Origin of the sequence: Streptomyces sp. NPDC051976 (assembly GCF_040680795.1) — a bacterium.
GTDB lineage: Bacteria > Actinomycetota > Actinomycetes > Streptomycetales > Streptomycetaceae > Actinacidiphila.
On record NZ_JBFAXL010000012.1, the window covers coordinates 1 to 57,671 of the forward strand.

Here is a 57,671-nt window from a genome sequence, read left to right on the forward strand (position 1 = left end):
GCGGCGCTGCACGGCGGCAAGTCCCAGCCGCAGCGCACCCGTACGCTGGCGCAGTTCAAGACCGGTCATGTGACGGTGCTGGTCGCCACCAACGTGGCGGCCCGCGGCATCCATGTCGACAACCTCGACCTCGTGGTGAACGTCGACCCGCCGACCGACCACAAGGACTACCTGCACCGCGGCGGTCGTACCGCGCGGGCCGGTGAGTCCGGCACGGTCGTCACCCTCGTCACGCCGCACCAGCGCCGGGACATGAGCCGGCTGATGGCCACCGCGGGCATCACCCCGCGGATCGCCCAGGTCCGGTCCGGTGAGGCCGAACTGACCCGTATCACCGGCGCGCAGGCACCCTCGGGCGTGCCCGTCACGATCACCGCACCCGCCGCCGAGCGCCCGCGGCGCGGTGGCGCCTCCTCGTCGGGCCGCGGTCGCCGCAGCCGCCCCGCCCAGGCCCGCCGCCGCTCGTCCGCACCGGGCAGCGCCGCCTGAGGCTCGTCGCACCACGGGCCCCCGGCCGCCCGGGCCGAGGCTCCGTCAGACCGATCCCATCCGTCGCACAACAGCGGCTGGTGGGACCGGAGTTGCGCGAGAGGGGCCTCGCCCGGTATCCACAGCGGTGATGCTGTGGGAAGCGGGAAGGTGACTTCATGGCCGGACTGGCGGGGGCATGGAAGCGGTCCGCACCCGGGCGCCTGTGGAAGCAGGGGGCCCATATCGAGCTGCTGCACCGGTCGATGGGGTTCGCCGCGCTCGGCTTCGTCACCCTGATGCCACTGCTGGTGGTCGTCGCCGCCGCGACGCCCTGGGAGAACCGGCCGGGATTCGCGCAGTGGGTCGTCGACGGGATGGGCCTCAACGCGCAGGGCTCGCTGAGCGTACGGAACCTGTTCGCGGCGCCCAGCAACGTCCTGAGCGCCACCAGCGCGTGGAGCCTGGCGTCGCTCGCCTACTTCGGGCTGTCCTTCGTGGCGAGCGTGGAGACCGGCTACCGCAAGATCTGGGACCTGCCGTCCGGGCCCTGGCACCGTGACTGGCGGCGCGCGGTGTGGCTGACGGTGCTCACGCTCTATCTGTTCTGCGAGTCGCAGAGCGCCGCCGTCCTGGGCAGCGGGGTGCTGCCCAGCATCGTCCGGATCGTCGTGACCTTCGTGCTCGGCGTGCTGTTCTTCGCCTGGGGCCAGCGCTTCCTGCTCTACGGCGCCGTGGATGTGCGCACCGCGCTGCCCGGGGCGGTCTTCACCATGCTCGGCCTCGCGGGGCTGCGGATCTTCTCCCACCTGTTCTTCGCGTCGCTGATGCTGAGCAACGCCGACGCGTACGGGCCGGTCGGCACCGTACTGACCGTGGTGACCTGGCTGGTCGGCGTCGGCTTCGTCGTGTTCGGCGGGGCGCTGCTCGGCAGGCACGTACGTGACGGGCGGATGCTGCGGCAGGGCGGCGAGATACCGCGACCGCGGCAGCCGGAGGGCTGGTACGAGGTCCCCGAGGAAACCGCCCCCGGGGTGCGCTGGCGCTACGACGGGGCGGGCGGCGGCGTCGACTGAGCGGCGCCCCCGGAAGGCGTCCTGGGCGTCGTCCCGAGCGTCGTCCCGCGTGGCCCTCGCGCCGGTGTGAGCCTGGACTCAGCGGTCGGCCGTCGGCGGGCCTCCGGCGTGCCCTGAGAGGCGGGAGCGACGCCAGCGGCGGGGGTGGCGGCCGGCTCCCGCCACCTCTCTACGGCGGGGCGTGCCAGGGAACCCGCGGGGCAGTACATTGCGTCGACGCTTAGGAAGCGCATGGACGCGCGGCGACGGCACCGCGACCCGCACACGCTGCGGTACGGGTGGGGAAGGTGGGCCGTCGGGGGTTCGTGAGGGGGACGGCACACGATGGACGGCAACGGCGGCTCCGGCAGACCCGGCTACTCCGGTGGCCCGGGGTACGACGGCCCGGAATGGGTCGTACCCGGCTACACCCATGAACGCGAGCTCGGCTCCGGCGCGTCCGGGCGCGTGGTGCTCGCCCGGCACGAGGCGACCGGCACCGCCGTCGCCATCAAGTACCTGGCAGGACAGCTCGGCGACGACGACCGCTTCCGCGAGGCGTTCCGCGGCGAGGCCGAACTCCTCGGCGACCTCGACTCCCCGCACATCGCCCGCTTCTACGAGTACGTCGAGGACGGCGCCGAAGCGGCGATCGTCATGGAACTGGTCGACGGCATCGCCCTGCGCACCCTGCTGCGCCAGGAAGGCGCCACCGAGCCCGAACCGGCCCTCGCCGTCCTCAAGGGCTCGCTGCTCGGCCTGGCCGCCGCGCACGCCTCGGGGGTCGTGCACCGCGACTACAAGCCCGCGAACGTCCTGGTCACCACCGACGGCGTCTCCAAGCTGGTGGACTTCGGCGTGGCGGTGCGCAGCGGCGAGAGCGGCAATGTGGCGGGCACCCCGTCATACATGGCGCCCGAGCAGTGGGCGGGCGGCCCCGCGACCCCGGCGACCGACGTCTACGCGGCCACGGTCACCTTCTACGAGTGCCTCACCGGCAGCAAGCCGTACTCCGGCTCGACGATGTTCGAGCTGGCCATGCAGCACGCCGAGGCGCCCATCCCCAACGACCAGGTGCCGGAACCGGTCCGCCCGCTGATCATCCGGGGCCTGGCCAAGACCCCGCCGGAACGCCCGCAGACCGCGGCCGACTTCGTCGCCGAACTCCAGGCCGTCGCCACCGCGGCGTACGGCGAGGACTGGGAGGAGCGCGGCCAGCGCAAGCTCGCCGCCCTCGTCGCCCTGCTGCCGCTGCTGCTCCCGCACGCGGGCGGCGCGGGTGCCTCGGGCACGACGGCGCTGGCCCACACGCAGCTCAAGGGGCCTGGCGCTGGAGCCGGTGGAGCCGGTGGCGACTTGGGTGTCGTCGCCGGGGCGGGCGCCGCGGGCGCCCTGGCCGGGCACGGCCGCCGGCGGCACCTCGGCAAGCGCGCCAAGGTCCTGGTGGGCGCGGTCGTCGCGGTCCTGGTCTCCGCCGGGCTCGCCGTCACCGCGGTGGCCACCGTCGGCGGCGGCCCCGACGCGGTCACCACGACCTCGACCCCGTCCGCCCTCACCTCCCTGACGACGGGTCCCCCGGTCGCGCCAGCGACGGGCCCCTCGGCTACGGGCACGGTGACGCCGACCGCGACCCCGTCCACGACGGCCAGCACGACCACGACACCTACCGAGACCACCTCCCCAACGGCCACCCCGACGGTCGCGGGAGCGACGACGACTCCGCCCACGGTCACGCCGACGGTGAAGCCCACGACGACGCCGCCTACGACGCCGCCGACGAAGCCACCGCTTCCCATCTCTGATGTGTCCGTCGGAGGGCTCACGTGTGACACCACCACGGAGTACGGAGTGCAGGTACCGGTCACAGTCCACATGGACGGTGTCACCGCTGGGACGCTGACGCTCTCCTGGTTCCTCGTCGATGCCAACGGAGCGACCATCATGGGAATCCCGGACGTGGTGCCGCTGCCCGCAGGCAAGACGACTGTCGCGGACATGTACCGCCACCGCTTCATCAGAGACTTCGGCTACCCGGTCTGGGGTGTAACGGTCTCCACCAAGCCGGCGGCGGGGGCGGGCCAGAACAGCTCGCGGACGCTGGCGTCCAAGACCTGCCCGAACCCAGCAGCCATCGGCTGACCGCCGCCCTCCCCCTCCGCTCAGGGAAGACGCCCATGTCGAACCAACACGACCCCCGTCTGCACTTCTCGGGTCGGCCGAAGCGGCCGGAACCGCAACCGCCCGAGGACGAGGCCACGTTCAAGCTGCTCGGCCCCGAGGGCGACTTCGACGAGCCGACGCGCGCGACCGTACTCGACCCCGATTCGTGGTCGAGCGAGGTGCCGTACACCGCGAGCGCACCGGCGCCGATGGCGGCGGAAGACGTCACGCTGCGGCAGGCGCCCGCCGCGCAAGCGGTCGAGCCGGAGCCGTCGATGGGCACGGGATCCGGCTCCGGCAGCGGCACGGGCGGGCTGCGGCGGTTCGGGCCCGGGGTGCCGGGGCCGAACCTCTCGGGGTCGACCTCGCACACCGCGGCCGTGTGGCACGGCACCGTACGGCCGGGCGACGCGGTGGCCCCGGCGGAGCCGGGGAAGCGGCGGCGGCGGGCGCTGCGCGGCTGGCTGCTGCCGGTCGTGGTGCTGCTCGCGGTGCTGGCGTATCTGGCCTGGCAGCACCTGCCGGGCTCGGCGAAGGTGGACGCGGTGTCGGTGCGCAACGACACGGCGGTGCAGGGCTGCCACAGCACGGCGAAGGTGATCGGGACGCTGAAGACCAGCGGCGGCGCCGGTACGGTCCGCTACCGGTGGAAGCGCAGCGACGGTACGGTCTCCGACGAGCTGAAGCAGCATGTGGCGAAGGGCCACCGCAGCACCGACGTGGTCCTGCTGTGGAGCTTCGACGGCCCCGGCACCCTCAACGCCACCGCCACCCTCGAGGTGCTGGCCCCGCAGCAGCGCTCGGCGGCCGTCACCTTCGCGTACCGCTGCCGCTGAGCCGCCCCGCGCCGAGCGGCCGGGTCCGGCCCTCGGCGGAAGGGGGCCGGACCCGGCTGGTGGGGGGAGGAGCGCCGGGCGGTCAGCCGTGCTGGACGGTCAGGCCGTAGAAGGCGACGCGGGCGCCGTTCGTGGTGCTGCTGGAGGACGACTGGTTGTACGAACCCGCCTTGAAGTACTGCTTGTAGGCGTCGAAGGACGACGGGATCGGGTAGTGCGTCGTGCTGCCGTTGACCGTCAGGTCGATGGTGTTCCCGCCGGAGACGGCGATCGTGTACGACCAGGTCTTGCCCACCGACACATGGCCGACCGTGTGCGGGGTCTGGCCGCCGGACGGGGAGTTCTCCAGGCCCGCGACGATGTCGCCGTTGGAGTGGAAGTACAGCTCGATCAGCGGCTTGGTGGACGAGCCGCCGGTGCCGAGGTGGATCTGCCCGACGCACACGTTCGACGTCACCGACACCACTCGCAGCGTCGCCTTGAGCTTGTGGCTGCCGCTGAGCGACCAGTCCGCCGCACTGCCGTTGCTGTTCATCTCCCGCAGCTCGGACCGCGCGAAGTTGGAGTTCGGCGTGGTGACGCCGTGCTCCGGGGCCCAGAACGTCATCGCCCCGTCGCGGGTGTCGGTGTAGAAGTACGCGTCCTGGAAGCCGTTGGCGCCCTGGAGCCGCGAGGAGGAGATCGTCGTGGGCGACCCGGGCGAGCCGACGGGTTCCTGCAACTCCCAGACCGACAGGTTGAAGTTGCCGCCCGGCGCGACCGACGGCGACGCGGCGTGGGCGTCGGCCCCGAGGAAGCCGATCGTCCCGGCTGTGCCGAGCGCCACGGCCGCGGCGAGGAGTTTGGTACGGATCTTCATGGGGGGAGCCCTTCTGAGGTGGGGTTCAGAGGTATGAACTAGGTCTAGTCCATTGGGGCGCCCAACTTGGATAACACCTCTCGTATTGGCTCGTCAACGATTTGCGCGTCAGGGGGAGTTCACTTTCCCCGTTCACTGTGACGGTTGCGCGTTCATGTATGAGAACTTACGTGGTGCGGAAGCAGACCGTGTACGCCAGCGACGGGAACTCGTTCGACCGCCAAGTGGTCCAGCCGTGACCGGCGTTGCAGTACGCCGTGTCGTAGTACTGCTGCACCCGGCCGGTGACCACCACGTTGCCGCCGGGGCAGGACGCGTACTGGAAGGTGGTGGACGAGCCCGAGCCGGAGCGGAAGAGGCAGGAGCCGACGGGCGCGCGGGCGGCGGCGTTGGGGTAGTTCATCGACAGGCAGAGCACGACGTCGAGTTGGGACCAGGGGGTGGTGTTCGTCGTCATCTCGTCGACGTCCTGGTAGCCGTGGCAGCGGGACGTGTCGGTCGTGCCGGTCAGCCGGGCCTTCACGGTGAAGTTGCCCGTCTGGCAGCCCTGGAGGTGCCAGGGGGCGCTGGCGGCGTTGGGGCCGAAGACGCAGTTGCCGGGCCGTGCGTGGTAGACGTCGTTGCTGGTCCGGTAGGTGAGGCAGAGCACCAGGTCGTAACCGGAGTAGCTGAGCCGGTAGTCGGTGTTCGGGACGCCGTCGCAGCCGCTGGTGTCCTGGGTGCCTTGGAGCACCTGCGCCACCTGGAAGACGTCGTTGCCGCAGGAGGCCGCCCGCAGATGCGCGGCCTCGAACGTACCGTCGTTGACGAAGCAGTCGCCGATCCGCGCACCCTCGATCGTGCTCGTCGGGCTGGGCGTCGGCGACGGGGTGGGCGTCGGTGTCGGTGTCGGCGGGTCGTCGGTGGTCGGAGTGTCGGACGGCTCGTCCTGCGGGGGTGTCTCCGGATCCGTGGCGGGGGTGGACTCCTCGGCCGGGGAGCTGGTGCTCGGACCGGAGTCGGCCGCGTTGCCGGAGTGGCCGTGGGCCAGCTGGTGCGGCAGCCAGGCCAGCAGCAGGACGCAGACCAGCGCGAGGATCCCGGCCATGACCGGGCCGGTCGGGGACGGGGACTTCGACGGCGGCCGTGAGGGCGGCCCGCTGGGCGGTGGGCTCCCCACGACCACCTCGGTCTCCGCGTGCGGGGAGTTGACCGGCGGCGTGAACGGGCTCGGGATGTCACCGGACCCCGGCCCACCCCAGAGCTCGTCCCCCGGCAGCGGCTTGGGCGCGAGCGCCCGCAGCGCCTCGGCCCGTGCGTTGATCGCGGGCGCGGCGTGCGCGATCCGCAGATACGCCCCCGCCGTCACCGGCCCCGTCGCGGCCGTGCAGATCGCCACGACCTCCTGCGGCGTCGGCCGCGCGTCGGGGTCCTTGGCCAGGCACCGTACGACGACGTCGCGGACCTCGCTGTCCAGGGCGCCGAGTTCGGGCTCCTCGTGGGCGATGAGGTGGATGAGGCCGAGCGGGTCCTCCGCCTCGAAGGCGTCCCTGCCGGTGGCCAGAAAGTAGACCGTGGCGCCCAGCGTGAAGATGTCGGAGGCGGGCCCCACCGTCTTGCGGCCCGTGGCCTGCTCGGGCGACTTGTAGGCGGGCGTGCCCAGTTGCGCGTTCGTCCGCGTCATCAGGGTGGCCGCCACCGACTTGGCGATCCCGAAGTCGATGACCTTCGGCCCGGTCTCGTCCAGCATCACGTTCGCGGGCTTCAGGTCCCGGTGCACCGCGCCGGTGGCATGGATGGCCTGCAGCGCCCGCGCGATCCCGGCGGTGATGAGCAGCACGTCCCTGCTGGGCAACGGGCCGCTCTCCCGTACGAGTTCGAGCAGCGAGGGGCCGCACACGTAACTGCTGGCCAGCCATGGCTCGCGCGCGCCCGGGTCCGCGTCGAGGAGTTGGGCGACATGACTGCTGCGCACTTCGGCCGCGACCTCGACCTCGCGGCCGAACCGCCGGGCGAACTCTGGGTCCTGGCCCAGCTCCGGCTTCAGCAGTTTGACCGCGATCGCGTGCCCGCCGTGCGTGAAGGCCAGGAAGACCCGGCCGATCCCGCCCGCGCCCAGACGCGCCTTCAGTTCGTACGGCCCGACCCTGCGCGGGTCGCCGTCCTCCAGCTTGCCCAGCCGGAACGTGGGCCCGGTGCGGACGGGGACGCTGCCGCGGACGAAGAGGAACTGGTCGGGGCGGCCGCTGTAGTGCAGGTCGGGCGTCGGCTGGGAGGACGCGTGCGGGATGCTCGTCTCGCGCAGCCGGCGCCTGACCTCGTCGTGCAGATGGGCCACCGTGGCCCCCGCGGACTGCTCGCTGTGCGCCTCGCGGACGGCCTCCGACAGGTACTTGGTGAAGTAGGTCAGGCCGCCCTTCTTCTCCTCGAAGTACGTCTCCTGCGAGTGCCCGCAGGACGCCCACACGTACATGCCCGCGCCGCGCACCGGGGTGGCGCTCACCGCGTACGCGGTGAGGTTGGCGGCGGATTCGCCGTACTTCGTCGCGATGCCGGAGCTGCAGCAGTCCAGGATCAGCACCTTGATCCGGGCGGTGCTGTGGTGGACGATCTGCTCGCGCAGGTCCCGCAGCCGCAGCGAGGTGAGCGCGCGGTGCGCCGGGTCGTCGTTGGTGTCGGTGAGGGCGAGACCGAGGTCGTACCGCCCGCTCTCGGGCAGCGGCAGACCGTGGCCGACGTAGTAGAAGAGCAGGACGTCGTCGACGTCGCGGATCAGCGGGGTGATGGTGCGCAGCAGTCTGCCGCTGTCTTTCTGGTTCGGCAGTTCGCTGATCCGCGCCTTGGGCCACTCGCAGGGGCCGGTCAGGACCTTGCGCATCTCCGCGAGGCTCTTGAGCGCCGCGGGCATGGCGGCGCGGCCCTTGAAACCGGCCGTGTACTCCGAGGTGCCCAGCAGGATCGCCCGCGACCGGCCGAAGTCGATGTCCTCACGCGGGCTCATCCGCGCCCTCCGTACCGCCCGCCCCCGCTCCCGCTCCGGTCGCGGGCCCCGGGCCGGTGCCCGCGCCCGCCTCCAGCGCCCGCGCCGCCTCGATGACCTGCGGCAGTACGGTCCCGGCGGTGCGGCCGGTGACCTTGATCCGGCGGCCGCCGACCTCGACCTCGATCTCGGTGACCTGCGCCTCGATCCACAGCTGCAGGGCTCGTACCGCGGCCACCAGCGGGCCGCCCGCCGCGCAGGCCACCGACAGGAAGTCCCATGCCGTGCCCTGGCTGTTGCGGTCCGGCTTCCTGCCCACCGCCCGCACGGCGACGCCCGGGTGTCCGCCCATCCACTCGCGCAGGTCGGCGAGTTGGCCGCCGTCCGTCAGATGTACCCGTAATTCGACCGTCATCGCGCAGCACCACAACTTCCCCCGTGACCACACCGGTCGCCGAGACTAGCAGCGCGGACGCCCCGCCCGGCCTGGGTTGGCCGAACGGGGCGTCGGGGCCGGGCGGGGGCCGCCCGGGGGGAACCGTCAGACGAGGTCGAAGCGGTCCAGGTCCATCACCTTGCTCCACGCGGCGACGAAGTCACGCACGAACTTCTCCTTGGCGTCGTCGCTCGCGTAGACCTCCGCGAGGGCGCGCAGCTCGGAGTTGGAGCCGAAGACCAGGTCCACCCGGCTGCCGGTCCACTTGACGGCGCCGGTGGCGTCGTCGCGGCCCTCGAAGGTGCCGGCGTCCTCGGAGACCGGCTTCCACGTCGTGCCCAGGTCGAGCAGGTTGACGAAGAAGGCGTTGTCCAGCACGCCGGGGGTGGCGGTCAGGACACCGAGCGAGGACTGCGCGTGGTTCGCGCCGAGGACCCGCAGGCCGCCGACGAGGACCGTGGTCTCCGGGGCGCTCAGCGTGAGCAGGTTCGCCCGGTCCAGCAGCAGGTACTCGGGCGACAGGCGGTTGCCCTTGCCGAGGTAGTTGCGGAAGCCGTCGGCGCTCGGCTCGAGCGCGGCGAAGGACTCCACGTCCGTCTGCTCCTGCGAGGCGTCGGTGCGGCCCGGCGAGAACGGCACCTGGACCTCGACGCCACCGGCCTTGGCGGCCTGCTCGACGGCCGCGCCGCCGGCCAGCACGATCAGGTCGGCCAGCGAGATCCGCTTGCCACCGGTCTGCGCGGCGTTGAACGACTCCTGGACGCCCTCCAGGGCGCGCAGCACCGTGGCGAGGGTGTCGGGGTTGTTGACCTCCCACCCGCTCTGCGGCTGGAGGCGGATGCGGGCGCCGTTGGCGCCGCCGCGCTTGTCGCTGCCGCGGAAGGACGAGGCCGACGCCCACGCGGCGGAGACCAGGTCGGCCACCGGCACGCCGGTGGCGAGGACCTGGGCCTTGAGGGCGGCGACGTCCGCCGCGTCGACCAGCTCGTGGTCCACGGCCGGCACCGGGTCCTGCCACAGCAGCGTCTCGGAGGGGACCTCCGGGCCGAGGTAGCGGACGACGGGGCCCATGTCGCGGTGGGTCAGCTTGAACCAGGCGCGGGCGAAGGCGTCGGCGAACTCCGCCGGGTTCTCCAGGAAGCGCCGGGAGATCTGCTCGTACGCGGGGTCGATCCGCAGCGACAGGTCGGTGGTCAGCATGGTCGGGGCGTGCGTCTTCGACGCGTCGTGCGCGTCCGGGACGGTGCCCGCGCCCGCGTTCTCCTTCGGCCGCCACTGGTTGGCGCCCGCGGGGCTCTTGAACAGCTCCCACTCGTAGCCGAAGAGGATCTCGAAGAAGCTGTTGTCCCAGGCGGTGGGGGTGTTCGTCCAGATGCCCTCGAGGCCGCTGGTGATCGCGTCGCCGCCCTTGCCGGTGCCGTACGAGTTGCGCCAGCCGAGGCCCATCTCCTCCAGCGGGGCGGCCTCGGGGTCGGGGCCGACGCTCTCGGCCGGGCCCGCGCCGTGGGTCTTGCCGAAGGTGTGGCCGCCGGCGATCAGCGCGACGGTCTCCTCGTCGTTCATCGCCATCCGGCGGAACGTCTCGCGGATGTCGCGGGCCGCGGCCAGCGGGTCGGGGGTGCCGTTGGGGCCCTCCGGGTTGACGTAGATCAGGCCCATCTGGACGGCGCCGAGCGGGTTCTCCAGCTCGCGGTCGCCGGTGTAGCGCTCGTCGTCCAGCCAGGTGGTCTCGGGGCCCCAGTAGACGTCCTCCTCGGCCTCCCAGACGTCCGCACGGCCGCCGCCGAAGCCGAAGGTCTCGAAGCCCATCTGCTCCAGGGCGACGTTGCCGGTGAGGATCATGAGGTCGGCCCAGGAGATGTTCTGGCCGTACTTCTTCTTGACCGGCCACAGCAGGCGGCGGGCCTTGTCCAGGTTGCCGTTGTCGGGCCAGCTGTTCAGCGGGGCGAAGCGCTGCTGACCGGCCCCGGCGCCGCCGCGGCCGTCGCTGATGCGGTAGGTGCCCGCGCTGTGCCAGGCCATACGGATCATGAACGGTCCGTAGTTGCCGAAGTCGGCCGGCCACCAGTCCTGCGAGGTGGTGAGCACCTCGGCGATGTCCTGCTTCACGGCGGCGAGGTCGAGGTTGCCGAACGCCTCGGCGTAGTCGAACTCCTCGCCGAGGGGGTTGGCCACGGCGGGGTTCTTCGCCAGGATCTTCACGTTCAGTCGCTGCGGCCACCACTCACGGTTACCACCACCCTGGGTCGGGTGCGGCGCGCGCGTGTGCGCGACCGGGCAGCCACCCCCGCTCTCTGCCTTCGTGTCGGTGACGATTGCATCGTGGTTCTCAGACATGGGAATCCTTCCGGACCAGGCGGATCACGGTGGTCAGCAAGTGCGAGGGCGGTACGGGAGGGCTCCGGCGGTACTGGAGTCATCCTGTCCCTTGGCTATCACCAGAACCGATCCTACGATGGACACAGTCCAAGTCAAGAAGCACGCCAATCGCGTAACTCATCTGATTCCGGACGTCCACTGATAATCTACTTCCGGGTATCCCACGAGCCTGAAAAATAGGTGAGCCGATATGAGCGACTTGCTGGAGCGGCTGCGAGGGCGCGGTTGGCGGATGACCTCCCAGCGACGTGTCGTCGCCCAGGTCCTCGACGGCGACCATGTGCACCTCACGGCCGACGAGGTGCACGCCCGTGCGGCCCGGCGGCTGCCCGAGATCTCCCGGGCGACGGTCTACAACACGCTGGGTGAGCTGGTCTCGCTCGGCGAAGTCATAGAGGTCGCCACGGACGGCCGTGCCAAGCGGTACGACCCCAACGCCCACCACCCGCACCAGCACCTCGTCTGCTCCGGCTGCGGCACGGTCCGTGACGTCCACCCCGCGGGCGACGCCCTCGCCGACCTGCCCGCCACCGAGCGCTTCGGCTTCACCGTCACCTCCGTGGAGGTCACCTACCGGGGGCTGTGCGAGTCCTGCGCCTAGGACCGGCCCGGGGTCCGGACAAGCGTGGGGGCCCGGCGCCGGGAAGGGCGGCCGGGCCCCGTCGTTAGGGGTGCGGATCAGATGCGGTCGGCGGCGATCAGCAGGTATTGGAAGGAGCCGTCACGGTACGAGGACAGGAAGGGGTCCTCGATACCGGTGGCGACGGACGACTTGGCGCGCAGCTCCCAGTAAGGGATCGTCTGCGGCGTCAGGTCGAGGACCTGCACCGGGGTCAGCCGGTTGGCGGCCATCGCGCGGAAGTACTCGCTGCGGCCGTGGATGTTGCACTCGTAGTGGGCGTTGATCGTGGAGACGGCCTTGCTCGGCTGGCCGTACACCTCGTTGTAGCAACCGGTGATGGTGACATAGCGGCCGCCCCGCTTCAGCAGCCGGGAGTGGGCGGCGAAGAGGTCCATCAGGTCGACGTACATCGTCGACTCGTTGTTCCAGATGGCCTGGTAGGCACCCGGGGTGAAGCCGGTGTCCAGCATGTTGCCGACATGGAAGGCCACCCGGCCCGCCACACCGCCCAGTTTGGCCTGCTCGTTGGCGAACGCGGCCTGTTTGCTGGAGAGCGTGACGCCGTCGACATGGCAGCCGAAGCGGGCATGGGCCAGCATCGACGTGCCGCCGCGGCCACAACCGGCGTCGAGGATCCGCTCCTCGGGGGCGACGTAACCCAGGCTGTCGATAAGGAGTTCGGCCTGGGCGGACTCCAGGCGGTGCAGTTCGTCGATGATCGCCTGGTCGCGCTCGGCCGGATTGGCCTCCAGTACGCTCCAGTTGACGTCACCGATGCCGTAGTGGTGGTGGTAGAGGCCGTCCACCGCTCCCAGCCGCAGATTGACGGGGCGCTCCTCGTCGTTCCAGTAGCGGGCGATGTCGTTCTGGTAAGGGCTGGGTTCGGTCGAGATGGTCATGCGGCGTTCTCCTGGGTCCAGAAGTCGGGCAGGGTGTAGCGGTGCGTGTTGGTGCTGTGCCACTCGTGGTTGCCCGACACCCAGGCGGCGAGACCGACCAGGTAGCGGGCGAGCACGGGGTCGGGGAGCCGTTCGCGCAGTTGCTCGCTCTCGGTCTCGAAGCGGTGCATGATCTCGTTGTGGATGTCCACGGCCTTGAGGAACGCCTCCCGCTCCGGAAGCCGGTCGCGGCGGGCGAGGACGACGGGCAGGTTCAGGTGCGGGCGCTCGGAGCGCTTCTCCTTGGTGTACGAGTACAGGTCGTTGACGAGGGTGGAGGCGTTGCTCGCGAGGGCGGTCAGCCGCTGTACGGCCCCGAGGGCCTGGAGCGGGGCGGGCAGTTCGTAGCCGGCGACGAGGTCGGTGAGGGTCAGGCAGGGGCGGAAGTTGTTGAACTGCCGCATCACCAGGTACTCCCAGACCGGCGGGGTGGTCCCGTCGAGACTCCACGCCGCCTCGGCCAGGTAGCCGAGGTGCAGCCGGGCCAGGTCGTGCCGGAGCCGGTCGGCCTGGGCGGGCGCCGCCCACCGCACGGCGTGCTCCATCGAGGAGCGGTACGCCCGCAGCGGCGCGTCGGCGGCCATGCCGTCGTGCCAGTCGGCCTCGTACTCGGGTGTCGCGTGCAGCGGGTCGAGCGCGGAGTGGGCGATCGCCAGCCGGGCGCCCAGGCCCTCGGGCGAACCGCCGTGGTCCTCGCAGTAGCAGTCGTCCACCGCGTTCTCCGCCACGAGCAGCCGGGCGGCGACGAGCAGCCGCTCCACGTCGGCGTGGTCGGGGTGCGCGAGGCAGACGGAACGGCCGAAGCCGAACCCCTCGAACTGGTCCTCCCACTCCGGCGGGATCAGGTCCAGCTCCAGCGCCCACAGCTTGGTCCTGCGGTCCACCTCCGCCACCAGCTCCGGTTCCGGCTGGATCGCCGGACGGAAGTGGATCCCGGGGATGGGCCGCACGCGCTGCTCGCCGGGCCGCACCTCCGCGTCGCCGCCGCTGCCTTCCCCACCCCCTTCCCCCCGGGCCCCCTCCTCCCGGCCCGGCGCCCCGTCCTCCGGCTCCTCCCGCCACGGGGGCGCCGTCCCGGTGATGCGCAGACCTGCTGTCCCCAACCCGGTCGGGCCGTACGGGATGGTGGGTGCCATCGTCTGTGTCCTCGCAAGTCCTCGTGCGGATAGGCGTGTTGGCGCCCAGAGACCTTCCCGGGGCCGTCGGCGAGCAGTCGCTCGGCGGGGGGCGCACAGAGGTGCGAGAGCGACGTCTATCGCTTCTGTTCACTACAAGTGTGGACATCGGTTGATACGACCAATCTGTCCCCCACTCGTACGCACCCACGCATCCGGACACGACGAAGGCCCCGAACCGCCGTGCGGTTCGGGGCCTTCGTCCTCGCGGCGGCCGGGATCAGCCGAACATCTCGCACCGCCCGCCCACGTTGGCGTTGTTGCCGCCACCGGCCCGCGCCACGTCCGCGCCCGCGCCGCAGTCGAGGCTGTCGTTGCCGCTCCCGGCGGCCAGCACGTCGTCCCCGCCGCCGGAGCTGACGGCGTTGTTGCCGCCGCCCGCGTCCACGGTGTCGGCGCCGTCGCCGGTGGTCACGCTGTCGTTGCCGGAACCGGTCGTGACGGTGTTCGCCCCGCCGCCCGCCGCGACCGCGTTGTTGCCGCCGCCCGCGTCGATCCGGTCGTCGCCACCGGCCGTGGTGATCCGGTCGTTGCCCGAGCCGGTGACGACGCAGTCGCTGCCGCCGTTCCCGCTGACCGTGTCGTTGCCGCCGCGGCCCAGGATCAGGTCGTTCGCGCCGGTCCCGGAGAGTGTGTCGTTGCCGGGGGTGCCGACGATCACGTTCTGGACCGGCGACGTGCCGCAGTCGGCCGCGGGCACGCCGTCGGCGCGCACCGTGACCGTCCCGGCCTGCCGGATCCCGGTCAGCCCGGTGACCTTGCCGCCCGCCGCCACCACCTCGGTGTACGCGACCGAACCGCCCTGCCCGACGGTGAGGGTGACCGGCGCGCCGTTCACGCTCACGCTCACGACGGCCGGTTCGCCGTCCACCGTCCTGATCGCGGTGGTCGCGCCGGAACCGGTCAGCTCGTACGAGCCGCGGCCCAGCGCCAGGGTCGCGCCGCTGCCGGCCAGCCGGAACCGCGCCGGTCCCGAACCCGCCGCGCCGGCGCCGACGTTCACCAGCACCCCGGCGGGGTCGTGCGCGTCGGAGACGGTGAGCGTACGGCCGCCGCGGTCCACGATCGTGCCCGAGGTGGTGCCGCCCGTGAGCGCGTCGGAGAACGTCCCGTTGGTGGGGTCGGCCGCCCGCGAGACACCCGGCGGGTACGTCACGTCCACATCGTCGTTGACGCCGTCGCCGTCCGCGTCCAGGTCGCGCACCGTGCAGCCGATGGTGCCGCCGCGCAGCGCGTGCCCGTCGTCGTCGCTGTCGTCGGACCAGAAGACCGGCTTCCTGCCGTCGACGCACTCCGTCTGCGGTGCGATCGCGAAGCCCTCGTTGTTGAGGTTGGGCATGGCGCCCGGCCGCTCGTACACGTTGGTGACGCCGAACCTGCCGTCCGCGCCGATGTCGAGGGTCGCGGTACGGCCGCCGCAGGTGTCGTCGCAGACCGCCCACAGGTGGCTGGTCTCGGGGTCGAACTGCAGGTCCATCACGCTCGGGAAGCCGCTCGCGATGGTCGCGACCCGGGTGAACCCGCCGTCGTTCTGGTCGAGCGCGTAGGCGTAGACGCCGCCGGTGCCTTCGAGGGCGACGAAGAACAGGCCGTCGCCGTGGCCGGGGTAGCCGGCCGGGTCATAGGCCGCGCCGGTGTGCTCGTCGCGGAAGGCGTGCGCGGTCAGGAAGGAGTCGGGTATCCAGGAGACCGCCTCCAGACCGCTGTTCGGGGCGACCGCGGGCAGGTCCGCGGTGAGGTTCCACTCCCCGGTCGCGGTCAGGCTGGTGCCGCCGCCTCCCGCCGCCGGGTCGAAGCGCAGCACCTCGGGCCTGCTGACGCCGTTGGCTGCGTTGTTGCGCTCGGTCGAGACGAAGACCCCGCCCGCGGGTCCCGCCGCGGTCAGCGTGACGCCCTCGGAGTCGGGGTCGCCGGTGCCGTCCGGGTAGCGCAGCGCCTTGCCCGCGTTCCAGCCGTCGGTCGTGGCGGGCGCCCACTTCGTCCCGTCCCACTCCAGGCGGTACAGCGTGCTCGGCCCGTTCTTCACCGCCCACAGCACACCCGGCGTCGTACCGCCGGACGCCTCGTACGCCAGCCCGCTCACATTGGTGCCGAAGGTCCCCGCGTCGTCGGCGGTGGTCACCGCGGCGCCGCCCGGCCACGGCGAGGCGGGCGTCTGGCCGCCCGAACCGCCCGGCCCCGAGCAGTCGTTGGCCGCGCCCTTCGTCGAGGACGTGGTGGTCACGAACGCACCCGTGCCGTCCGGGCAGCGGCCGTACGTCGTGGTCGCGTGCGAGGTCCAGCTGTACGAGTCCACCAGCGTGGTGCCGTCCGGCAGGAACAGCCGGGCGGAGTCCGCGCTGCCGAGCCCGAAGACGGGGTCGACGTCGAGGGCGAGGAAGGCGTGGGCGGCCATCGTGGTGCCCGCCGGGATCGGGAAGACATGCGTGTCGTCGTTGTCCTTGACGATCCAGCCCGACACATCGACCGGCGCCGCACCGGAGTTGACCAGTTCGACCCAGTCGCCCGGGATGCCCCCGCTGGACTCGACCTCGTTGATCCTCACGGTGGAGGGGGCCTGGGCGGCGGCCGGGGCCGGGGCCGGTGCGTCGTCGGCGGACGCGGGCGACGCCACCGCGAACAGCAGCGGGACGGTGGCGGTCAGCGCCGCCGTGATCAGTGTGATGGGCACACGCCAGGGTCTGTGCACGGTGGTTGTCCTCTTCCCGAGTCGCCGCGGCGGACGAGGGCAGCACGACAGCACCGCCCGGTGAAGGTTCGGGCACTCAGGCGACGAACGCCTGAAGACCGGGTGAACGCCGCACCTCCGCTCGCTGATCCCGCGTGTCACCAGCGGGAGTTCGGCACCACCGCGACCTCGCCCGCGCCACCGCGACCCCGCCCGCACGGACGCGGGCCCCGACCGCCGGGACGGTCGGGGCCCGCTTTCCTGTTTCCCGCGCTTGCGGCTAGAGCAGCGTCCTGTAGACGTTCCAGCCTCCGCCGATCCTCACGCGCGCCGCGAAGGTGCCGTGGCCCGTACCGGTGTACCGCCACAGGTCACCGGCCGCGTCGCGGGCGACCAGGTCGGACCTGCCGTCGCCGGTGAAGTCACCGACGCCGACGACCGTGTTGTAGGTGTTCCAGCCCGCGCCGATCCTGACGCGCGCCTTCAGGCCGCCCCGGCCGTCGCTGTCGTACCGCCACAACACCCCGGAGGTGTCGCGGGCCAGCACGTCGCCGCGGCCGTCGCCGGTGAGGTCCTGCGCACCGGCGATCAGGGAGTAGATCTGCCAGCCGTAGCCGATCTTCACCCGGGGGGCGAACGCGCCCGCGCTCGTGCCCAGGTAGCGGTAGAGGTCGCCCTTGGCGTCGCTGGCCAGCAGGTCGGGGCGCCCGTCGCCGTCGAGGTCGCCGGGCGAGGTGATCTGCTGGTAGGTGTTCCAGCCGCTGCCGATCGTCCTGTACGGCGTGGTGGTGGTCGGCGCCGCTCCGCACGCGGGCTCGTAGGCCCGCAGGGTGCCGGTGCTCAGCCGGACCAGCACGTCAGCGCAGTGGTCGCCGTCGAGGTCGCCGATCGGGACCACGGTGTCGCTGGCCGGCCAGCCACCGGCCGCGACGGAACCGGAGAACTTGCCCGCGCCCGTGCCCTTCTGGAAGGCCAGCGAGCCGGACGACGTCATCGTCACCAGGTCGCCCACCCCGTCGGGACCGGCGGGACCCGCCCAGTCCCGGGGCGCGGCGCCCGCGCCGCCCACCGTGACGGTGCCCGAGGTCGACAGGGTGCCGCCCAGGCCGGTCGCGGGCGCCGCCGTCAGCGTCCAGACGTAGCCGCCGTTGGGCACCAGCGCGCCCGAGGCGTTCCTGCCGTCCCAGGAGACGGCCACGGACGTGCCCGTCGGACCGCCGGTCCACGTCCGCACCACCGCGCCCGTCGTGCGCGTGGCCAGCGTCAGCTTCCAGGACGCGGCCGGTTCCGACAGCCACCAGGTCGCGCCCCAGCGCGCCGCGCCCGCCTTCGCCGCGAAGGTGGCGGGGACCACCCGGTCAGGCGCGGTCAGCGGGGAGGTGTCCACCCCGGTCACCGCGGCCACGTGCACGCTGTCCGACGTGTCCACGTAGGCGATCTTGTGCGAGCGGCGGTCCAGGGTCCAGCTCACGCCCCGGCTGTCACCCGTCACCGGCTTCACCCCCAGGACGTTCGGGAGGGCCATGGCCGCGTCACCGACGAATCGGGTCAGGTGCAGGAGGTGCGCGCCCGGCTCGTAGGCCGCCATGAAGTGGTCGCCGAGCAGCACGTCGTCCCCGGCCGGTGCGGGGTACTTCCAGCCGGTGGACATGTCCCGCACGCCCGCGGTGTGCTGCGGGCCGCAGGCCCAGTACAGGAGTGGGCCGTTGGAGCGCAGGTCGGTCGGCGTGCAGCCGGAGCCGAGGTCCACCGTGCGGGCGGTGGCGCCGGTACGGAGGCTGGTGGCCACGACGGTTCCGGCCGTCCCGCCGGGCGTCCACAGCGTCGCGTAGTCCAGCGCCGCGGCCTCCGCGCTCATGTTCCGTACGATCCGGCCCGCGGCCACGTCCACGACCTGCTGGGTGCCGTCGACGCCCGCGTAGAGCACATAGCCCGGCGAGACGTCGAGGATGCGGCCCTGGGCGGACGGCAGCGGTACCGTCACGCCACCCGTCACCAGGGAGTCCTTGCCCGTGACCGCGTCGGTGGTCAGCCGGGCCAGGCCCCGGTCGGTGCCGTCGGCGAACCTGCCCGGCGCGCCGTCGTCGTACGAGGCCAGGGAGGCACCGAGTACCGGGGTGGGCTGCGTGCCGATGTCCCTGCCGTACAGCGTCGTCACGCCGCTCAGCGTGTTGACGAAGCGCAGGGTGCCCCGGTCCAGGCCGATCGCCGAGGTGGTGCTGTAGTGGATCACCGGCGCCAGCGTCCGGAGCGACCCGTCGAAGACCACGCCGTTGCCGTTGACCACCAGGTCGTGCAGCCCGCGCGTGCCGTCCGCGGCCCTGCCGATCACGATCAGCCTGCCGTCGGGCGTCTGCGTCCCCCGCTCGGCGTCGGTCAGCACCACCCGGCGGGTGTCGTTCCCCTGCAGCGGCTCCAGGCGCAGCGGGCCGTGCGGACCCTCGTACCAGGCGATGTTGTCGCCCACCGCGAAGGCGTGCACGTCACTGCTGTCGGACGTGGTCGTGAGCGGTGTGATCCGCGGTTCGCCGGACGTGCTGGTGTGCGGCAGCGTGCGCACCCCGACCGTGCCCTGGCGGCTGAACCACAGCGTCCAGGCCGAGGTCATCTGGAAGCCGCTCGCCGGGCCGGTCACCGGCAGCGCCCGCACCGCGCCGGTCAGCCCGTCCACGATGCCGTACGCGGCCTCGCCGTTCTGTTGCCAGCGCACGATGAACTGCGTTTCGTACGCGGCCAGTACGGGCGTCGACACCTCGCCGGTCGCCCCGGCGGGCAGTGCCACCGTCAGGTCCTGCTGGGTGCCGCCGACGATCCTCAGGATGTGGTACTCGTACCCGCTGCCGGTGTCCCGGCTCGCCACCACGAAGCCGTTCGCGACCTGCGGATGCGTATAGCCGTCCGGCAGGGTGACCACCGACGTGCTGCCGTCGGTCAGATACCGCAGCACCACCTGCGTGGCGCCGTCCTCGTCGGTGGTGCTGTACGCGACCCGGTCCCACGGCATGCTGGTGCCGAAGAACGCCGAGCGCGGTATCCCGTCCAGCGCGGGCTCGGGCGTGACCTGGCCGTTCGCCGTCGACACCCACATGTACCCGGCGGTGCCCTCCTCCTGCATCAGCGCCCCGTCCGGACCGGTGGCAACGATGTCGGCCGCCCGGTCCACCGCCGCCTGCGGCGCGGGCACCACCACCCCTGTGTCGGCGTGCGCCGCCCCCGGCACCACCACCGCCGTCCCACCGAACGCCATCGCGGCGGCAACCACCGCCCCAGCGGCCCGCGCACGCGCGGCTCGCTTCATGGGTCCCCCCCCAACTCTCTGTTCTGTTACGTCCCATGCCACGCCGGAAGGTGTGGTTCCGCAGGTGACAGGCCCCCCGATCACAGTGAGCACAGTATGCGGAACGGGTGACGGACCTTCACCCGGATCGCGGAACTCCTGTTCGCACCCTCAGTGGTTGAGGTACGCGAGCACCGCCAGCACGCGGCGGTTGTCGTCGTCGGACGGCTGCAGGCCGAGCCGGGTGAAGATCGAGGCGGTGTGCTTGGCCACCGCGCTCTCGCTGATGAACAACTGCTGGGCGACGGCGGCGTTGGAGCGGCCCTCGGCCATCAGGCCGAGCACCTCGCGCTCGCGCGGGCTGAGCGAAGTGACCGCGCCGTTCCCGGAGTTGTGGGTGAGCAGCCGGGCGATCACCTCGGGGTCCATCACGGTGCCGTCGGCCGCGACCCGGCGTACCGCGTCCACGAACTGGGCGCTGTCCAGCACCCGGTCCTTCAGCAGGTACCCGATGCCGCCCGAGCCGCCGGCGAGCAACTCCCGTGCGTACAACTGCTCCACGTACTGCGACAGCACGAGTACGGGCAGGCCGGGGGTGGTGCGGCGGGCCTCCAGCGCCGCCCGCAGGCCCTCGTCGGTGAAGGTGGGCGGGAGCCGGACGTCCACGATCAGGACGTCCGGGCGTTCCGCGGCCACGGCGGCGAGCAGTTCCGGGCCGGTCTCCACGGCCCGGACGACCGTCATGCCGTGCGCTTCGAGCATCCGGGTCAGGCCGTCCCTCAGGAGGAAGAGGTCTTCGGCGATGACAACGCGCACGGGATCTCCAGCGAGGCTATGGTCGGGCCGCCGGGCGGACTGGTGAGGGCGAGCACGCCGTCGAACGCGGCGAGCCGCCGTTCCAGGCCGCGCAGCCCGGTGCCGCGCGAGGGGTCCGCGCCGCCGCGCCCGTCGTCGGTGACGCCGATCCTGAGCGCCTCGCCAGTATGGCCGATGTCGATCCAGACCCGGTGGGCGCCCGCGTGCTTGGCGACGTTGGCCAGCAGCTCGCTGACCGCGAAGTAGGCGGCCGACTCCACCGGCGCCGCCGCCCGGGCGGGCAGGTCGCCGTCCACCCGCGCGGGCAGCGGCAGGTCCAGGGCCAGCGCCCGCACCGCGTCGACCAGTCCGCGGTCGGCCAGTACGGGCGGATGGATGCCGCGTACCAGGTCGCGGAGTTCGGCCAGCGCTTTCACCGAGGACTGCTTGGCCTCGGTCAGCAGCGCCAGCGCCGCGTCCGGGTTGGACGCGAAGAGCTGCTCGGCCGCGTTCAGCGTCATGCCCATCGCCACCAGCCGGGCCTGCGCGCCGTCGTGCAGGTCGCGTTCGATCCGGCGCATCTCGGCCGCGCCGCTGTCGATGGTGTCGGACCGGGTGACCGCCAAGTGCGTGACGCGCTGGGCCAGTCGGGCCTCCCGGGTGGGTCCCAGCAGCAGACCGGCCAGGCGGCCGTACCCGGCCAGCAGGCGCGGCGCGGCCAGCAGCACTGCGGCCAGCCACGCGCAGCACAGCAGCGCGGCCAGCGTCAGGGCGACGGGTTTCCCGGTCAGCAGGCTGTGCACCGGTCCTCCCAGCACTCCGCCGTGGGTGGGCAGCGGCGGCGCCAGGCGGTCGGGCGGCGGCGCGATCGGCGCCGACCTGTCCGGCGGCCCGGCGGGCGGTCCGAAGAACAGATAGCTGAGCCCGTACGCGCCGGTCAGCCCCAGCGGCACCAGCAGGGCGCCCGCGCCGACCACCGCGTTCAGCCCGGTCCACACCAGGTCACGCCAGGTCGCCGGATCACCCAGCAGCCACGCGATCCGCCGCCATCGCTCGGACACGCTCCCCGTCTCCCCGGCCACCCGGTCCCGGACCGGCGCGGGCCGGTAGGGGTCCGGGATCCGCACCCCGCACCACCGCCCGACCAGCCGCCGGGTACGCCGTACCACCCACCGCGTGCGCACCACCCCGAGGCCGACCAGCCCCGTGATCAGCAACGCCCAGGTGTGGTACGGGCCGTGGACGGTGCTCGGCCGGGTGCCGTCGTCCAGCAGGGCGCGTGACACACAGACGATCGCCACCAGCGGCACGGCGCCCAGCGACGCCACCGCGCACAGCGCCGCGAGCCGCCAGAGGGCGCGCGCGCCCGCGCCGAGCCGGTGCGTCCGGCTGAACGACGGGTGCCGTGGGGCCGGAGCCGTCCTCGTACCGTCCACGCTGGTCCCTCCTCCCGTGGGAGCCCGCCGGTTGCCCCGGGATCCCCGCCGCCTCACTGCCAGGCCGCCAGTCTCCCGGGCAACAGGGCGGTCACACAGGGGGGTTGGGCCCCGGATCAGGGGGTGTACGTAGCTACACCCGCGGCCCCGGTACTACGGCGCCGGGTCCGGTCGGCCCGCGCTGACCAGGCCGGTCTCGTAGGCGACGACGACCGCCTGGGCGCGGTCGCGGAGGCCGAGCTTGCCGAGGATGCGGGCGACATGGGTCTTGACGGTGGCCTCGGCGAGGTGGAGGCGGGCGGCGAGTTCGGCGTTGCTCAGGCCGCGGGCGAGCAGGGTCATGACCTCCAGCTCGCGGGGGGTGAGGGTGGCGAGGTCGCGGTGGAGGGCGGTGGCGGTGTCGTCGTCGCGGCGGGCGAAGCGGGCGACGAGGCGGCGGGTGATCGCGGGGGCGAGCAGGGCGTCGCCGGTGCGGACCGTGCGGACCGCGTTGGCCAGGTGCTCGGGGCTGACGTCCTTGAGGAGGAAGCCGCTGGCGCCCGCGGACAGGGCGGCGTACACGTACCGGTCGAGGTCGAAGGTGGTCAGGATGATCACCCGGGGGCCGTCCGCCCCGGCGGCTGCTATCCGGCGGGTGGCCTCCAGGCCGTCCATGTCCGGCATGCGGATGTCCATCAGGACGACGTCCGGGCGGGTGCGGCGGACCGCCTCCACCGCCTCGTCCCCGGTGGTGGCCTCGGCGACCACCTCGATGCCCTCGGACTCCAGGATCATCCGGAAGCCGGCCCTGACCAGCGCCTGGTCGTCGGCCACCACCACGCGCGGCAGCCCGGTCACGAGGCGGCGTCCAGCGGGATGACGGCGGTGACGCGGTAGCCGCCGCGGGGGCGGGGGCCGGTGGTCAGCGTGCCGCCGTGGACCGCGACCCGCTCGCGCAGGCCGAGCAGACCGCGCCCGTTGCCGGTGGACGCGGCCGGTCCCGGACGGCCGCCGGTGTCGGCCACCTCCACCCGCAGCCGGTCCTCGCCGTACTCCACGACCACCTCCGCACTCGCGCCGCTCGCGTGCTTGATCGTATTGGTCAGCGCCTCCTGCACCACCCGGTAGGCGGCGAGTTCGACGCCGGGCGGTACGGCGCGGCGCCGCCCCCGCACGGTCAGCTCGACCGCCAGCCCGGCGTGCCGCACCCCGCCGACCAGGGCGTCGAGACGGCCGAGACCGGGCTGCGGGGCCAACTCGGCGCTCTCCGGCGGCGCGTCGCCGACACGGCCGACACCGCTGACACCGCCGACACCGCCGTACTCGCCCTCGCCCGTCTCGTCCTCGTCCATCGTCAACAGGCCCATGACCTGCCGCAGTTCGGCCATCGCGGCCCGGCCGCCGGTCTCCACCGCGAGCAGCGCCTCGCGGGCCCGCTCGGGCGAGGTCTCCATGATCTTGCGGGCCGCCCCGGCCTGGATCACCATCACGCTGACGTTGTGCGTCACCACGTCGTGCAGCTCGCGGGCGATCCGGGCCCGCTCGTGCTCCACCGCCCGCCGCAGCGCGTCGAGTTGCTCGCGCTCCAGGGTGGACACCCGGGTGTGGCCGTCCTCGACGCGGCGCCGCCACATCCGGATCTCGTACGCGACCGCCAGCACCGGGATCAGCACGAGGAGGGCGACCACCCCGTTGCGGAACTCGGGCAGTTGCGCGGAGAGGAAGAGGACCACCACCACGGCCGCCGCCACCGGCAGGCTGAGCAGCGTCGGCACCGGGTACGGGCAGTGCACGACGGCGCTGTAGAGGGCGACGAGGCACACGACACCGGAGAAGTACGCGATGTCGGGGGAGTCGTCCCTGACCGCCAGCGCCAGTGCCAGCACCGCCCACAGCGCGGGCAGCGGAAAGCGGCGGCGCAGCGCCAGCGGCGCGGCGACGAGCGGCACCAGGAGCGTGCCGCCGGCCCAGTCCACGGGACCGGCCACCTGCGCGACCGTCGCGTAGCGGGCGTTGACCAGAGCCAGCGCCACCGCCAGCGCCACGTCGAACGCCTGGCCGCGGAATGTCAGGGCGCGGCGCGGGGCGACCCGCCCCCGGCCGCCCAGCTCCCGCAGTCTGCCTGCCACCTGCTCGTATGTCACGGGCTGATTGTGGCCGACCGTCCTCGGGCGCACATCCCTCGGGCGGTCGGCTCTCGCGCCGCCCCGTACACCGCTCGCCTACCTCGCAAGGATGACGTCCGGCGCGGTGGTCCTGGCGCGGTACGCGAGATGCCTCCCGCGGCCGACGTGCGGAAACGGCCCCCGCTCATAGCGTCGGAGCACCCCGCCGGGACCGGTGGGCACCCCGTCGGAACCGGCGGGCAGCGCGAGGACGAGGGAGACGACGATGGCCGTGCCGGTGATCGAACTGAGCGGTGTCAGCCGCCGCTACGAGGAGGGCCCGGCGGCCCTCGACGAGGTGTCGCTCACCGTGGCCCCCGGCGAGTCCGTCGCGGTGCTCGGCCCTTCCGGCAGCGGCAAGTCCACGCTGCTCAACCTGATCGCGGGCCTCTACCGGCCGACCGCGGGCACCGTCACGGTCGACGGCACCCGGGTGGACACCCTCGGCGAGGCGGGCTCCGCGCGGTTCCGCCGGGCGAAGATCGGCATGGTCTTCCAGTTCTTCCACCTGCTCGACGACCTGACGGTGGCCGACAACGTGCTGCTCCCCGCGGAGATGGCCGGGGTCGGCCGGGCCGCGGCCCGCAGGCGCGCGGCCGAACTCCTCGACGTCCTCGGCATCGCCCGCCACGCCCGGGCCTACCCCGGCCGCCTGTCGGGCGGTGAGCGCCAACGGGTCGCCGTCGCACGGGCGTTGATGAACCGGCCGCCGCTGCTGCTGGCCGATGAGCCCACCGGCGCGCTGGACTCCGCCTCCGGCGAGGACGTCAGGGAACTCCTCAACGACCTCCACGCGGACGGCCAGACGATCGTGACCGTCACCCACGACCTGTCGCTGGCCCGCGCGTGCGCCACCCGTACGGTAGAGATCGCCGACGGCCGCGTCGTCGCCGACCGCCCCACGCCCCGGACGACCCCGGCGACCTCCGCGACCTCGACGGCGGTGGCCCGATGAGCGCGCGGGGTGCAGGGGGCACGTCGGCGCACCCGGGCGGACGGGACGGAGCGCCGGGCACACCGGGGCGGCCAGGTGTCCGCGGTGCGTGGGGCGTGCCCGGCAAGGTGGTGCGCTCGGGTGTGCGGCGGCGCAAGGTGCAGACCCTGGTGATGGTGCTGGCCACCATGATGGCGGTGGCCGTGTCGGTGCTCGGCGGGTCGCTGGTGGTCGCCTCGCGGCAGCCGTTCGAGCACGCCTTCGCCGCCCAGCACGGCGCGCACCTGACCGCGCGGTTCGACGGCGGGCACGGCAGCGCCGCCCAACTGGCGGCCACCGCCCACGCCTCCGGGGTCACCGCGGCCGCCGGGCCGTTCCCCACGGCGACCGTCGACCCGCAGGGCGGCGCCGACCTCGGACTGCCGGAGGGCGCGAGCCTGTCGCCGATGGCGGTCGTCGGCCGCGCCGACCGCGGCGGACCGGTCGACGACGTGACCCTGCTCCGCGGCAGTTGGCCGTCGGGCCCCGGCCAGATCGTGCTGTCCGTCGACTACTCCAGCCCCATCAGCGACGTCGGCACCCGGCTGCACTTCCCCGGGCTGCCCGGCGACCCGGCCGTCACCGTCGTCGGCTTCGCCCGGTCGGTCAGCCAGACCGCCGACGCCTGGGCGGTCCCGGCCGAGATCGCCACGCTCACCCCGGTGGGCAGGGCCGTCGGCTACCAGATGCTGTACCGCTTCGCCTCGGCCGGTACGACCGCGCGGATGGCGGCCGACCGCGCCGCGGTGGCGGCCGCCGCACCCCGAGGCGCGCTGTCCGGTGTGCAGTCGTGGCTCACCGTCGAGCAGGGCACCAACCGCAACACGGCGCTGTTCGTGCCCTTCCTCCTCGCCTTCGGCCTGCTGGGCGTCCTGATGTCGGTGCTCACCGTCGGCATCGTGGTGTCCGGCGCGGTCGGCACCGGGACGCGGCGGATCGGTGTGCTCAAGGCCCTCGGGTTCACCCCGGCGCAGGTCGTCCGCGCCTACATGGCCCAGGCGCTGGTCCCGGCCGTGGCCGGGGTCGCGATCGGCGCCGTCGCGGGCAACCTGCTGGCCGTCCCCGTGCTCTCCGCGACCGCCGACGTGTACGGCGGCACGACGTCCGGCGTCGCGCCCTGGGTCGATGTCGCCGTGATCGGGGGCGCGTTGGCGCTGGTGAGCGGTACGGCATGGGTTTCGGCGCTGCGGGCGGGCCGGCTGCGTACCGTCGAGGCGCTCGCCGTCGGCCGGACCCCGCGGGCGGGCCGCGGGCAGTTCGCGGCCCGGCTCACCGCGCGGCTGCCGCTGCCGCGGTCGGTCAGCCTGGGCCTCGCCCACCCCTTCGCCCGGCCCGCGCGCACCGCTGGGATGCTCGCCGCGGTCATCTTCGGCGCCGCGGCCGCCACCTTCGCCGTCGGCATGGGCGGCACCCTCAACTGGGTGCAGGCGGCCAAGCACCACGACAACGCCGACGTCACCATCGCCCCCGCGTACGGCCCGCCGCCCGGCCCGGGCAAGGGCGCGCCGTCGCACTCCGTGCCGCGCGGCAGGCGGGGCGGCGGCGACCCCGCCGCGATCACGGCGGCCGTCAACTCCCAGCCGGGGACGCTGAAGTGGTACGGCACCGCCGAGACGGACGTGACCGTCGCCGGGGTGTCCGGCACCACCTCCGTCTTCGCCTTCACCGGCGACGCGTCCTGGGCGGGCTACCAACTGGCCGCGGGACACTGGTTCACCGCCCCCGGCGAGGCCGTCGTGCCGTCCACCTTCATGACCGCCACCGCCACCCGGCTCGGTGACACCGTCGCCCTCGTCGACCACGGCCGGACGATCCGGGCCCGTATCGTCGGCGAGGTCTTCGACCCGCACATCCAGACCAACGAGGTGCTCACCGACGCCGCCACCCTCGCCGGGGCCGAGCCCGACCTGCGGCCGGAGACGTACGCGGTGAAGCTCACGTCCGGTACGGACGCGGCCGCTTACACCCGGGCGCTGAACACCCGGCTGGCGCCGCTCGGCGTCACGGCCGCCCACGGCGGCGACGGCAGCAAGAGCGGCACCATCGTGGTGCTGAACGCGCTGACCGCCGCGCTCACCCTGATGCTCGTCGCCGTCGCCGGGCTCGGCGTGCTCAACACGGTGATGCTCGAAACCCGCGAGCGGGTACGGGAGATCGGGGTGGCCAAGGCGCTGGGCATGACGCCGGGGCAGACCGTCGCCATGGTGCTGGCGTCGGTGACGGTGATCGGTGTGGTCGGGGGCGCGGTCGGCCTCCCGCTGGGCCTGGTCCTGCACGCGGTGACGGTGCCCGCGATGGGCCACAGCGCCGGTCTCGACATCCCCTCCCGCGCCCTCCACGTCTACCCCGCCCCCGAGCTCGCCCTCCTCGTCACGGGCGGCCTCCTCATCGCCGTCCTGGGCGCCCTCCTCCCCGCCACCTGGGCCGCCCGCACCCGCACGGTGACGGCGCTGCGCACGGAGTAGCCCGGGGGCGGGCGTCGGAAGGGGGCTCTAGTCGAGCGCGGCGAACATGCTGCGGTCGAAGGAGCCCCCCTGGGCGTGGGTGATCACGCTCATCCGGTTGGAGGCGTTGATCAGGGCGACCAGGCAGACCAGGGCGCCGAGCTGGTCGTCGTCGTAGTGCTTGCCCAGCTCGGCCCAGGTGTCGTCGGACACGCCCTGCTCGGTGAGGCGGGTGCCCTCCTCGGCGAGGGCCAGCGCGGCGCGCTCGGCGTCGGTGAACACGGTGGTGTGGCGCCAGGCGGCGACCAGGTTGAGCCGCAGCTGCGTCTCACCGGCCGCCGCCGCCTCCTTGGTGTGGATGTCCACGCAGAAGCCGCAGCCGTTGATCTGGCTGGCGCGCAGGGACACCAGCTCCTGCACGCTCGCGGGCAACGAGGACTTCTGGACGGCCAGCGAGGTGTTGTAGAACCGCTTGGCGACGGTCGCGGCGGTCGGGCTGTCGAGCAGGTTGAATCGGGGTTCCATGGTGTCGTCCTCACATGTGGTGTGGCGGTGTGCGCACCGCGCTGAACGAGCACAAGACGCGGCCGCCCGGCATCCTGTGACGGCCGGGGCGCTGTGACGTGCGCCACCGCCCGCGGGTGTCACAGGACCCGGGGGACCGGCGTCCTGTGTGCGTGGCACTTACGACAGCGACTGGGCAGGAGCCGAGGATGAGCGAGCGCACGACGGACACGGCGGGACCGGCCACCGAGACGTTCACCGCCCACCGCAACCTGCTCTTCACCGTGGCCTACGAGATGCTCGGCTCGGCGGCCGACGCGGAGGACGTCGTCCAGGAGACCTGGCTGCGCTGGTCGGCCGTCGACCTCGCCGAGGTACGGGACCGGCGCGCCTACCTGGTACGGATCGCCACCCGCCAGGCCCTGACCCGCCTGCGCACGCTCGCCCGCCGCCGGGAGACGTACGTCGGCTCGTGGCTGCCCGAACCCCTGCTGACCACACCTGACGTCGCCGAGGACGTCGAGCTGGCCGACAGCGTCTCCACCGCCGTACTGCTGGTCCTGGAGACGCTCACCCCGACCGAGCGGGCGGTCTTCGTGCTGCGTGAGGTCTTCGCCGTCGAGTACGACGAGATCGCCGAGGCCGTGGGCAAGAGCCCGGCCGCGGTCCGGCAGATCGCCCACCGGGCGCGGGCCCATGTCGCCGCCCGCCGCCCCCGCGAGAGTGTCTCCCCGGCCGAGACCCGTCGTGCCCTCGCCGCCTTCCAGCAGGCCGTCGAGACCGGTGACCTGAGCGAACTCCTCGACATGCTCGCCCCGGACGTCGTCCTCGTCGGCGACGGCGGCGGCCTCCGCCAGGCCATCCCGAACCCCGTCCGCGGCTTCCCCCACGTCGCCCGCGTCCTGTCCGCCGGCCTCCCCACCCTGGGCGCCCGCGCCCACGTGGAACCCACCGAAGTCAACGGCCACCCCGCCCTCCTCATCCACCTCGACGGCGAGATCGACGACGTCCTCACCCTCCGCATGGAGGCAGGCCAGATCACCGCCCTCTACGTGGTCCGCAACCCCGAAAAACTCACCCGCCTCACATCCCCGACGCACTTCACCCGCTGAACCGCCGCTGACGCGGCATCCGAAGCTGGGGCGCCCCCTGGAAGTGGGCGCCCCAGCGGTGCGTGCACCCCCGTCGCACGCAGGGGAAGGGGCTCAGCCGCGCAGCGCCGAGGTGGTCACACCGGCCTCGTTGGTGCTGTCGGTCGAGCCGCCCTTGGTGGTGCCGCCCTGGGACCAGGTGAGGCTGCCGCCGCCGGGGGCGGGGAAGGTCACGCTTCCGGCCCCGCCCTTGCCCGGCTTGACGACCACGCCGCCGCCCTTGCCCGGGAAGGGCGGAAGGGGGCAGTCCTTGACGGGCTTGGCGCCGGGGGCGAGCTTGCCGTTGACGTACACCTTGCCGCCCACGACCTTGACGGTCGTCTTGGTGCCCGGCTTCGGGTGGCCCTTGCCCGGCTGGATGTCGATGACGCAGACCACGCCCTTGCCCTTGCCGGGCAGCGGCGGGAGCGGCGGCAGCGGGCACTTGGTGTCGGCGGCGCCGCCCTTGACCAGCTTGCCGTTGATGTAGAGCTTGCCGCCCACGACCTTGACGGTCGTGTCCTTGCCGGACAGCGTCGCGCCGGGCACCGCGGGCAGCGCGAGCGTCCCCGGCACCCCGGGCTTCCCGGGCAGCGGCTTGGTGGGCAGCGGCTTCCCGGGCAGGCCCGGCTTGCCGCCCTTCACCACGACGCAGACCGTACCCTTGCCCCCGCCCTTGCCCGCCGTCGTGACGAACACCGGCTGCGCCGGGGCGACGGCCTGCGCGGTGTGCGCGGACGGCGCCGACGACGGAGTGGCGGCGCCGCTGGAGGACGCGGCCACCACACCGGTCAGGCCGAGGCCCGCCGTGAGGACCATGCCCGTCATCATCCTGGTCTTCTTCATGCTCTCGGTCACTCCCGTTCATGGGCCGCCCGCTGCCGGGCCGCCCGTCACTCGTACCGCGTGCGCAGATCGGCTGATCTGACCTCCGCAGCCTCGCCGGGGCCGCCTGAAGAGGGCCTGAAGGACCCACAGTTGATCTTCATGTTCGCCTTAGGCGGCCGGGAGCACCCTGTGGACGTGCGCATACTCCTCGTGGATGACGAACGCCGACTGGCCGATCTGCTCAAGGACGGCCTGACCAGTGAGGGCTTCGCGGTCGATCTCGCCCACGACGGCCGCGAGGGCCTGTGGATGGCGACCGAGCAGTCGTACGACGTGATCGTGCTGGACGTGATGCTGCCGTCGCTGCACGGGTACGGGGTCTGCGCCCGGCTGCGCGAGGCGGGCAACTGGACCCCGATCCTCATGCTGACCGCCAAGGACGGCGAGTACGACGAGGCCGAGGCACTCGACACCGGCGCGGACGACTACCTCACCAAGCCGTTCTCCTACGTCGTGCTGCTCGCCCGGCTGCGCGCCCTGGTCAGGCGCGGGGTACGGGAGCGCCCGGCCGTCCTCAGCGTCGGCGACCTGCGGGTGGACCCGGCCGGGCTCAAGTGCAGCCGGGGCGATGTGCAGATCGCCCTGACACCCAAGGAGTTCGCGATCCTGCACTGCCTCGCCCGGCGCGCGGGCGAGGTCGTCCCCAAGTCGGAACTGCTCGCCCGCGCCTGGGACTTCGCCTACGACGGCGACTCCAACGTGGTCGAGGTCTACATCAGTGCCCTGCGCCGCAAGATCGACAAGCCCTTCGGGCGGACCACTCTCAGCACCGTACGCGGCGCCGGATACCGGCTGGAGGCATGACATGGGAGTACGGCTGCGCACCACGTTGACCGCCACGGCCGCGGTGGCGGCGGCCCTGTGCCTGGCCGCGGTCGCGCTGTTCGCCGCGCTGGAGACGAGCCTGGCGGACTCCACGAAGGAGCTGGCGCTCCAGGACGCGAAGGCGAAGGCGTCGTCGGAGGCGTTCACGATGAAGCGGGACCCGCCGCCCGGGATGCCCGGAGTGCCGGGAACGACGGCGGGCACCGGCCAGGGGGTGGACCTGGGCCCGGTCAACGGGCCCCCGCCGGGACTTCCGCCGGGGAAGTCGGGCGTCGTGAGCGCGGCAGACGGCGCCCCGAAGACCCAGCAGTTGCTCTCCGCGAAGGGCGTCGACGGCAACCTGGAGATCACCGCCCTCGTCACGACCAAGAACGGACCCGTCGAGGTGAAGGGCAAGGCGTCGCTGGCCCCGGCCCAGCAGGCGATGACGACCCTCACCCGGCTGCTGATCCCGGGCGTGCCCGCGCTGCTCGCCCTGGTCGCGCTGTTCACCTGGCTCGCGGTCGGCCGCGCGCTGCGCCCGGTCTCCGCGATCCGGGCGAAGGTCGCCGAGATCACCGCGTACGACCTGCACGAACGCGTGCCGGAGCCGCGTACCCGCGACGAGATCGCCGCCCTCGCCCGTACCGTCAACGACACCCTCGACCGGCTGCGGACCGCCGTCGACGCGCACCGGCAGTTCGTCGCGGACGCCGCCCACGAACTGCGCAGCCCGATGGCGATCCTGCGCACCCGGCTCGAACTCGCCCGCCCCGCCGAGAAGGCGCTGGCCGAGGCGGCACTGGACGACGTGGGCCGGCTGCAGTCCCTCACCTCCGACCTGCTGCTGCTCGCCCGCCTCGACGCCCGTCAGCCGCTCCGTGCCGCCGTGCTCGACCTCTCCCAGCTCGTCGCGGAGGAGGCCGCCCGCAAACGCCCGCGGCTGGAGATCCGCGTCGCCCTCGACCTCACCCCCGACGTGCTCCTCGACGGTTCGGCCGACCACCTGCGCCGCCTGGTCGCCAACCTCGTCGACAACGCCGTCCGGCACGCCACGACCACCGTCCACGTGCGCCTGACCCGCCCCGACCCGCGCACCGCCGTCCTCGACGTCACCGACGACGGCGACGGCATCCCCGACGAACACCGCGGCACCGTCTTCGACCGCTTCACCCGCCTCGACGCCGCCCGCCCCCGCGACACCGGCGGCTCCGGTCTCGGCCTCCCCATCGCCCGCGACATCGCCACCGCCCACGCCGCCACCCTCACCGCCCTCCCCACCCCGCACGGCACCGGCGCCCACCTCCGCGCGGTCTTCCCGCTGAGCCGCGCGGCGCCACGCGAAGAGGCCCTGGCCGTCCGCGGTCCCGGCTGACCGACTCCGGGGGGTCAGAGCCGGCAAGACCCCGCCGCCGCACCGCCCTTTACGCAGGTGGGGCCCGTAGGTGATGCTGAACCGCCCTGGGGACGCTGCGACTCTTGGGGCAGGGTTGCTACGGGAGGGCACGCGGTGCGCATAGTTCTGCTCGGTTCGGTCCAGGCGTGTGAGGACGACGGGGCGCCGGTCGCCCTCGGCGGCGCGCGGCTGCGGATGCTGCTGGCGCGGCTCGCGCTGGAGGCCGGGCGCACGGTGTCCGTGGACGGGCTGGTCGACGGGCTGTGGGGCGAGGACCCGCCGAGCGGGGCGGCCAACGCGCTGCAGGCGCTGGTGTCCCGGCTGCGCAAGGCACTGGGCGGGGCGGCCGCCATCGAGTCGACGGCCGGCGGCTACCGGCTGGCCGTACGGGCCGCGGATGTCGACGCCCACCGCTTCGAGGAACTGGCCGGGCAGGGGCGGCGGGAGCTGGCGGCGGGCCGCTTCGACGAGGCCGCCGCGCTGCTGGGTACGGCGCTGGGGCTGTGGCAGGGGGCGGGCGCGGCGCTGGCGGACGTCACGGAGGCGCCGTTCGCCGCGGCCGCCGCCGCCCGCCTGGAAGAGCTGCGGACCGCCGCCGCCGAGGACCGCTTCGACGCGGAGCTACGGCTCGGCAGGCATGCCGAGGTGCTGGCCGACCTGGGCGCGGCGGGCGCCGCGCACCCGCTCAGCGAGCGGCTGGCCGAACTGCGGATGCGGGCGCTGTGGGCGGCCGGACGGCAGTCGGACGCGCTGACGACGTACGAGGAGATCCGTACCCGGCTCGGCGAGGAGCTGGGCGTCGACCCCTCTCCCGAACTCCAGGAGATCCATCTCACGCTGCTGCGGGGCGAGTTGGCCCGGCCCGCCGTCCAGCCCGAGGTGTCGGCACGGCGGTTGCCCGCCCGGCTGACCAGCTTCGTCGGCCGGGAGGCCGAGTTGGCGCAGCTCGACGGGCTGCTCACCGCGTCCCGGCTGGTCACCATCGTGGGCGCGGGCGGCGCGGGCAAGACCCGGCTGTCGCTGGAGGCCGTCGGCCGGGACCGGGCCTACGGCCGCGGCCGGGTCTGGTTCGTCCCGCTGGCGGCGGTGGGCACCGCCGACGAGGTGGCCGACGCCGTCCTCGGCGCGATCGGCTCCACGGACGGCGGCCTGTACGACGCCGGACAGACCCAGAAGGCCGCGCCGCCGGTCGACCGGATGGCCGAACTCCTCGACATCGGCGACGCGTTGCTCGTCCTCGACAACTGCGAGCACCTGGTGGACGCGGCGGCCGCACTCGCCGACCAGCTCTTGGAGCGGCTGCCGCAGCTGCGCATCCTCGCCACCAGCAGGGAGCCGCTGGCCATCACCGGGGAGGTGCTCTGCCACCTCGGCCCGCTCGACGTGCCCACCGGCACCCCGGAACCCGCCGAGGCCGCGCGGGCCGACGCCGTACGCCTCTTCGCCGACCGGGCCACCAGCGTCCGGCCCGGCTTCGCCATCGACGACACCACGGTCGGCGCCGTGGTCGAGATCTGCTGGCGCCTCGACGGCATGCCGCTCGCCCTGGAACTGGCCGCCGCCAAACTCCGCTCGATGAGCGTGGACCAGATCGCCCGCCGCCTCGACGACCGGTTCCGGCTGCTCACCTCGGGCAGCCGTACCGCACTGCCGCGCCAGCGCACCCTGCTCGCGGTCGTCGAGTGGAGCTGGGACCTGCTCGACGAGCCCGAACGCGTCCTGGCCCGCAGGCTGTCGGCCTTCCCTGGCGGGGCCACCCTCGCCGCCCTGGAAGCGGTCTGCGCGGACGCCGAACTGCCCGCCGACGACGTGCTGTACGTCCTCGACGCGCTGATCGAGAAGTCCCTCGCCACCGCGACCGCGACGACGGACGGACCGGGCGGCGGCGAGCCGCGCTACCGGATGCTGGAGACCGTACGCGCCTACGCCGCCACCCGGCTCGCCGCGTCCGGTGACGACCTCACCGGCCCCTTCGCCGACTACTTCCTCGCGCTGGCCGAGGAGCACGAACCCCGGCTGCGTACCGGCGAACAGCTCGACGCCCTCGCGGTGTTCGACGCCGAGCACGCCAACCTGGTGCTCGCGCTGCGGACCGCGGTGGCGGCGGGCGACGGGGAGCTGGCCTCCCGGTTCGTCGCGGCGATGTTCTGGTACTGGGGAGTGAGGGGGATGAGCGCCCAACTGGAGACCGCGCTCGCCGAGGTACGCGGACTCGGCGGCGGCCTGCCGCAGAGCCGCTCGCCGATCGCGGACGTCGACTCGGCCAACGCCCGGGAGTTCCACACCGCGGGACTGTTCCTGCGGATCTCCCAACTCGCCGCCCCCGGCGAGGAGTCCGAGGCCCTGGAGTCGCCCGACCCCTGGGTGCGGGCCAGCGCCCACCTCGCGTACGACTTCGCCCTCACCGAACAGGGCGACCTGCGCACCGGGGCCGCCTCCCGGCTCGCCGCACTGCGCGGCTTCGAGGAGGCCGGTGACCGCTGGGGCCTGGTGATGAGCCTGCTCCCCATCGGCCGCGACCACTCGCTGCGCGGCGAGTACCCGCAGGCCATCGCCACCTTCGAGCGGGTGGTCGCGGTCAGCTCCGAGATCGGCACCGAGGACTACCTCGACCTCGGCCGGGTCAGACTGGCCCGCGAGCGCCGCCGCAGCGGCGATCTGGACGGCGCCCGCCGCGACCTGGAGTCCGCGCACCGCCAGGCCAGGGAGCGCGGGCACCGGCGTCTCGAGGCCAACATCCTCGTCGGCCTCAACAACCTCCACCGCAGGGCGGGCGATCTGGAGCGCGCCAACCAGGTCCTGGACCAGTTGGAGACCTTCGTCCGCAACCGCGCCGTACCCGAGGAGCTGGCCAGGGACCTGATCGTCAGCACCCGGATGGAGAACCGGCTCGCGGAGGGCGACGCCGTAGGTGCCCGCGCCCTGCTGCCGGAGGCCGCCGGGGGGCTGCTCGGCCAGGGCGCCGGAGCCGGACTCGCCTGGGTGGCCGAACTCCTCGGCGGACTGCTGGCGTTGGAGGGCGACGCGCGGGGCGCGGCCGAGGCGCTGGGCATGAGCGAGGTGATGCGGGGCGCGTTCGACGCGGGGGAGCCGGAGCTGCGCGAGCTGGTCGAGCGGCTCACCGGGCGGCTGGGCGAGGACGGCTACCGGGCCGCGTACGGCGCGGGCGCCGCGCTGCCGAGGACGGACGCGCTGCACCGGCTGGCCGAGGAGGTCGGCCAGCCGGTGCGGGTGTAAGCAGTGGTGCGGGCGGGGGAACCCGGGGCGGTTCAGCCCGCGGTCCTGCGGTAGGAGCGCATCGCCAGCGGGAAGAAGACCGCGACCACACCCGCCATCCAGCACAGGGTTCCGAGCAGCGGGTGGGCGACCGCGCCGCCGTTGAGCAGACCGCGCATGGTGTCGGAGAGCAGGCTGACCGGGTTGACGTGCGACCAGGCCTGCAGCCACCCGGGCATGGTCCCCGACGGCACCGCCACGTTGCTGGCGAAGGTCAGCGGCACGATCAGGGCCGTCATCAACCCCATGACGGAACCAGGGGTCTTGGCGGTCATCCCGATGAAGACCGAGATCCAGGAGAAGCACACCGCGAAGGCCAGCAGCATCCCGAAGGCGGCAAGCGTCGCTATCGGGTTGGTGGTGATCCGGTAGCCCATGACGAGGGAGAGCGCCATCACCGTGGTGAGGCAGACGACATAGCGGACGACATCGGCCAGCACGGCGCCGATCAGCGGCGCGGACCGGGCGATGGGCATCGACCGGAACCGGTCGAACACCCCTGTCGCCGCGTCGGCGTTGAGGGAGGCGCCGATGCCGATGCTGGCCTGGAAGACGGTCATCACCATGATGCCCGGCACCAGCTTGCGCAGATAGGCGTCGTCGTCGCCGTGCGCGATGGCCCCGCCGTAGAGGTAGACGAAGATCAGCAGGAAGAGGACCGGGGTGAGGATCGCGTCGGCGAGCAGCGTGACGTTCTTCCTCATCTTGGTGATGCCGCGCCCGGCGAGGGCCAAGCTGTGCCGGGTGGTGCGGGCCGCGCCGATCCGCAGCGGCGCCACAGGGGCGGCGGGGGCGGAAGCGGGGGCGGGGGCGGTGACGGTCTGGGTGCTCATGCCGCGGTCCTCTCGGTGTCGGTGTCGCTCTTGCTGTCGTTCTTGCTGTCGTTCTTCGTGCCGTCGGTGCTGTCCGTTTCGTCGTTGCTCGTCGCGGGCCGTCCGGTCAGGGCCAGGAAGACCTCGTCCAGGCTGGGCAGCCGCAGCCCCAGCTCGTCGGCGGAGATACCGGCCGAGTCCAGCTTCCTGGCCACCGCGGACACCAGCAGCGGGTCCGCGGCGGGCACGGTGAGCACGCTGTTGCCGCTGCTGCGGGCGGGCTCGCCGCCGGTCAGTTCGGTGAGGATCCGGGCCACCAGCTCCACATCGCCCGCCAGCGTCGGCCGCACCTGCAGGATCTGCCCGCCGACCTGGCGCTTCAGCTCACCGGGGCGCCCCTCGGCGACCACCCGGCCGCGGTCGAACACCGTGATGGAGTCGGCCAGTTGGTCCGCCTCCTCCAGGTACTGCGTGGTGAGCAGCACCGTGGAGCCGTCGTCCACCAACTTCCGCACCACGTCCCACACCTCGTTGCGGGCGTGCGGGTCGAGACCCGTGGTCGGCTCGTCCAGGTAGATCACCTGCGGCCTGCCCACCAGGCTCGCCGCCAGGTCGAGGCGGCGGCGCATCCCTCCGGAGAAGGTGCTCAGCGGCTTGCCGGCCGCCTCGGTGAGCGAGAACCGCTCCAGCAGCTCCGCGGCCCGCGCGGCGGCGTCCCGCTTCGGCATGTCGAGCAACCGCCCGATCAGCACCAGGTTCTCGGTCCCCGACAGCCCCTCGTCGACCGAGGCGTACTGCCCGGTCAGCCCGATCAACTGCCGTACCCGCACCGGATCCCGCACCACATCGTGCCCCCCGACGCTGGCCCGCCCCTCGTCCGGCCGCAGCAGCGTCGACAGGATCCGCACGGTCGTCGTCTTCCCGGCCCCGTTCGGCCCGAGAACCCCGACCACCTTCCCTTCCGGCACCTCCAGATCCACCCCGTCCAGCGCGACGAAGTCCCCGTACCGCTTGACCAGACCCTCGGCCCGTATCGCGTACCCCATCTGCTCTTCCCCTTCGTCCCGCTCGCCGTCGTGCTCGCCGTTCTCGATGACCACGACGATGCCGGGGCGCGCTGACAGGGCGCGGCCAGCTCGCTGACAGGGCCGAGGGGCGGGCTGTCAGCCGCTGACGGCGGTGGCTAGCGGGGGTCTCGGGGGTCGCGGCGGGCGGCGAGTTCGCTGCGGGAGCGCAGGGCGAGCTTGCGGTAGATCGAGGCCAGGTGGGTCTCGACGGTGCGGACGCTGATGTAGAGGCGGGCGGCGACCTCGCGGTTGGTGTGGCCGGAGGCGACGAGGCCGGCGATCTGGTCCTCGGTGGGGGTGAGGGCGGCGCCGCTGGAACCGCGGCGGCCCTTGGCGAGTTCCGCGCGGGCGACCGCGGCGAAGGGGACGGCGCCGACGGCCTCGAAGCAGGCGTGCGCGGCGGTGAGCGCCTCGCGGGCTTCGGTACGCGCCTTGCGGCGGCGCTGCGTCTGGCCGAGCGCGAGCAGGCTGCGCCCCCACTCCAGCGGGAACGGGCAGCTGCGGTGGGCGGCGACGGCGGCCCGGAGGGAGACGACCGCCGCGTCCAGGTCACCGGTGGCGGCTTCGGCGAGTCCTTCGATACGGCGGGCGACCCCGACGAGCGTGGGGCGGGCCGCGGGTACCCCGATCGCCAGGAGCTCCGCCGCGAGGGCCCGCGCCTCGTCCGTCCGGCCGAGGTTGACCAGGGCCTGCCCGAGAGTGCCCTCGACCCGGCCCCGGCGCCCCGGTTCGCGGATGCCGCCCTCGCGGGCCCGAGCGTACACAGGGCCGAGCAGGTCGGCCGCGGTCGCGTCGTCGCCCGCGAGCAGCGCCGCCAGCGCCTTGACGTTCGCGATCATCACCCCGCCCTCGGAGAGGCGGTCGATCTCCGGGCGGGTGGCCGTGATGTCCCCGCCCAGCAGGGTCAGCAGCGCCTCCGCCGTACGCAGCGCGACCGGTGTGGTGGTGCCCTCGGGCGTGAGCGGGAGGCCCAGGTCGAGGGCCTCCCGGGCGGCGGCGGGCTTGCCCGACCAGAGTTCGGTGAGCGCCAGATGGCCGTAGAGCGAGGGCAGCATCGCGTCCTCGCCGCGGTCCCTGGCGCCGCCGATCGCGGCGAGCAGCGCGGGGCGGGACCGGTCGAGGTCGTCGACGTCCTTGTACCAGCAGGCCAGTACGGTCTCGGCGCGGTTGCTGGAGACGACATAGGGCAGGTCGCGTTGCAGCTCCCCGATCCGGGCGAGCACGTCGAACGCGATGCCCTCGCCCGCCTCCAGCCGTGCGAACGCCGAGTACAGCAGGGCCGTGCACAGCGCCGCCCCGTCCGCGGCGGCGCCCACCTGCGCGAACAGCTCCAGCGACTGCCCGGCCAGTGCCGCCCGTGGGGTGCCGAGCCCGTCGCCGACGTCGGCGGCCAGCGCCAGGACGACGGCGCGGGTGTGCGGGTCGAAGGATGTGTCGGCGGCGAGCGGCGCCACGAAGCGTTCGGCCGCCTCGGGGCTCCGCGACCACCACAGCGCCTCGACGAGCACCGGCAGTGCGTGGCGGCGGCCGGGCGCGCCGGTCCGCCAGGCCAACTCGGCGCTACGGGACGCCTGTGCGTAGTCGGCGGCCTGGAGGTGGTGTTCCGCGGCGGTCCGCAGGCGCCGACACCGCGCCTCGGCGTCGGCCGCGGGGGTGCACGCGGCGGCGTGCCCCGCCAGTTCCGCGGCGGCCCGTACGGCGCCGCGCCCACCCGCCGCCCGCGCCCCCGCCTCCAGGACCGCGGCCACCGCGGCGTCGGCCTCGCCGTCCCAGGCACGCAGCACATGCCGGGCACGCAGCTCGGGATCCTCGACGACCCGGGCCAGCCGCCGGTGCGCGGCGGCCCTGGCGAGCGGCGGCTCCATCGCGATGACGGCCGCGCTCAGCAACGGGTGCGCCGCCCGCAGGCGCCCCGCGGACGCGGCGACCACCCCGGCCTCGACCGCCCGGTCGATCGCGGCGTCGACCTCCCCGACGACGGGCGCCAACGCCCGGCGTGCCGTGGCGATCGAGGGCTGGTCCAGCAGGGCGACGGTGAGCAGGACCTCGTGGGTGGCCGGTTCCAGTGCGGTCAGCCGGCGGGTGACGAGCGCCGACAAGGCGGGCGGCACGGGGATGTCGATATCGGGGAGCGCGCCGGGGCCGGGGGCGGACGTGCCGCCGCCCGGCGCGCGGGTGGCGAGTTCGGCACCGATCTCCAGTGCCCAGAAGGGGTTCCCGCCGGTCCGCGCGGCGATACGGTCGGCCGCTTCGGCGGGCAGGGTGAGGGCGAGCCGGTCGGCGAGCATCAGCGCGATGGGCGCGCCGTCCAGCGGCCCCACGGGTAATCGGTCCACGGCACGTAACGGGATGCCGTCCCGCGCGGTACGGTTCCCGGCCGCACCGGGGCTCCCGCCCTCGTCCGCGCCACCGTCCGTGGCGTCACCGTCCATGACGCCGCCGAGCGTACGACGGCAGGCGAGCAGCCGTATCGGCGCCGACTCCAGCCTCCGCAGCGCGAACCAGAGCACGTCCACGGTCGCGGCGTCCAGCCACGGCAGGTCGTCGACCGCCAGCAGCACCGGCCGCTGCGCGGCCAGCGCACGCAGCACCCCGAGTGTCCCGGCCCCGACCTCGCGCGGGCCGACCGGCGCGGTGGGAGGGCGCCGGAGCAACGCCGCGTCGACCGCGGCGCGTTGGAGTTCCGGCAGCCGCGCCAGGACATCCTCGGGCACCGGGTCCATCAGGTCGAGCAGGCCCGCGAACGACAGCGCGCTCTCGCCCGGCGACCCGCGTGCGGTGAGCACCGTCCACCCGGCCGCCCGCGCCGCCTCGCGTCCGGCCGCCCAGAGCGCAGTCTTGCCGGCGCCCGGCTCCCCTTCGACGACCAGCGCACGGGCGCCCGTACCGGGGTGGGCCAACAGGGAGCGGACAGCCGCCAGTTCGCCCTCGCGGCCGAACACCCTTCGCCCCCCGGCCCGTTCCGCGGCGGACGCCCCGGTTAATCGCATGATGCGTACGGTACGCGCGGCTACCGGCGCCGGCCGGGAGGCGCGCGCGTCGAGCGCCGAGGCGGCTGGCTGCCGCCCCGGCGCTCGGCTCCCCCGTCAGGCGCCGTCCGTCAGATCAGTCCGCTGACGGTGCCGCCGAAGATCCCGCCGTTGACCGAGAGCGCGTACCCGTCACCGTTGTTGAGGTACCAGTGCTGGAAAGTGCCGTACGCGTTGCCGAACTTGACGACGACCTTCGTGGGGCTCCAGGACACCACGGACACACCGACGCAGTCGGCGGCCCCCACGCTGCTGTATCCGGCCTCGAAGTTGTTGTCGTCGACGAAGTAGAGCTGGCTGCCGTAGACCTGGCCGTTGGCCGTGTATCCCCCGCAGCTCGTGGTGTTGTCCGACGCGCCCGGGGGCGGGGTGGCGCCGAAGCCGGAGCCGTTGATCGTCAGGGTCGGCGAGGACACGCCCGTGCCGTAGTAGCCGCTGAACGAGACCGAGTTGATCGACGGGCGCGGCACCGAGTCCGTCGCCTGGTGCGGGCTCGCCTGGGCGGTGGCCGTGGTCGCCAGCCCGGTCGCGAGTGTCAGCGCGGACGCCGCGAGCCCGATCTTGGATAACCGCTTCATGTGTGGTTCCCCTCCCGAATCCGATGTGCGTTTCCCGCACGTCGAAAACCCTAGGAAGAGCGGGAATCCTTCGAATCCGTGGAACCACGTACAGCTTCTTCCCGGCGCGGGGCGACCCCTGAGCGGCCTCCTGGCGCGGCGTGTCAGGCCGCCGCGTCCAGGCGTGCCCGCTGCTCGGCGGTCAGCTCCAGTGACACGCCCGCGACGGCCTCGTCGAGCTGGGCGAGGGTGCTGACGCCGACGATCGGGACGGCGGCGGGGCGGCCGCCGGTCAGCCAGGCGAGGACCACGCGGTTGCGGTCGGTGCCGGTCTCGGCGGCGATCTCGTCGAGTACGGCGAGGCGGTGGGTGGTGCCCGGGTGGTCGTACTCCACCGGCAGCGGCTTGTCGGGGCGGGTGTAACCGCCGCTGAGCAGCGGGGTGTACGCCCACAGCGCCATGTCCGGCTGGTGCTCCAGGTAGTGCAGCACCTCGTCGGTGACCGTGGCGAAGCGGTGCGACACGACGGGCCGGGTGCCGGGGAGGGGGCGCAGGTAGGTGTGGTGCTGCTGGATGGCGGTGAAGCCCTCGACGCCGTGGTCGCGGGCGATCCACCGGGCCTTTTCGACCTGCCAGACGGGGTAGTTGGAGCAGCCGAGGCGGCCGACCGTCCCGGCGGAGGCGAGGGCGCCGAAGGCGGTGACGGTCTCTTCCAGCGGGGTGTACGGGTCGGGCATGTGGGCCCAGTACAGCTCGACGTGGTCCGTGCCGAGGCGGCGCAGGCTGCCCTCGACCGCGTTCTTGACGGCCGGCGCCGACAGGCCCTCGGCCCCCTCGGGGAACCGTCCGGCCTCGGTCGGCTCGCACCCCACCTTGGTGCTGATCCTCACCCGGTCCCGCATCCCGGGGCGCCGGGCCAGCCAGCGGCCGAGCAACTCCTCGCTCTGGCCGCCGAATCCGGACGGGTCGGCCCAGAACGCGTAACAGTCGGCGGTGTCGATCCAGACGCCGCCGACGTCCACGAAGTGGTCCAGGATCGCGAACGAGCGGCGCTCGTCCTGAGCCGTTCCGAACAGCATGGCGCCGAGCACAAGGTTTTCCGTCATGACCTCCACGCTAGGCGTCATCGGATCGGCGGTACGCTCCAATTCCATGGCGTTTCACCAGACCAATCTCGCGTGGGCGACGCTGCTGGACATCGGTGGTCCGGGTCCCGCGGCGGACGGCGGCGGCCGCGCCGGCCTGCGCGAACGGCTCACGCGGGCGCTGCGGACCGCCATCCGGGACGGGCGGCTGGCGGAGGGCGCCAGCGTGCCGCCCAGCCGCGCGCTCGCCGAGCAACTCGGCTGCTCCCGCTGGGTGGTGACGGAGGCGTACGGCCAACTCGTCGCGGAGGGCTATCTGTCGGCCCGGACCGGTTCCGCCACCCGGGTGTCGTGGTCACCGGAGTCGGACCCGCCGCGGCCCGACCCCCGCCGCGCACTCGCGACGCCGGCGATCCGGTACGACATCGCGCCCGGCCTGCCGGACCTGCGGGCCTTCCCGCGCCGCCGCTGGGCGGAGGCCGTCCGCGCCGTCACCGGCTCCGCCGTCCACTACGACCTCGGGCCGCCGGACCCCGCCGGGCACGGACAGCTGCGCGCCACCCTCGCCGCGTATCTGCGGCGCTCGCGTGGCGCCGACCTCCGTACCGCCTCGGTGTCGGTGTGCGCGGGCGTCACCGACGGCCTGTTCCGCACCTGCCGGACGCTGCGCGCCGAGGGGATCACCGAGCTGGCCGTGGAGGACCCCGGCTGGGGGCGGCTACGCGACGCCGCCACGAGCGCGGGCCTGCGGGTCCACCCGGTGCCGGTGGACGACGACGGCCTGCGCGTCGACGACCTCGCCCGCACCCCCGCCAGGGCCGTCGTCGTCGGCGCGGCCCACCAGTTCCCGACCGGCACCGTGCTCTCCCCCGACCGCCGGGCGGGGCTCGTGCGGTGGGCCCGCGAGGTCGACGGCTATGTCATCGAGGACGACTACGACGCGGAGTTCCGCTACGACCACCGGCCCGTCGCCGTCATGCAGGGCATGGACGCCCGCCGTGTCCTCCTCCTCGGCTCGGTCAGCAAGACCCTCTCCCCGGCCCTCGGCCTCGGCTGGCTGGTCGCCCCCGCCGCCCTCGCCCCGGCCCTCCGCGCGGCCAACCCGGTTGCCGCCGCACCGCCCGTACTCGACCAGCTCGCCCTCGCCGCCTTCATCGACCGCGGCTGGTACGACGCCCATCTGCGCGCCGCCCGCCGCCGCTTCCGCACCCGCCGCGACCTCCTGCTCACCACCCTCGCCGGCACCCTCCCCGCCGCCCGCGTCACCGGCCCCGCCGCCGGCCTCCACGTCCTCCTCCACCTCCCCCCAGGCACCGACCTCCCCGCCACCGTCCGCGCCGCCACCTCCCACGGCCTCCGCCTGACCCCCCTCACCGCCTACACCTCCCACCCCACCTCAGCGCCCACCGCCCTCGTCCTCGGCTACGGCAACCTCCCGGACGCGGACGTCCCGGCGGCGATCAGGCTGCTGCGGGATGCGCTGCGCTGAGGTTTCCGTGGCCGGAGGCCGCGGGGTGGGGCGCCGGCACTCCGGGCGGCCAGGGGGCGCAAAACTCTCGGCCTTTTCGTGAACCCGAAGCCCCCGCGCGGCAATAGAGGAAGTGATGGACGACGATGACGAGCTGATCGCCCGCCTGGCCCGCGGAGACGAGAGTGCGCTGCGCGAGCTGTTCCGGCGGCATGCGCCGTGGCTGGCGGCGCGGCTGCGGGCGGCGCTCCCGGCGCAGGACGTCGAGGACGTGCTGCAGGAGACGTTCCTGGCGGTCTGGCGCGGTGCGCGCGACTACCGGCCGCAGGGCGCGGCGGGCGGCTGGCTCTGGGTGATCGCCCGTCGGCAGGCGGCCGGTTGGCTGCGCCGCCGCGGCCGGGACGCGAGCCCGGTCGACACCGCTGCCCTCGACGACACCGCGCTGGACACCGCGTTCGACGGCGCCCTGGCCGCGGCGGGCCGGGCCGCCGCCCGCGATCCGATGGAGGCCGTGATGGCGCGTACCGACCTGGCCGCCGCCCTCGCGGTGCTCGGCCCGGAGGGCAGTCCCGAGCGGGAGGTCTGGCGGTTGCTGTACGTGGAGGACCAACCGGTCGCGCAGGTCGCGCAGTTGATGGGCGTGCCCCAGGGCACGGTCAAGAGCCGGGCCCACCGGGTGCGGCGGTTGATGAGGACGGCGCTGATCGGGCGCGCGGCGCAGGAGGAGGGGCTGTGAGGGAGGGGCCGCGTGACGCGGAGGGTACGGGGCGGGACCGTGCCGGGCGGGACCGTATCGGGCGGCAGCGGACCGGGCGGGACCGTGCCGGGCGGGACCGTAGGGGGCTGGAGCGTACGAGTCCCGACGGGCCGGTCGACGTCGACCTCGACCGGATCTGGGTCGGCGTCGCCGCCCAGGTCTGGCGGCGCGAACCGCGCTGGACCGAGCGGACCGCCGCCCGCCTGCTGCGCTCGCCCGGCCTGGCCAGGGCACTCCTCACCGCCCCCTCCCTGCTGCTCCCCTGGCTGATCGCCACCGTCGTGGTGTTCGCCGCCGGTGCCGTGGTGACCGCCGGGACCGGGCAGCCGGTGGTGGCGCTGTCCGCGCCGGGGCTGGCCGGGGCGGCGGTGGCGTACTCGTACGGCCCCGGGCTCGACGCCGCCTGGGAGCTGTCGCGCACGATGGCGGTCAGCGACCGGATGGTGCAGCTGACCCGCGTGCTCGCCGTCTTCGCGGTCAACGCCCTGCTGGCGCTGGGCGCTTCGGCGGTGTCGCCCACGGCGGCGGGTATCGCGTTCGGGTGGTTGGTGCCGATGGCCGCCGTATCGGCGCTCGCCCTGGCCGTCGCCACCGTGGCCGAGTCGGCGAACAGCGGCGTCGGCGCCGCCCTCGCCGTATGGGCCATCACCGTGATCGGCAGCCAGTCCGCCACCGGGCAGGTCGCGGCGGCCGTGACCCGTTCCGTCCTCGTCCTGCCGTATCTGGGAGTCGCCGCGTGCTGCGCGGCCGTCGTCCTGCACTCCACATTCCGTGCCACCAGGTCCACCAGGCCCACGAAGGGGAACCGTTGAACATCGAGATCGCTGACCTGACCCGGCGGTTCGGCCGCACCCAGGCGGTGGACGGCGTGGACCTCCGTACCGGACCGGGGGTGTTCGGCCTGCTGGGCCCCAACGGGGCGGGCAAGACGACCCTGTTGAGAATGCTGGCCACCGTCATCCCACCGACCTCCGGCAGCCTCCGCCTGCTGGAGCGGAACCCGTCCGAGCACGGGCCGCGCCGGGAGATCCGCCGCAGGCTGGGCTATCTGCCGCAGAACCTGGGCTACTACCCCGGCTTCACGGTGGTGGAGTTCGTCGAGTACTTCGCCCTGCTCAAGGAGGTGCCGCCGCGCCAGGTGCCGGCGGCGGTCGCGGCCGCGGTGGAGCGGGTGGGCCTGGGCGACAAGGCCACCGCGAAGCTGCGCACCCTGTCCGGCGGAATGCTGCGCCGCGCCGGGATCGCGCAGGCGATCGTCAACGAGCCGGAGCTGGTGCTCTTCGACGAGCCGACCGCCGGGCTCGACCCGGAGCAGCGCGTCGAGTTCCGTTCCGTCCTGCGGGAGTTGGGGGAGCGGGCGACGGTCGTGGTGAGCACCCATCTGGTGGAGGACGTGGGCGCCGCCTGCGCCGAGGTCGCCCTGATGCACCAGGGCAGGATCGCCTTCCAGGGCACGCCCGGGGAGCTGATGGCCCGGGGCGCGGGCCACGGCACCGGGGACGCGCCGCTGGAGCGCGGTTACAGCGCGGTCCTCGCGGAGGCGCGGGCATGAGCGCCGTCACCGTACCGGCGCCGCGCCGCGCGCCGCGCGCCCCCGGGTTCTCGTCCCTGCTGCGACTGTCCACCGGCCGCCTGCTGCGGCTGGAACTGCGCCGCAACACCATGCTGTGGATGGTGCCGCTGGCCCTGCTCGCCTTCTGGCTCGACACCTACCGCGCCAGCATGGCCCTCGCGCCGCTCTGGGGCTCCCGCACCCTGATCGTGCGGCAGGGCGCGGCCCTGGACGACTTCGCCCCCTTCGTGGTGGGCGCCGCCGCCTGGGTCGCGGGGCGCGACCACCGCCGCGGCATCGTCGAACAGGTGGACATCACGCCGCTGCCGCGCTGGGCCGGCCGGTTCATCACCTGGGCGGCGACCACCAGTTGGGCACTGGGCGCCTATCTGGGCTGCGTCGGCTTCCTCTACGCGATGATCGCCTGGCGCGGGGCAGCGGGCAGCCCGCTGTGGTGGCCCGTGGTGGTGGGCGCGGTCGCGCTCGCCGCCTTCAGCGCCATGGGCTTCGCCGCCGGGACGCTGCTCCCCAGCCGCTTCACCGCGCCGCTGGCGGCCATCGTCAGCGGCCTCTTCCTCCGGCAGACCCTGCGCAGCGGCGGCCGGTACGTCCTGCTCTCCCCGATGACCTCGCCCGCGTACTCGCTGGCGCCGCCCCGCTCCGACGCAGGCGTCTTCTACCCCTACCTGCCCGATCTCTCCCTCACCCAACTCCTCTTCTTCGGCGGCCTGTTGGTCGCGGCGCTCGGCGCCCTGGGGGTGCAGGCGGTGTGCGGGCGGGCCGGGCTGCGCCGCCTGGCGGCCGGGGTCGCCGCCGTGGGCCTCGCCCTGTGCGGGACGGCGACCGCCCTGATCGGTACGGCCCGGGTGGAGGCACACGGCGTGGTCGTACCCGCCCTGCACAACGCCGCCGACGACCGGCCGCTCTCGTACACACCCGTGTGCGGGGGCGCCACCCTCAAGGTCTGCGTCCACCCCGTCTACCGGGCGTATCTGCCCACCCTCGCCACCGCCCTGGACCCGCTGCTGCGCGAGGTGGCCGGACTGCCGGGCGCTCCCGTACGAGTCGACCAGGTCGCCCTGTCCGGGCAGCACTCGCCGCTGGCCGACGCGACGGTCGACGGGACGCCGCCGGTGGTCCACCTGGCGCTCGACATCGGTTACGACGGGGCCATGTGGATCGGGCCGAACCCGCCGGACGGCAGCCAACCGGCGCGCTGCTGCACCTCCGAGCAGATGTGGACCAGCGTGCCGCGGGTCACCGCGGAGGTGCTGCCGCCGGTCGCGGGGGTGGTCGTCGACCGTCTCGTCGGGCACGTGTCCGACGCCCAGCAGGCGGTCTCACAGGGCCTGTTGACGGCTGCCGGGATCGCCCGCGACCGGCTGACCGTCTCCGCCCAGATCGACGGGACCCCGCTGGTCCTCCCACGGCCCGGCACCCCGGCCGACGCGGCGGGCGCCCGTTTCGCCGCCCTGTCCCCCGCCGACCGGCACGCCTGGCTCACCGCCCACCTCACCGCCCTTCGCGCCGGCCGTCTCACCCTGGAGCAACTGCCGTGACCAGTACGGTCCTCACGCCCCCGGCGGCCCGGCGCCCCCGCCTGCTGCGGCTCCACCTGCTCAGCCGCCAGGCCCCGGGCGCCGTCGCCCTCCTGGTTGCCTGCGCGGCACTGCTACGGGTCGCCGCCCAACTCCACTGGCTCCAGGGCGACGGCGCCGCCGCCCACCAGATCCTGCTGCTCGCCGAATGCGCGGCCGCCTCCGTCGTCGCCGTCGCCGCCCACAACCCCTTCGGCGAGAGCGAACGCACCACCGGCCCCCAACTCCCCCTCCTCCGCCTCACCACCACCCTCCTCCTGACCGCCACCGCCGCCACCACCCTCCTCCTCGCGACCACCGCCACCCACCTCCCCGGCGGCCCCCTGGCGCTGCTCCGCGACCTCACCGGCCTCACCGGCCTCGGCTTCCTCACCGCCGCCACCCTCAGCGCCCCCCTCGCCTGGCTCGGCCCCCTCACCTACACCGCCCTCGCCGCCTTCGCCCTCCAAGAAACCTGGCACTCCCCCCTGACCTGGCCCGCCCGCCCCCCACACGACCCCCCCGCCCTCCTCTGCGCCACCCTCGTCTTCGCCACCGGCACCGCCCTGATGACGGCCCGCGGCCCGCGCGAGGGGGACGCGTGACCGAGGTGCCCTCAGCGGTCCCTTCATCTACCGGGCGCATTGAAGAGCGGGCCTCGTGCGGCGCACCAAGAGTGCTGAAGCGCGCCTGGCTGGTGGGCGGCGACGCTACGTGGCCAGTTCGCCCAGCTCGTAGTGGAACCAGGTGCGTTCGTCGTGGCGGAACTGCAGCCACATCTGGCCTCCGCGGCAGACGGTTCGGCGCGCCCACGCCCCCGGCCGGGTTCCGTCAGGGAGGACGAGTGGGGCTGAGGCGGTCGCCTCCAAGGTCCCGTTCCTGCTTGCCGCCTCCGTGAGGGTGTAGTGCCCGGGCGCTCGGCGGGGAGCGGTGTCGGCCGTCAAGAAGGCGGCGTCGGAACCTTCGACGAGTACCGCCGAGGCGTAGTGCGTGGGCGTGCGACGGGTCCAGGTGATGCCGATGCCGTCGATCTCCACCAGGGGGAAGCCCGTGTACGGGTACGCCCAGGCGCGGTCGGTGCCGACATTGAGGGCGTAGCAGTCGACCCAACTGGCGGGACCGACCGCGTCCGACGACGCATACCAGGCTGGATCGCCGCTGGCGGTCCAGCGGATGAGGCCGGGCATCGACATCGTCCTCCGGAAGGGCGGTGCCAAGCTGCCGCGGGCGCCTCTGTCGGGATGACTCAAGGGGAGAGGTGCGCAGACGGATGCCTCGTCGCCGTAGCCCATCCAGATGCCGCCGCGCCGATCGGTGAGCAGGTGCTGGATGTCGTCGCCCGCGTGGAAGGTGGTCAGCGGGGTCCCGTCGTGGTCCAGGACGAGGGCGTTGTGCGGGACTTCCCTTTCCAGGGCGTCGAGGGTGGCCGCCGGCGGCCCTGAGGGCATGCGGCAGCGGGCGGCCGCGAGGACGAAGCCGCTCCCGAGGGCGTCGACCATGGGGAAGTGGACGTCGAGGTCCTGCAGGCGCACTTCGTGGAGATCGCGGCCGTCCATGACGACGATCAGCGCGTCGTACGGCTGCCGTTGGCCCGGTGGTACGCGCCGGGTGCAGGTGGCATCGGGCGGGGCTAGCAGGCTGACCACGCGTCCATGGGTGTCTACGGTCGATGCGGCCACCTGCATGTCGAGGTAGCGGCCGGGCAACTGGGCGTACCGCCTGAGGCGGCGGTTGCGCACGCCGGTCAACGTGTGGAGGGCTGCGTGCCCTTTCTCGAGGCCATGGCCGGGATCGTGCCTGATGCGGTCGCTTCACGGCAACCGTATTCGTCCGCGTCACGCAGGACCGATCGTCGGCGGGAAGCCGAACAGTTCGGCCAGGCTGGGGTCGTGGAAGGCGTGGATGTGGCGGATGCCCGTCGTGGTGACGGTGAGGACCGCGAGGCCGTATGCGTGGTAGGTGGCTTGGGGGGTGCGGGCGTAGGTCATGGCGGCGGGCTGGTTGTTGGCGCGGGTGGGGAGCATGAGCCAGTCGCCGGGGGAGCCGAGGACCCAGGTGCGGAGGTAGGGGACGCAGGTGTGGTTGCCCGCGAACCAGGTGGTGAAGGGGGTGGCTTCGAGGGTGGCGTCGCGGCGGAGGAGGTGTTCGAGGGCTGAGGCGTCGGCGTTCTGGAAGGCGGCGATGTACTGGTCGAGGACGTGGTGGGCCTCCGGTGCGGTGGGCTGGGTGATGTCCTCGGCCGCGGGGGCGAGTTGGCGGAGCCGGGTGCGGGCGCGCTGGAGGGTGCTCTTGACGGCCGCGGTGGTGGTGCCGAGCATGGCGGCGACCTCGGGGGCCGTGAAGGCGAGGACGTCGCGGAGGATGAGGACCGCTCGCTGGGTGCCGGAGAGGTACTGGAGGCTGGCGACGAGTGCCAGCCGCAGATCCTCGCGGGCGAGGACGACGGAGGCGGGGTCGGCCGCTTCCGTGCCGGGGCCGAAGAGCGCGTCGGGGACCGGCTGGATCCAGCGGACGCCCGGGGCGGCGGGTACGGGGGCGGCCGTCGGGTCGGGTTCCGGGGCGCCGAGGCCGGAGGGCAGCACGCGTCGGCTGTGGTGCGTCAGCGCGGTCAGGCAGGTGTTGGTGGCGATCCGGTACAGCCAGGTGCGTACCGACGACCGGCCCTCGAAGGCGTCGTACGCCCGCCAGGCGCGCAGATACGTCTCCTGGACGACGTCGGTGGCGTCGTCGAAGGAGCCGAGCATGCGGTAGCAGTGCGCCAGCAACTCCCGTCGGTACGGCTCGGTGGCGCGGACGAACTCCTCGCCGTCCATGGCGCTTTCGGGTACGACGGCCTCCCGGTTCACCCGCACTCCCCGCTCAGACGGCGCGGCCGAGGAAGGCGGCCAGCCGGTCGGCCGGACACGCACCGGCCGGAGCCGCGAGGGCGGGCCCGAAGAAGGCTTCCCCCTCCGGCCCGCGGTAGGCGTCGACGACCTCTGCCCGCGCCTGGACGAGGAGTTCGTCGGCGAGCGCCGGATCCAGGTCGGTGTCCTGCCCGAGGGCACGGGCGAGGTCCCAGCCGTGGGTGAACTGGTCCCTGGTGACCATGCTCATCAGATCGGCGCCCGTGAACTCCCCGAACGGCAGCGCGATCGTCCTCCCCAGGACACCGGCGGAGCCGAAGGCCGCCAGCGTGACCTCGATCGCGTCGTCGTAGCGTGCGAGGAAGTCGCCGTCCCCGTGCTCCTCGTCCCCGTTCCCGCCGCCCAGCACCGTCAGGGCCCCCCAACGAGCCGACCCCACGAAGTGGTTGATCAGCGCGCGCACATCCCACGCCCCGCACGGCGTCGCGGCGCCCAACCGGTCGGGCCCGACCGTCGCCAGCACGGCCCGGGTACTGGCAAAGGCCCTGCTCAACTGCCCCGTAGGCACAGCTTCCTGCGTACGTTCCACCGCTCGCGGTCCTCTCTCGGTTCTCGTTGCGTGCAGCCGTCCTCGGCGCATCAACAGGTAGACCGCCCGGAGCCGCGAAAGGAATCGCTCCCGCCGCCGCTCCTCATCAGCAAGTCACCCACTTTGCTGGGTACTTGACTAAGCCAGGTACCTTTCCTAGTCTGAGCGCATGCGTACGACACACGATCCCCAACTGCTCAAAGGGGTGCTCTCGCCGCTGCTGCTGTGGCTGCTCGCCGAACGCGAGTCGTACGGCTACGAGTTGGTGCAGCGGCTGCGCGCGATCGGGCTCTCCGGCATCTCCGACGGCACGGTCTACCCGGCGCTGTCGCGGCTGGAGCGGGAGGGACGGATCAGCTCCCGGCTGGTCGCGTCGCGCTCCGGCCCGGCGCGCAAGTACTACCGGCCCACCGACAGCGGCTACGCCGCACTGACCGAGGCGAGCGCGGACTGGCTGGCGCTGGCCGCCACCGTCAACGCCGTGCTGTCCCGCCCGGTCCCGTCCACGCCCGCCCCGCCGGCCGAGGAGACATGAGATGACCCAGCACCTGACGACCATCGACCGGCTGCGCATCGAGTACACGGTGTGGCGCCTCGACAGCCTCCTCTACGACCTGCGGTGGCGCTCCCGCGTGGCCAAGCGGCGCGAGGTCCGCGCCAATCTGCACGCGGCCGCCGCCGACGTCGGCACCACCGAGGCGCTGCGCGGCCTGGGCGGGGTCCGGCGGATGGCCGCCGAGTATCTGGCCGCCGAGTACGGCGACTGGGGCCGGCGCCCCCTGTGGACAACGGGCGTGGTGTGCATGCTCGTTGTCCAGTTCGGCAGCTACGCGCTGGTCGAGGCGGGCCGGTCGGCCTTCACCGCCGGTGTGCTCGCCGCCCATCCGCACCCCCAGGGCACGTACCACTGGGGCGGGATCCCCTACCTGAGCGCCGACGCGACGGTCACCTTCACCGGCGGCGGCCACTCCTCGCTCGGCGGCGCCTTCACACCCCTCGTCTACCTGGGCATGCTCGCCGCCCTCGTCGCCGGCGCGCGACTGTGGCGGCTCCTGCCGCCGGTCCGCCGCGACCGGGCCACCCTCCCGGCCGCCACCGAGCCCGCGGGGGGCGCCCGATGAGGCGCCTGGCGCTGAGCCTCGTGCTGTCCGCGACGGTGCTCGTCCCGGGCGCGGCGGCGAGCCCCGCCGCCGCGTTGTCGCCGGGGCCCACCGTCCAACTGCGCGACGCGCTCCGGCCGGTGGTGACCGACGGCGCCCCGGGTGCCGTCGCCCTCGTCGCGGACGGCCGCCGTGTCCGTAGCGCGGCGGTCGGCGTCGCCGACCTAGGCACCGGCACGCGCATGCGTACGGGCGACCACATACGCATCGGCAGCATCACCAAGACCTTCGTGGCCGTCGTCGCGCTGCAACTCGCCGCCGAGCACCGGCTGGACCTCGACGCCCCGGTCGGCCGCCGACTGCCCGGAGTGCTGCCCTACGCCGACCACATCACCGTCCGCCAACTGCTCAACCACACCAGCGGCGTACCCGACTACGTCGACAAGCTCCTGCGGTACGACGCGACCCAGCCTGGCACGCCGTGGCTGCGCCACTGGGAGCCCCGTGAACTGGTGGGCTTCGTCTCCGCCGACCCCCCACTCTTCCCCGGCGGCAGCGCATGGGCGTACTCCAACACCGACTACATCCTCGTCGGCATGATCATCGAGAAGGTGACGCACCGCTCGCTGGCCGACGAGGTCGACCGCCGGGTGATCGACCGGCTCCACCTGCGCGACACCTCGTTTCCCGCCGACGACCCGACCCTGCCGGGCCCCGCCGCCCGCGGTTACGCCGACGCGGGCCCTGACGCCGCGCCGGTCGACGTCACCGAGTACGGCCCCTCGGCGCTCTGGGCGGCCGGCGCCATGGTGTCCACCGTGGCCGACACGGCGCGCTTCTACCGGGAACTGCTCGGCGGCCGCCTGCTGCCCGCGCCCCAACTGGCGCAGATGCTGACCTTCGTCGACGCCGACGGCATCGGCTACGGCCTGGGCATCGCCCGCATCCCCACCCCTTGCGGGCCGGCCATCGGCCACGACGGTTCCGTGCCCGGTTTCGCCACCAACGCCTTCGCCAGCCCCGACGGCCACCGCCAGGTCGTCATCGCCTCGAACCTCTCCCCGGGCCGACAGGCCCTGACGCAGGAGGCGTTGGTCCCGACCCTCTTCTGCGACCGCGGCTGAGCCGGACCGACACGAAATTTGGTCTAGTCCTCTTGACGGCGTGTGCTCGCGCGTTGTTTGGTACATACCAACTCAGGCCCGAGACGCACGTTCCCCCCACCACTTCACGCCCGAGGGACTTCGATGCACCCTGCGAAATGGGCGGCTTCCGCCTCCGCGCTCACGCTCGCGACCGCTGGTGCGGTCTTCGCCCTGGCGCCCGACGGCAATGCCGCCGCGACCAGCGCGTATGCCGTGGCGCCGTACGTCGACATGTCGAACAGCCAGGAAGGGCTGCTCGACACCGCCATCACCGGACACGGTCTCAAGTCCTACACCGCGGCATTCGTGCTCGGTTCGGGCTGCAACCAGATATGGGGCGACACGCTCCCCATCGGCAACGACTCCTTCACGGACCCGCTGATCGCCAAGGCGAAGTCCGAGGGCGCGTCGCTCATCATCTCCTCGGGCGGCGCCAGCGGGCTGCCGCTCGCGTGGACGTGCTCCACGCAGAGCTCGATCGACGCCGGATACCAGGCGCTGATCAACGACTACGGCGTCACGCAGCTCGACTTCGACATCGAGGGCGCCGCGATCGCGGACACGGGTGCCGCGACCCGGCAGATGCAGGCCATGAAGGACCTCAAGGCGTCCAACCCGAACCTCAAGTTCTCGGTGACGCTGCCGGTTCTGACCAGCGGGCTCACCAACGACGGCGTCAACATCCTCAAGGCCGCGAAGAACGTGGGCGTCAAGATCGACGTCGTCAACATCATGACGATGGACTTCTACGCGGGCACCGGCACCGAGATGGGCCAGGGCTCGGTCTCCGCGGCGCAGGCCACGCTCTCCCAGATGCAGTCCGTGGACTCCAGCTACGGGTACGGCAACCTGGGCATCACCCCGATGATCGGCAAGAACGACGACGGCTCCACCTTCACCCTCGCCGACGCCCAGACCGTCGAGAGCTTCGCCGCCCAAAACGGCGTCGCCCGCCTCGCGTTCTGGTCCGTCAACCGCGACCAGCCGTGCAGCGGCAGCGCCAACTCCCTGTCCACCTGCAGCGAGATCAGCCAGAACTCGCTGGCCTTCACCGACGCCTTCATGCAGTACGCGGGCGGCTCGGGCGGCACCACGGGTGGCACGACGGGCGGTACGACCACGGGCGGTACGACGACCGGCGGTACGACGACCGGCGGCACCACCACCGGAGGCACGACCGGCGGGACCACCGGCGGTGGCGGCACCTGCACCACCGCCTCCTGGAGCTCGTCGCAGATCTACGTCGGCGGCAACAAGGTCTCCTGGAAGGGCCACAACTGGAACGCCAAGTGGTGGACGCAGGGCGAGGAGCCCGGCACCACCGGCGAATGGGGTGTCTGGCAGGACCTCGGTGCCTGCTGACCGGCTCACCCCCTGACCCCAGAGGTCAGGACGAGGCCCCGACCGCCCGGCGGTCGGGGCCTCGCCCGTTCCGGTCCGGCGTGAACGCGCCTTCTCACGCGCACAGTTCGTCCCCCAGCGCGCTGCGGGCGTAGAGGACCACCCGGCCGTGGCGGGCGCGGTTCACCAGCCGGGCGGCGTGGAGGACCTGGAGGTGCTGGCTGATCGCGCCCGGGGTGACATGGAGGCGGCGGGCCAGTTCGGTGGTGGAGGAGGGTTCGTCGAGGAGCAGGAGGAGACGGGCACGGGGGGCGCCCAGCAGGCGGGTCAGGGCCGGGCCGGCGGGCGGGGGGTCCAGGTGCTCCGCCATCGTCGCCCGGCCGCGCGCCGGGTAGGTGATGACGGGGGTGTCCCCCGGGTCGATGTACGTACTGGCGCCGCGCCCGAAGCAGGTGGGCACCAGGACGAGTCCGCGGCCCTCCACGTCGACCTCGTCGCGGGCCAGTACCAGCGGCTGGTCCCAGCGGATCGACAGCACCCCGTCGTGCCAGCTCAACCGGGGGGAGAGGTCGGCGAAGAGCGCGTCCGCCCCGCCCTCCGCCAGCATCCGCGCCCGGTGGACGAGGTCCGCCTGCAGTACGGAACGGGCCCGCGGCCACCAGGCGGGCTCCAGGCACCGCTCCCAGTACGCGGCCAGCGCCGCGGCGATACGGTCCAGCAGCGCCACCGGGTCGGCGAGTCCGTCCGCGAGCGGGGCCGGGACGACGCCGTCGTGCGGCAGGAACGTCCGCTCCAGATCGGGCCGTACCCGCTCGGGCGGCGTGGCCCGTAGCGCCGCCAGCTCGTCCTGGAAGACCGGCCACGGCGTGGTGGGGCGGGGCGTGAGGAAGTCCGGCTGGTAGCGGTTGGACGCGACCAGCGAGAGCAGCAGTTCGCGGTCCTCCAGCGACTCGAAGGCCGGACGTATCCGCCGGAACCACGGCGTCTGCTCCACGTAGTAGCCCGGGTGCTGCCACATGCGCAGGCTCAACGCGGCCTCCTGCAAGGCGGAGCAGGCGAAGGAGGTCGAGGCGAGGTCGGCAAGGCCCAAGCGGAAGCGGATCATTGAGCGCCAGGCTAAATCAGTTCCCGGCAGGTCGGACAGGCGCTGTCATCGAGAGGTGACCGAAGCCGCCGTCAAGGCATCCCCGCCCGCCCCGCCCCGCCGTCTCCTGCATCCGGACCCGGTGGTCCGCCGGCTGTCGTGGATGGTGCTGGTCAACACCTTCGGCAACGGCCTGTTCATGACGGTCAGCGCCCTGTACTTCACCCGCGTCGCGGGGCTCGGCGTCGGCCAGGTCGGGCTCGGCCTCACCGTCGCGGGTATCTGCGGTGTCGCGGCGAGCATCCCGGCGGGGCGGGCCGCGGACCGCTGGGGCAGCCGGCGGGTGCTGATCGTGCTGAACCTCGCGGAGGCCGCGGGCATGGCCTCGTACTGCCTGGTGCACAGCTTCGCCGTCTTCCTGCCGGTGGTGTGCGTGGAGACCGCGGTGGACCGGGGCGCGGCGGCCGTACGCAACGCGCTGTACGCCGACGCGCTGCCCAAGGAGACCCGGGTGCCGGGCCGGGCCTATCTGCGGGCCGTCACCAATGTCGGCATCGGCGCGGGCGCGACCCTCGCCGCCCTCGCGCTGCAGGCCGACACCCGGGGCGCGTACCTCGCGGTGATCCTCGCCAACGCGGCCTCGTTCCTCGCGGTGGGCGCGATGCTGCCGCGTGTCCCGGTGGCGGTGCGCGACGACCCGGCGCCCGTGAACCCGTCGCTGAACCCGTCGGCGGATCCGGACAAGCACGTACCGGAGGCCGCCCGCCGTAGCGCCCTGCGCGACCTGCCCTACCTCGCCGTCACCGCGCTCAACGCCGTGCTGGCCGTGCAGTTCGCCGTCCTCAACGTCGGCATCCCGCTGTGGGTGGTGCGCGAGACCGACGCCCCGCGCGCTGTCGTGGCCGCCGCGATGATCGTCAACACCGTGCTGGTGGTGGCCTTCCAGGTCCGCGCCACCCGTACGACCCGGGACCTGGGCTCGGCCGCCCGCGCCTGCCGTACCTCCGGGCTGCTGCTGGCCGCCTCCTGCCTGGCCGTCGCCGCCACCCACGGCCTGCCCGCCGCCACCGCCGCCGCGGTGCTGCTCGCGGCCGTCGTCCTGGAGACGGCGGGGGAGGTGCTGTCCCAGGCGGGCGGCTGGCTGCTCAGCTACGACCTCGCCGATCCGGCCGCCACCGGCGCGTACCAGGGCGTCTTCAACGCCGGGGCCGCCGCGGGCATGATGCTCGGCCCCGCCGTCGTCACGACCGCGGCCATCGGCCACGGCCCGCTCGGCTGGGCGGTGCCCGCGGCGCTGTTCGCGCTCAGCGGTGCGGCGATGGTCCCGGTGGTGCGCTGGGCCGAGCGCTGCCGCTGACCCCTCCCCCGGGAAACCCGAAGGGCCCCACCGCGGACGGTGAGGCCCTTCGACGCCGTGCGGATCAGCAGGGGAAGGTCCCGCTGTACAGGGCGTGGCCGGACGAGGAGGTGCCGGAGCCGAAGCCGTAGATGCCGTCGTCGCTCCAGACCGCTTCACGCGAGCCGTTGACGCACGTGGACGTCGGGGCGATCGCGAAGCCCTCCAGGTTGTCGGTCGGCATGACGGCCGGGTTGGTGTAGGTCACATCGGGGACCAGCGCGCCGCTCGCGTTGACCTTCATGAAGGTGTGCGTCTCGCCGCAGGTGTTGTCGCAGGTCGCGACGATCCGCTGGGTTCCGGCGTCGAAGGTCACGTCCATCACCGACGCCTTGCCGGTGGCGATGGTGCCGAACGTGGTGAAGGAACCGTCGGAGTTGAGGCCGTAGACGTGCAGGGTGCCGTCCCACTCCAGACCGGCGAAGTACAGACCCGAGCCGTGCAGCGGGTAGTTGGCGGGGTTGTACGCGGCGCCGGTGAGCGGGTCGACCCAGCCGTTCGCGGTCAGCCAGCTGTCGGGTACGTAACCGACGCCCTCGAAGCCGAGGTTGGCGTCATCCTTGCTGCCGGTGTTGAGCTGCGGGAACTGCGAGGTCATGTCCCACTGGTGGATCGGCGTCAGCGTCGAGCCGGTCGCGGCCGGG

Annotated in this window: 46 protein-coding genes (1 of these 46 running past the window's edge); 22 read left to right on the forward strand and 24 right to left on the reverse strand. The window is 73.4% G+C overall.

The window, feature by feature from the left end:
• From AB0M29_RS15110 to AB0M29_RS15125, 4 genes are all read left to right on the forward strand, one after another.
• The coding region (locus AB0M29_RS15110; protein WP_365382706.1) for a C-terminal helicase domain-containing protein at positions 1-489 on the forward strand (489 nt) is incomplete at its 5' end.
• 158 nt (positions 490-647) lie between these two features.
• Positions 648-1,544: a YhjD/YihY/BrkB family envelope integrity protein gene (locus tag AB0M29_RS15115; protein ID WP_365382707.1), complete on the forward strand. Its 897-nt coding sequence runs from the start codon at positions 648-650 to the stop codon at positions 1,542-1,544.
• 324 nt (positions 1,545-1,868) lie between these two features.
• A complete protein-coding gene (locus AB0M29_RS15120) occupies positions 1,869-3,662 on the forward strand; it encodes a serine/threonine-protein kinase (protein ID WP_365382708.1) in 1,794 nt (597 codons plus the stop codon).
• Positions 3,663-3,697: 35 nt separating this feature from the next.
• Positions 3,698-4,519: a hypothetical protein gene (locus AB0M29_RS15125; protein WP_365382709.1), complete on the forward strand. Its 822-nt coding sequence runs from the start codon at positions 3,698-3,700 to the stop codon at positions 4,517-4,519.
• Between the two features lie 82 nt (positions 4,520-4,601).
• On the opposite strand, the gene AB0M29_RS15130 is transcribed toward AB0M29_RS15125, so the two are convergent.
• The 4 genes from AB0M29_RS15130 to katG all read right to left on the reverse strand — a co-directional run bounded on the left by AB0M29_RS15130 (position 4,602) and on the right by katG (position 11,110).
• Positions 4,602-5,378: a polysaccharide lyase family 7 protein gene (locus AB0M29_RS15130; RefSeq protein ID WP_365382710.1), complete on the reverse strand. Its 777-nt coding sequence runs from the start codon at positions 5,376-5,378 to the stop codon at positions 4,602-4,604.
• Between the two features lie 166 nt (positions 5,379-5,544).
• Positions 5,545-8,358, reverse strand: coding sequence for a protein kinase (locus tag AB0M29_RS15135; protein ID WP_365382711.1), 2,814 nt, complete (start codon positions 8,356-8,358; stop codon positions 5,545-5,547).
• Complete coding sequence (locus tag AB0M29_RS15140) at positions 8,345-8,752, reverse strand: hypothetical protein (RefSeq protein WP_365382712.1); 408 nt, start codon at positions 8,750-8,752, stop codon at positions 8,345-8,347. Before AB0M29_RS15140 ends, AB0M29_RS15135 begins: the two co-directional genes overlap by 14 nt.
• Positions 8,753-8,878: 126 nt before the next feature.
• Positions 8,879-11,110: a catalase/peroxidase HPI gene (gene katG / locus AB0M29_RS15145; RefSeq protein WP_365382713.1), complete on the reverse strand. Its 2,232-nt coding sequence runs from the start codon at positions 11,108-11,110 to the stop codon at positions 8,879-8,881.
• A 232-nt stretch (positions 11,111-11,342) separates the two neighbouring features.
• Between katG and AB0M29_RS15150 the strand changes: the two genes are divergently transcribed.
• Positions 11,343-11,753 carry a Fur family transcriptional regulator gene (locus AB0M29_RS15150; RefSeq protein WP_365382714.1) on the forward strand — a complete coding sequence of 137 codons (411 nt, stop codon included), beginning with the start codon at positions 11,343-11,345 and terminating at the stop codon, positions 11,751-11,753.
• Between the two features lie 77 nt (positions 11,754-11,830).
• On the opposite strand, the gene AB0M29_RS15155 is transcribed toward AB0M29_RS15150, so the two are convergent.
• The 8 genes from AB0M29_RS15155 to AB0M29_RS15190 form a co-directional block, all read right to left on the reverse strand.
• Positions 11,831-12,673, reverse strand: a complete 843-nt coding sequence (locus AB0M29_RS15155; protein ID WP_365382715.1) for a geranyl diphosphate 2-C-methyltransferase — start codon at positions 12,671-12,673, stop codon at positions 11,831-11,833.
• Positions 12,670-13,848 carry a family 2 encapsulin nanocompartment cargo protein terpene cyclase gene (locus tag AB0M29_RS15160; RefSeq protein ID WP_365382716.1) on the reverse strand — a complete coding sequence of 393 codons (1,179 nt, stop codon included), beginning with the start codon at positions 13,846-13,848 and terminating at the stop codon, positions 12,670-12,672. Before AB0M29_RS15160 ends, AB0M29_RS15155 begins: the two co-directional genes overlap by 4 nt.
• A gap of 259 nt (positions 13,849-14,107) precedes the next feature.
• Positions 14,108-16,558, reverse strand: a complete 2,451-nt coding sequence (locus tag AB0M29_RS15165) for a lamin tail domain-containing protein (protein ID WP_365382717.1) — start codon at positions 16,556-16,558, stop codon at positions 14,108-14,110.
• 277 nt (positions 16,559-16,835) lie between these two features.
• Positions 16,836-19,853 (reverse strand): FG-GAP-like repeat-containing protein, encoded by a 3,018-nt coding sequence (locus AB0M29_RS15170; RefSeq protein ID WP_365382718.1) that lies wholly within the window; start codon positions 19,851-19,853, stop codon positions 16,836-16,838.
• 150 nt (positions 19,854-20,003) lie between these two features.
• Positions 20,004-20,648 (reverse strand): response regulator transcription factor, encoded by a 645-nt coding sequence (locus AB0M29_RS15175; RefSeq protein WP_365382719.1) that lies wholly within the window; start codon positions 20,646-20,648, stop codon positions 20,004-20,006.
• On the reverse strand, positions 20,612-22,063 hold the full coding sequence (locus AB0M29_RS15180; RefSeq protein WP_365382720.1) for a histidine kinase: 1,452 nt from the start codon (positions 22,061-22,063) through the stop codon (positions 20,612-20,614). Before AB0M29_RS15180 ends, AB0M29_RS15175 begins: the two co-directional genes overlap by 37 nt.
• 153 nt (positions 22,064-22,216) lie before the next feature.
• Positions 22,217-22,900 (reverse strand): response regulator transcription factor, encoded by a 684-nt coding sequence (locus AB0M29_RS15185; protein WP_365382721.1) that lies wholly within the window; start codon positions 22,898-22,900, stop codon positions 22,217-22,219.
• Entirely contained in the window at positions 22,897-24,186 is a 1,290-nt protein-coding gene (locus AB0M29_RS15190) for a histidine kinase (protein WP_365382722.1), read from the reverse strand. The genes AB0M29_RS15185 and AB0M29_RS15190 overlap by 4 nt, the downstream gene beginning before the upstream one ends.
• 247 nt (positions 24,187-24,433) lie before the next feature.
• Here AB0M29_RS15190 and AB0M29_RS15195 point away from each other — a divergent pair, with 247 nt between their 5' ends.
• Both AB0M29_RS15195 and AB0M29_RS15200 read left to right on the forward strand, forming a co-directional pair.
• Positions 24,434-25,162: an ABC transporter ATP-binding protein gene (locus AB0M29_RS15195; protein ID WP_365382723.1), complete on the forward strand. Its 729-nt coding sequence runs from the start codon at positions 24,434-24,436 to the stop codon at positions 25,160-25,162.
• A gap of 152 nt (positions 25,163-25,314) precedes the next feature.
• Entirely contained in the window at positions 25,315-27,645 is a 2,331-nt protein-coding gene (locus AB0M29_RS15200; protein WP_365382862.1) for an FtsX-like permease family protein, read from the forward strand.
• 27 nt (positions 27,646-27,672) lie between these two features.
• On the opposite strand, the gene AB0M29_RS15205 is transcribed toward AB0M29_RS15200, so the two are convergent.
• Positions 27,673-28,149 carry a carboxymuconolactone decarboxylase family protein gene (locus tag AB0M29_RS15205; protein WP_365382724.1) on the reverse strand — a complete coding sequence of 159 codons (477 nt, stop codon included), beginning with the start codon at positions 28,147-28,149 and terminating at the stop codon, positions 27,673-27,675.
• Between the two features lie 188 nt (positions 28,150-28,337).
• On the opposite strand from AB0M29_RS15205, the gene AB0M29_RS15210 reads away from it, so the two are divergent.
• A complete protein-coding gene (locus AB0M29_RS15210) occupies positions 28,338-29,240 on the forward strand; it encodes an RNA polymerase sigma-70 factor (RefSeq protein ID WP_365382725.1) in 903 nt (300 codons plus the stop codon).
• Positions 29,241-29,333: 93 nt separating this feature from the next.
• Here the strand turns inward: AB0M29_RS15210 and AB0M29_RS15215 are convergent, their stop codons facing one another.
• Complete coding sequence (locus tag AB0M29_RS15215) at positions 29,334-30,104, reverse strand: hypothetical protein (protein WP_365382726.1); 771 nt, start codon at positions 30,102-30,104, stop codon at positions 29,334-29,336.
• Positions 30,105-30,281: 177 nt separating this feature from the next.
• On the opposite strand from AB0M29_RS15215, the gene AB0M29_RS15220 reads away from it, so the two are divergent.
• The 3 genes from AB0M29_RS15220 (at position 30,282) to AB0M29_RS15230 (ending at position 35,583) form a co-directional block, all read left to right on the forward strand.
• A complete protein-coding gene (locus AB0M29_RS15220) occupies positions 30,282-30,950 on the forward strand; it encodes a response regulator transcription factor (RefSeq protein WP_365382727.1) in 669 nt (222 codons plus the stop codon).
• A 1-nt stretch (position 30,951) separates the two neighbouring features.
• The gene (locus AB0M29_RS15225) at positions 30,952-32,325 is read left to right on the forward strand and encodes a HAMP domain-containing sensor histidine kinase (RefSeq protein WP_365382728.1); all 1,374 of its coding nucleotides are present in this window, start codon (positions 30,952-30,954) and stop codon (positions 32,323-32,325) included.
• 135 nt (positions 32,326-32,460) lie between these two features.
• Positions 32,461-35,583: a BTAD domain-containing putative transcriptional regulator gene (locus AB0M29_RS15230; protein ID WP_365382729.1), complete on the forward strand. Its 3,123-nt coding sequence runs from the start codon at positions 32,461-32,463 to the stop codon at positions 35,581-35,583.
• Positions 35,584-35,615: 32 nt separating this feature from the next.
• On the opposite strand, the gene AB0M29_RS15235 is transcribed toward AB0M29_RS15230, so the two are convergent.
• From AB0M29_RS15235 to AB0M29_RS15255, 5 genes are all read right to left on the reverse strand, one after another.
• Entirely contained in the window at positions 35,616-36,455 is an 840-nt protein-coding gene (locus tag AB0M29_RS15235) for an ABC transporter permease (RefSeq protein WP_365382730.1), read from the reverse strand.
• The gene (locus AB0M29_RS15240) at positions 36,452-37,480 is read right to left on the reverse strand and encodes an ATP-binding cassette domain-containing protein (RefSeq protein WP_365382863.1); all 1,029 of its coding nucleotides are present in this window, start codon (positions 37,478-37,480) and stop codon (positions 36,452-36,454) included. The genes AB0M29_RS15235 and AB0M29_RS15240 overlap by 4 nt, the downstream gene beginning before the upstream one ends.
• A 137-nt stretch (positions 37,481-37,617) precedes the next feature.
• Positions 37,618-40,491, reverse strand: coding sequence for an AAA family ATPase (locus AB0M29_RS15245; protein WP_365382731.1), 2,874 nt, complete (start codon positions 40,489-40,491; stop codon positions 37,618-37,620).
• Between the two features lie 110 nt (positions 40,492-40,601).
• Positions 40,602-41,108, reverse strand: a complete 507-nt coding sequence (locus AB0M29_RS15250; RefSeq protein ID WP_365382732.1) for a hypothetical protein — start codon at positions 41,106-41,108, stop codon at positions 40,602-40,604.
• A gap of 143 nt (positions 41,109-41,251) precedes the next feature.
• Positions 41,252-42,193, reverse strand: a complete 942-nt coding sequence (locus AB0M29_RS15255) for an aldo/keto reductase (protein WP_365382733.1) — start codon at positions 42,191-42,193, stop codon at positions 41,252-41,254.
• Between the two features lie 46 nt (positions 42,194-42,239).
• Here AB0M29_RS15255 and AB0M29_RS15260 point away from each other — a divergent pair, with 46 nt between their 5' ends.
• From AB0M29_RS15260 to AB0M29_RS15285, 6 genes are all read left to right on the forward strand, one after another.
• The gene (locus AB0M29_RS15260) at positions 42,240-43,661 is read left to right on the forward strand and encodes a PLP-dependent aminotransferase family protein (protein WP_365382734.1); all 1,422 of its coding nucleotides are present in this window, start codon (positions 42,240-42,242) and stop codon (positions 43,659-43,661) included.
• A gap of 115 nt (positions 43,662-43,776) precedes the next feature.
• Positions 43,777-44,376, forward strand: a complete 600-nt coding sequence (locus AB0M29_RS15265; RefSeq protein ID WP_365382735.1) for an RNA polymerase sigma factor — start codon at positions 43,777-43,779, stop codon at positions 44,374-44,376.
• Entirely contained in the window at positions 44,373-45,209 is an 837-nt protein-coding gene (locus tag AB0M29_RS15270) for a hypothetical protein (protein ID WP_365382736.1), read from the forward strand. Before AB0M29_RS15265 ends, AB0M29_RS15270 begins: the two co-directional genes overlap by 4 nt.
• Positions 45,206-45,949 (forward strand): ABC transporter ATP-binding protein, encoded by a 744-nt coding sequence (locus tag AB0M29_RS15275; protein ID WP_365382737.1) that lies wholly within the window; start codon positions 45,206-45,208, stop codon positions 45,947-45,949. Before AB0M29_RS15270 ends, AB0M29_RS15275 begins: the two co-directional genes overlap by 4 nt.
• Complete coding sequence (locus AB0M29_RS15280; RefSeq protein ID WP_365382738.1) at positions 45,946-47,508, forward strand: hypothetical protein; 1,563 nt, start codon at positions 45,946-45,948, stop codon at positions 47,506-47,508. The genes AB0M29_RS15275 and AB0M29_RS15280 overlap by 4 nt, the downstream gene beginning before the upstream one ends.
• On the forward strand, positions 47,505-48,131 hold the full coding sequence (locus tag AB0M29_RS15285; RefSeq protein WP_365382739.1) for a hypothetical protein: 627 nt from the start codon (positions 47,505-47,507) through the stop codon (positions 48,129-48,131). Before AB0M29_RS15280 ends, AB0M29_RS15285 begins: the two co-directional genes overlap by 4 nt.
• 105 nt (positions 48,132-48,236) lie before the next feature.
• Here AB0M29_RS15285 and AB0M29_RS15290 read toward each other — a convergent pair whose 3' ends face one another.
• The 3 genes from AB0M29_RS15290 to AB0M29_RS15300 form a co-directional block, all read right to left on the reverse strand.
• Entirely contained in the window at positions 48,237-49,265 is a 1,029-nt protein-coding gene (locus tag AB0M29_RS15290) for a hypothetical protein (protein WP_365382740.1), read from the reverse strand.
• 96 nt (positions 49,266-49,361) lie between these two features.
• Entirely contained in the window at positions 49,362-50,372 is a 1,011-nt protein-coding gene (locus tag AB0M29_RS15295) for an RNA polymerase subunit sigma-70 (protein ID WP_365382741.1), read from the reverse strand.
• 13 nt (positions 50,373-50,385) lie between these two features.
• Positions 50,386-51,012, reverse strand: coding sequence for a TIGR03086 family metal-binding protein (locus tag AB0M29_RS15300; RefSeq protein ID WP_365382742.1), 627 nt, complete (start codon positions 51,010-51,012; stop codon positions 50,386-50,388).
• A 118-nt stretch (positions 51,013-51,130) separates the two neighbouring features.
• On the opposite strand from AB0M29_RS15300, the gene AB0M29_RS15305 reads away from it, so the two are divergent.
• The 4 genes from AB0M29_RS15305 to AB0M29_RS15320 all read left to right on the forward strand — a co-directional run bounded on the left by AB0M29_RS15305 (position 51,131) and on the right by AB0M29_RS15320 (position 54,568).
• A complete protein-coding gene (locus AB0M29_RS15305) occupies positions 51,131-51,496 on the forward strand; it encodes a PadR family transcriptional regulator (RefSeq protein ID WP_365382743.1) in 366 nt (121 codons plus the stop codon).
• 1 nt (position 51,497) lies between these two features.
• The gene (locus tag AB0M29_RS15310) at positions 51,498-52,082 is read left to right on the forward strand and encodes a hypothetical protein (RefSeq protein WP_365382744.1); all 585 of its coding nucleotides are present in this window, start codon (positions 51,498-51,500) and stop codon (positions 52,080-52,082) included.
• Positions 52,079-53,185, forward strand: a complete 1,107-nt coding sequence (locus AB0M29_RS15315; RefSeq protein WP_365382745.1) for a serine hydrolase domain-containing protein — start codon at positions 52,079-52,081, stop codon at positions 53,183-53,185. The genes AB0M29_RS15310 and AB0M29_RS15315 overlap by 4 nt, the downstream gene beginning before the upstream one ends.
• Positions 53,186-53,308: 123 nt before the next feature.
• The gene (locus tag AB0M29_RS15320) at positions 53,309-54,568 is read left to right on the forward strand and encodes a chitinase (protein ID WP_365382746.1); all 1,260 of its coding nucleotides are present in this window, start codon (positions 53,309-53,311) and stop codon (positions 54,566-54,568) included.
• 94 nt (positions 54,569-54,662) lie between these two features.
• Here the strand turns inward: AB0M29_RS15320 and AB0M29_RS15325 are convergent, their stop codons facing one another.
• Entirely contained in the window at positions 54,663-55,652 is a 990-nt protein-coding gene (locus AB0M29_RS15325; protein ID WP_365382747.1) for a DUF5937 family protein, read from the reverse strand.
• 55 nt (positions 55,653-55,707) lie between these two features.
• Between AB0M29_RS15325 and AB0M29_RS15330 the strand changes: the two genes are divergently transcribed.
• Positions 55,708-56,988, forward strand: a complete 1,281-nt coding sequence (locus AB0M29_RS15330; protein WP_365382748.1) for an MFS transporter — start codon at positions 55,708-55,710, stop codon at positions 56,986-56,988.
• A 64-nt stretch (positions 56,989-57,052) separates the two neighbouring features.
• Here the strand turns inward: AB0M29_RS15330 and AB0M29_RS15335 are convergent, their stop codons facing one another.
• Positions 57,053-57,671: the 3' portion of a lamin tail domain-containing protein gene (locus tag AB0M29_RS15335; protein WP_365382749.1), read on the reverse strand. 1,304 nt of this gene lie beyond the right edge of the window; only the last 619 of its 1,923 coding nucleotides appear in the window; the start codon falls outside the window, past its right edge — the gene reads right to left on this strand; it ends in the stop codon at positions 57,053-57,055.

What these genes read in the sequence shown, in the direction of transcription:
- AB0M29_RS15115 (WP_365382707.1), top strand. Translation starts at nt 648, where the DNA reads ATGGCCGGACTGGCGGGGGCATGGAAGCGGTCCGCACCCGGGCGCCTG.
- AB0M29_RS15120 (WP_365382708.1), top strand. Translation starts at nt 1,869, where the DNA reads ATGGACGGCAACGGCGGCTCCGGCAGACCCGGCTACTCCGGTGGCCCG.
- AB0M29_RS15125 (WP_365382709.1), top strand. Translation starts at nt 3,698, where the DNA reads ATGTCGAACCAACACGACCCCCGTCTGCACTTCTCGGGTCGGCCGAAG.
- AB0M29_RS15130 (WP_365382710.1), bottom strand. Translation starts at nt 5,378, where the DNA reads ATGAAGATCCGTACCAAACTCCTCGCCGCGGCCGTGGCGCTCGGCACA.
- AB0M29_RS15135 (WP_365382711.1), bottom strand. Translation starts at nt 8,358, where the DNA reads ATGAGCCCGCGTGAGGACATCGACTTCGGCCGGTCGCGGGCGATCCTG.
- AB0M29_RS15140 (WP_365382712.1), bottom strand. Translation starts at nt 8,752, where the DNA reads ATGACGGTCGAATTACGGGTACATCTGACGGACGGCGGCCAACTCGCC.
- katG (WP_365382713.1), bottom strand. Translation starts at nt 11,110, where the DNA reads ATGTCTGAGAACCACGATGCAATCGTCACCGACACGAAGGCAGAGAGC.
- AB0M29_RS15150 (WP_365382714.1), top strand. Translation starts at nt 11,343, where the DNA reads ATGAGCGACTTGCTGGAGCGGCTGCGAGGGCGCGGTTGGCGGATGACC.
- AB0M29_RS15155 (WP_365382715.1), bottom strand. Translation starts at nt 12,673, where the DNA reads ATGACCATCTCGACCGAACCCAGCCCTTACCAGAACGACATCGCCCGC.
- AB0M29_RS15160 (WP_365382716.1), bottom strand. Translation starts at nt 13,848, where the DNA reads ATGGCACCCACCATCCCGTACGGCCCGACCGGGTTGGGGACAGCAGGT.
- AB0M29_RS15170 (WP_365382718.1), bottom strand. Translation starts at nt 19,853, where the DNA reads ATGAAGCGAGCCGCGCGTGCGCGGGCCGCTGGGGCGGTGGTTGCCGCC.
- AB0M29_RS15195 (WP_365382723.1), top strand. Translation starts at nt 24,434, where the DNA reads ATGGCCGTGCCGGTGATCGAACTGAGCGGTGTCAGCCGCCGCTACGAG.
- AB0M29_RS15200 (WP_365382862.1), top strand. Translation starts at nt 25,315, where the DNA reads ATGGTGCTGGCCACCATGATGGCGGTGGCCGTGTCGGTGCTCGGCGGG.
- AB0M29_RS15205 (WP_365382724.1), bottom strand. Translation starts at nt 28,149, where the DNA reads ATGGAACCCCGATTCAACCTGCTCGACAGCCCGACCGCCGCGACCGTC.
- AB0M29_RS15210 (WP_365382725.1), top strand. Translation starts at nt 28,338, where the DNA reads ATGAGCGAGCGCACGACGGACACGGCGGGACCGGCCACCGAGACGTTC.
- AB0M29_RS15215 (WP_365382726.1), bottom strand. Translation starts at nt 30,104, where the DNA reads ATGAAGAAGACCAGGATGATGACGGGCATGGTCCTCACGGCGGGCCTC.
- AB0M29_RS15225 (WP_365382728.1), top strand. Translation starts at nt 30,952, where the DNA reads ATGGGAGTACGGCTGCGCACCACGTTGACCGCCACGGCCGCGGTGGCG.
- AB0M29_RS15235 (WP_365382730.1), bottom strand. Translation starts at nt 36,455, where the DNA reads ATGAGCACCCAGACCGTCACCGCCCCCGCCCCCGCTTCCGCCCCCGCC.
- AB0M29_RS15240 (WP_365382863.1), bottom strand. Translation starts at nt 37,480, where the DNA reads ATGGGGTACGCGATACGGGCCGAGGGTCTGGTCAAGCGGTACGGGGAC.
- AB0M29_RS15245 (WP_365382731.1), bottom strand. Translation starts at nt 40,491, where the DNA reads ATGCGATTAACCGGGGCGTCCGCCGCGGAACGGGCCGGGGGGCGAAGG.
- AB0M29_RS15250 (WP_365382732.1), bottom strand. Translation starts at nt 41,108, where the DNA reads ATGAAGCGGTTATCCAAGATCGGGCTCGCGGCGTCCGCGCTGACACTC.
- AB0M29_RS15255 (WP_365382733.1), bottom strand. Translation starts at nt 42,193, where the DNA reads ATGACGGAAAACCTTGTGCTCGGCGCCATGCTGTTCGGAACGGCTCAG.
- AB0M29_RS15260 (WP_365382734.1), top strand. Translation starts at nt 42,240, where the DNA reads ATGGCGTTTCACCAGACCAATCTCGCGTGGGCGACGCTGCTGGACATC.
- AB0M29_RS15265 (WP_365382735.1), top strand. Translation starts at nt 43,777, where the DNA reads ATGGACGACGATGACGAGCTGATCGCCCGCCTGGCCCGCGGAGACGAG.
- AB0M29_RS15280 (WP_365382738.1), top strand. Translation starts at nt 45,946, where the DNA reads ATGAGCGCCGTCACCGTACCGGCGCCGCGCCGCGCGCCGCGCGCCCCC.
- AB0M29_RS15300 (WP_365382742.1), bottom strand. Translation starts at nt 51,012, where the DNA reads ATGCGCCGAGGACGGCTGCACGCAACGAGAACCGAGAGAGGACCGCGA.
- AB0M29_RS15305 (WP_365382743.1), top strand. Translation starts at nt 51,131, where the DNA reads ATGCGTACGACACACGATCCCCAACTGCTCAAAGGGGTGCTCTCGCCG.
- AB0M29_RS15310 (WP_365382744.1), top strand. Translation starts at nt 51,498, where the DNA reads ATGACCCAGCACCTGACGACCATCGACCGGCTGCGCATCGAGTACACG.
- AB0M29_RS15315 (WP_365382745.1), top strand. Translation starts at nt 52,079, where the DNA reads ATGAGGCGCCTGGCGCTGAGCCTCGTGCTGTCCGCGACGGTGCTCGTC.
- AB0M29_RS15320 (WP_365382746.1), top strand. Translation starts at nt 53,309, where the DNA reads ATGCACCCTGCGAAATGGGCGGCTTCCGCCTCCGCGCTCACGCTCGCG.
- AB0M29_RS15325 (WP_365382747.1), bottom strand. Translation starts at nt 55,652, where the DNA reads ATGATCCGCTTCCGCTTGGGCCTTGCCGACCTCGCCTCGACCTCCTTC.